Here is a 57,671-nt window from a genome sequence, read left to right on the forward strand (position 1 = left end):
AAATACCCCACCAAACACAACTTAAAAAATACAACGGGATCAATACTTTTTTGCCCACTTTCACCATAAAAAGGCTTGGTTAACTTATACAAGTAATTTAAGTCTAAAACCGACTTCAATTGTCTATAAAAGTTATGTTCAGGTACACGTTCACTCAGCAAAAACTGAGTAAATAACTTCTCTTGATATGTTTTTTTACCCTGCATACCTAAAAATACGAAATTCAGGCTTTTACTTAAAATCTAATTAATTATATTTATCAACAGATTAGTTGTGCAACAGGCACAAAATCTAAATTTCATTCCTGTTTCGTACCTTACAGCAACGCAAATTTGCACAACCGTTGTTCTTCATTTCAAAAAGCTCAACACTAGATATATTTTAACTTCAAGAAGTTTCGTTAGCATAAGGAAGCATGTATGTTATGGTAATATTCATTGAGTAATTCTATGCTTGAGAGAAGAATTCATTTCTATGTCCTAATCCCCATTCAAGGATTTTATCCAATACTCCATTTAAAGACATACCAGAGTCTGTTAATTGGTAGGTTATCGTAACTGGAGTAGTGTCATCCACAACTCTTTTGACAACTCCATTCAATTCAAGTTCCTTTAGCTCTTTTGATAACATTCTTGAAGTAATTTTCGGAATAGTCTTTTTCATTTCCGAGAATCTCATTGATTTAAATAAAAGAGCTCCAATAATGGGCAATTTCCATTTCCCCGTTAAGACATTTAAAGCATCATTTACAGCTAATACAAATTGAACAGGACAGGATTTTATATCCTTTAAATTAATTTGTTCATCCTTAATCGCTTGCTCTATTGATATATCTTTCATAAGCCTTTATTTTCTGCAAGTATACAAAAGTATACTGATATATTTTGTATACTTAGTATATTTATTCAACCTGATTTACGACCTTTGTGTTTCATACTCAATAAACCTACTTTAAAATACAATATGAAAACATTAATCATAGGAGCAACAGGAATGGTTGCACAAGAGACTATAATTGAGCTTGCCAATGCAGGTCACCAACTTCGACTTTTTTCTAGATCGATAGAAGCTAGTAATTATCCTAATCATGAAGTGCTTAAAGGAGATGTTATGAATGATAAGGAGTTGAGCGCAGCAGTTAAAGATTGTGAAGCTATTCACATAACCATTACTGGAGTGGATGAAGCTGTTGTAGTTAAAAGAGTTATCGAATTTGCAAAGACAAATAATGTAAAATTAATCAGCTTTGTAAGTGGAGCATCAGTTTGCGAAAAGAACAGCTGGTTTAGTCCCATAAAGGGTAAGTATGATGCAGAACAAATTTTAAAGAATAGCGGTATACCCTATATGATTTTTCGTCCAACCTGGTTTATGGAAACCTTGAGTATGTTTGTTAGAGATGGAAGAGCCGATATAATGGGTAAACAACCTAATAACCTTCATTGGATTTCATCAAAAGATTTTGGAAAAATGTTAGCGACAGCATATAACATACCGGAAGCTCTTAATCAAGAATTTTATGCTTACGGACCAGAGGCGTTCCAAATGAGGCAAGCCTTAGAAAAATACATCAAAGTAAAGCATCCAAAGATAAAAAAGGTAAGTGCCGCTCCATTTGGAATTTTAAATGTGATAGCTTTCCTTACAAGAAACAAGGAATTAAAAGAGGTCATTCCAATGTTTCAATATTTTGAAAAAGCAGGGGAAGAAGGTGATTCGAAGTTTACAGATAAGCTTTTAGGTAAGCCTACTACAAAACTTAGTAATTGGATTATAAGTTAATTTTTTGGATTTTTATTTTCTAATGAAAAACAATTCCAACTTAAAAATGATTACTTTGAAGAGCTAACGAAAACACAACAATGTTTATGATGCATAGCACCCTTCGGGATGCTACGACAACAAACAAGCGAAGTTGTGGTACATTAAAAGAAACATTGAAAAATTACGAAAACATACTGAATAATATTAAGCGCTACGTCCCGTTAAATGAGGAAGACGAACAACAATTTATTTCAATAGTAAGAACAACAAAAATCAAACGCAGACAATTTATTGTGCAACCGAATTTTACTTGTTCGCATCAAACTTATGTATTAAAAGGAGCTTTTAGGAGTTATTTTGTAAATGATGAAGGAATGGAATATACCATTCAGTTTGCCATAGAGGATTGGTTTATAAGCGATTTTAATAGTTATGTAAATCAAAGTCCTGCGTCTTTATTTGTTGAAGCATTGGAAGATTCAACTGTTCAGCAAATTGCTTACGAAGATGTTGAGAGTCTTTGTGATAAAAACCCAAAATTCGAACGTTTTTTTAGATTGGTTGCTCAAAAGTCATTTACCTTTTCTCAACGAAGAGTTCTATCTAATCTAGGTAAGTCAGCCGAAGAACGGTATTTGGAATTCTTTAATCTATATCCCTCAATCATACAAAGAGTACCTCAATATGCATTAGCTTCCTATCTTGGAATGTCACCAGAGTTTTTAAGTAAAGTAAGAAAACGTCTGACTACAAAATCTTGAACTAGTTCAAGATAATTTCCTAATCCAGTTCATTTTCATTTAAGAGCAACTGAAAGATCTTTGTAGAGTTAATTTAAAACTTTATAAAAATGAAAAAAGTCGTTTCGGTGCTCACAATTATTTGTGCACTATTTATCAATCAAAATGTAAAAGCACAAACTATGGAAAAAGATGTAACAATTATCGAACTAATACAAACAGAGGGGAAATTTGAGACCCAAGAACTTAACTTGACCGCTGGAAAGTATCAATTTCGAGTAGTAAACAAAAATGTAGACAAAGATTTAGGTTTTGCAATTCAAAAAGAAGAGGATAAAGATGTTGATGTAATGAAAACGGCAATACCAAATTCGTTCACAACTGCCTATGTAAAAAAGGGAGAAGTCCAATATACTGGAGTTGTTGAACTTGAAGATGGTGAATACGTTTATTCTTGCCCTTTGAATCCAACACCGCATTATAAATTATTTGTAAAGTAAGTATATGAAGAATTGGTTTATAACGGGAATTTCAAGCGGATTAGGCAAAGCACTTGCAGAGTCTGTGATTGAAAGTGGAGATTTTGTGATCGGAACATTTAGACATCAATCACAAGTAAATGAATTTAATACTAAATATACTGGTAAAGCACATTCTATACTTTTAGATATTACCAACGAACAAGACATCGAAAAAAGTGTTTCAAAAATCATTTCGGAATTCGGAAAAATTGATGTTTTAGTCAACAACGCAGGTATTGGTTTTGCAGGAGCAGTAGAGGAAACCTCTATGAAAGAAGTTAAAGACGTTTTTGAGGCTAATTTTTTTGGTACTTTAAAAATCACACAAACAGTTTTACCTTTTATGCGTAACACAAAAAGTGGAAATATTGTACAAATTTCATCACACGGAGGAATTAAAGCGTTTGCTGGATTTGGAATTTATAATGCGAGTAAGTTTGCCGTTGAGGGATTTAGTGAAGCATTGGCACAAGAAGTTGCACCACTCGGAATTATGGTTTCAATAGTTGAACCAGGACCATTCCGAACAAAATTCGCAGGAAATGGATTTGGACTTGCCAAAAACGAAATTGAAGACTATTCTGAAACCGCGGGAGCTTTTAGAACCAAATTAAAAAGCGTGGACGGAAAACAAGAAGGCGACCCAATAAAAGCATCTAAAGCTATTATTGATTTGGTTAATTCAGAAAATCCTACACTTCGTTTACCACTTGGAAAAGTTGCACTTATGACAATCGGAATGAAATTGGAAAGTGTAAAATCGGACTTGGAAACCAACAGAAAAGTGGCCGAAAATGCTGTGTACGAATAGAAAACGTGCCACTACAACATATATAAAAAAAATAGCGGTTCAGTTACAATCCTGAACCGCTTTTGCGTTTAATTAAGTATATTGCTTTCCGAAAGGTTAGTACTTATAAATCCGCTACGTTTCTTATACTAACGGTTGTAATGTATTAAAAAAATCACTTTCCCTTGAAGGGTAAGGATAGAAATATAACTGGAATTTTACCGACAATAGGAATTTTAATGTTTGTCGGACTTTATGTTTATTCTGCAAATTTATATCCCGGTGGATCGCAAGCGAATCCAAACTCAGTAGGATTTGACTGGATTAATAACTACTGGTGTAATTTAATGAACGAAAATGGAATGAACGGACAAATAAATCCTGCAAGAACTTATGCAATTACTGCAATGGTTATTCTGTGTACTAGTTTGGCATTGTTTTTTGTTCAATTCGCTCAAAAATTCGCAAAAAACCGATTTTGGAAACCTGCAATCAAAATATTCGGAATTTTGACTATGGCTTTTGCCATTTTAATCTTCACTAAATATCACGATTTAATGACAATAATTTCGAGCATATTTGGTGTTTTTGTGGGAATCGGAATCATCTGGGAAGTGTATACGAGCCACTTAAATGTCTTTAAAATTGGTGGAATAGTTTGCGTAATACTTTTAGGACTAAATAACTATATCTATTACAGTGGAAATGGAATTGATTATTTGCCATTTATTCAAAAAATTACGTTCACTACTGTTCTGATTTGGATAAGCGGACTAAATTACACACTGACCAAACAAGACGGGTTACAATAACTAAGGAGTATTCGGCGAACCGATCTGCAAGGCCGCTGAAGATATAGGAGAGACGCTAGGTCAGTACCTCGATAAACTTAGTGGTCCACTGAATATTGTGTTGGCGGATCCGTTTACTTCGACAAATGCTCAGCACAGGTGGGAGCCATTTTCAGTCACTATGGGTAAAACGATATGTTTGTTGTTGATTTGGGATTGATTGAGGCTTTACCATTAATAGCAAAACTTTCCTTAAGTGCTTAACTAACAATGTCAAATCCTTACTCATCACTTATGTCAACATCAAGAATGGTTTTAAACATAATCAAAATTTTTAGTTCTTTTAAAAGTAAGAATTGTATTATTTTAGCATCAAAAGCTTCCGACCGTAAGGGAGGATTCGTTCAAGATAAAATAAATATCACCTTGTCTCGACTTAGACTTCAGCCAAGTTTTCGGTTAACGAAAAAAAGACTAATTTTATTTTAACGGTAGTAGTAATCGGTTTCTAAATTAACAATGAGAAAATATACTTTAATTCTTATCTTAATCACGCTGTTCACAAGTGGATTAAGGGCAAATAAAATAGATACGCTTAGTATCAGAAAGCATTTAAATAATATAGTTAATACAGAAAAACCGCGAAATCATAGAAATATCGAATCACTCAATTATGTTGCGGACTACATATTTAAAGATTTTACAAAATATGCTGATAGCGTATATTACCAATCTTATATAATAAACAATATAGAATATAAAAATGTAGTGTGTGTATTTGGAATTCAGAATACTAAAACAATTGTGGTTGGTGCTCATTATGATGTTTGTGGTAATCAAGATGGAGCTGATGATAACGCTAGTGGAGTTGTTGGATTATTAGAATTAGCAAAACTTCTAAAAGACAAACCTCTAAAACATAGAATAGAAATGGTTGCATACACCTTAGAGGAGCCTCCTTATTTTAGAACAAAAAGTATGGGGAGTTATATTCACGCAAAATCACTATACGAAAATAAAACTGACGTTTACGGAATGTTCTGTTTAGAAATGATAGGCTATTTTGATGATACAAAAAAATCTCAAGATTACCCCATTGGTTTTCTATCGCTTATTTATGGTAATAAAGGCAACTACATTACCCTTGTTAATAAATTTTCAAAAGGGAAATTCTCAAGGAAATTCAGCAAAAAATTTAAAAGAAATAAGTTAATAAAGACCAAAAAGTTTGTTGCCCCTGCTAAACTTCCAGGTATTGATTTTTCTGACCATTTAAATTATTGGAAGTTTGGATTTAGTGGGCTAATGATTACTGATACCGCGTTTTACCGAAATAAAAACTATCACGAAGACACTGACACAATAGAGACATTAGACTTATTAAGAATGAGTAAAGTAATAGAATCAGTATATAACACATTAATTGTATTGAAATAAAACGGCCAACATCATTTATATTTTATAAGGCAGTTCGCATCAAACTGAAACAGAAAGGCATTTAATAAACTCCGCCAAAACTTTGTTTTGACGTTTATCAGCAGAAAAAGTTAAACCCCAAGCTTTGGCTAAATAGTTAAACGAAAATAAGTACTTTTAAATCGTCCTTAAAAACATACATAAAAGTTACTTGCAAGCACAACAAAACAAATATCGTGAAGAAGAAAGTAAAAAATATTATAAACGGAATTTTTCCAATATCTGAAAAATCATTTCAGGAAATAGAGACTTTGCTGGAATTTGAAACTTTCGAAAACGGAGAAATATTTATACAAAGAAACAAACGAAATGAAAAGGAATATTTTATCCTAAGTGGGGTTTGTAAAAGCTATTTAGTAAATCCAGATGGAGATGATATTACTATATCGTTATTCACGGAGAACAGTATCTTATCACCTCATCAAACAAGAACCCCTAACAATATTTCAAATCTATATTTCAAGGCATTGACTAATTTAGAATTAGCTTGGATGAATGCCAAAGAATTTGAAAATTTAATGATCGAGAATATCGAAATTAGAAATTTTGCAAATACTGTTCTACAAAATGAACTTATCTCAAAAGTTGATAAAGAAATAGGATTAGCATCTCTTACTGCCAAGGAAAGATTAATTGAATTTCGAAATAAATACCGCCTTTTAGAAAATCTTATTCCACACACCGATATTGCCTCATATTTAGGAATTACAAATATTTCATTAAGTAGATTACGAAAAGATTTGATGAGCTAATTGCTTTTTATCAAATGTTAATGGAGAACATTTTTAATCAATCTAATTTTGTTAAAAATTTAAACGATTAAAAATAAAAGAAATGAATTTATCTATTAAAAATTTGAAACCATTTTGGTTTTTACTCATTGGAATAGCAACTATTTCAATGACACATATGTCATTTGGTGTTGACTTTTTTGCGTGGTTTTCTGTGGTACCATTTATATTATATCTAAGTAATACAAAAGGTTGGAAATCAAGGTTACTTTTTGTTTTTGCTTTAATTATTGGGTGGTCAGTTGTGATTCTGAAAATTATTACCCCTCCAATACCCTATTTAATGGTTTTCCTTTTTTCTATTCCAATAAGTCTGTTCCATTTACCTGCTTATTTGATTTGGGATAAATTTAAAAATCATAAATGGTCAATACTGCTATTTCCAACAACTCTGATAATAATGGAATGGGTACAATATACCTTTACACCTTTTGCAAGTTGGGGTATTATGGCATATTCACAATCTAATAGTATAAATATTATGCAATTTGTTTCTGTGTTTGGAATGGCAGGATTAAGTTTCTTAATCTATTGGGTAAATGTTTCAATTGCTCAATTAATTTCAAGTAAAAAAGCAAATTTGTTATCATTATATATGCCACTGTCAATTCTAATTATTGTAATTATTTTTGGTGCACTTCGTATTAACATAGAAAAATCAAAAGGAGTTAAAACAATGACTGTTGCAACAGTAGGAACAAGTTCAACAGTTAGTGGTTTGCCTTTACCAACCAAAGACAGCAACGATAAAGTAATATCTGAGTTATTCAAAAAAACGGAAAAAGCAGGTGATTTTGGTGCTAAAATAGTGGTTTGGAATGAAGCTTCATTTTTCACAAATACAAGTAATGAAAAAGATATACAAAACTCAATAAAAGCAATTGCAAAAAACAAAAATATTTCAATAGTTGCATCTTATGTATTACCTATCTCTAAAAAGCCTTTTAAATATGAAAATAAGTTTGTATTAATTAACGAAAAAGGAGAAATTGTATATTCGTATCTAAAACATCAACCTGTTCCTGGAGAACCTGCCATTCAAGGAACAAAGCCTTTTCAGACAGTTCAGGTATCTGAAAGTAAAATTGGCGGAGCAATTTGCTACGATTATGATTTTCCATATATCGCTCAAGAATTTGGAAAATTAAAAGCTGATATTGTTGCAGTACCATCATCGGATTGGCGTGGAATAGACCCATACATACAAGAATGTCAGCTTTTAGAGCAATAGAGCAAGGGCACTCAATAATCCGCTCAACCAGATTTGGACTTTCTGCAATCATTTCACCATATGGAGAAATGATAAGTCAATCGAGCAGTTTTGACCACAACAATAAAGTAATGATAGCCAATATACAAGCAAAAGGAATTAACACGTTATATTCAATAATTGGAGATTTATTTATTTATCTATGTTTTAGTTTTTTGATACTATTTATAATAGTAATCTTAGTGTGCCAAGAATCAACTAAGGCAATAAAAGGTTGAATGCTGTAAATAAGATGATGGTAGGTACATCCATTTTGTCCAAAAAGAAAAAACAAAAGAGACAATTCAAGAAATTGAAATGTTTATGAAGAACAGTAATTAAAACGTTCTACTACAGTGTATAAAATAATAGCGGTTTAATGCAAAGTTCAAAGTTTTTATCTTTACGTAAAGTTTGGTGGAAAACTGAAATGTAAGAACTTTAGAATCCGCTATTATTTTTATACTAATCGTCGTATCTTAACAAACAACGTACCTTAGAAACAGGATAATTATGCGTTTGTTATAAAACGAATTGCAAATCATTAATATTGAGTGAACTCCCTTCGTTATTTACAAATGTCATTTTTACTGGCGCTCCGTTTTTATCAACTATTTTGAGAAATGGTTCTTTTTTATCTACCAAATTTGAGTTGCCCCAAGCTAAAACAGCGCCCATTACGTTCATTAAGTCTACTCCTTTGTCTGTCAGAAAATATTCATTTCGAGCCCGCTTATTGTCTTCCTGATATTCCTTTTTCTCGATCAAATTCGAATGCTCCATTATTTTTAATTTACTGGTCAAAACTGACTTAGAAATTTTTAGATTTTCCTGAAATTCACTGAATTTGGAATGGCCTAAAAAAAGCTCTCTAATAATTAATAACACCCATCTTTCACCTAATAAGTCAGCTGTTAATTGGATTGGACAATTGAATCTATTTGTTTCAGTTTTTGGAAATTTTTTCATTTTTTTTATCGTCTAGGTTCTGTTTTAGAACTTATATATGTACATTTGGGTTCTAATATAGAACTAAGGTATGAATTAATCATGAATTAGTTACAAAAAAAATAAAAATGAATACAAGTAATTCAATAAAAAGAGTAGCTATTATTGGATATAGTAGAACTCCGTTTAGTAAGGCGAACACCTATTTAAAAGGCCATTCGGCAGACGAACTCTTAACTACAACTCTTCAATCGTTAAGTAGTAAGTATAAGCTAAAAGATAAAATTTTAGGAGAAGTTGTAGGTGGAGCTGTTATCAAGCACAGTAATCAGGGAAATTTAGTAAGAGAATCTTTACTTAAAACGGACATCCATCCCTTAACTCCTGCATTTGATATTCAAAAAGCATGTGCTACTTCAGCAGAAGCAGCTATAATTATTGCAAATAAAATAGCATTAGGTCAAATAGAAAATGGTATAGCATGTGGAGTAGATAGTGCAAGTGACTCACCAATTGTATCAAATGAATTGTTTCGGAAAGCGTTTTTAAATCAACAGTTGAGCTTATCGGATTACACTAAAGAAAATGCAAATAATTGGAAATTGATGTTGCCTGAAATTCCTAATAATAATGAACCAGAAACGGGACTTTCAATGGGAGAACATGCAGAGATTATGGCTAAATACTATCATATAAATCGTGAAGAACAAGACAATTTTGCTTATGAAAGTCACAAAAAACTTGCAAGGGCATATCAAAGTGGATTTATAGCAGATATGATCATTCCTATGGAGCACATTCAGGAAGATTCAATATTAAGAAAGAATCCTTCTTTAGATAAAATGAAATCCTTAAATCCTGCTTTTGATCTGACTTCTGGCAGTTTAACTGCGGCCAATTCAACTCCTTTTTCAGACGGAGCTGCAGGTATCTTTCTGGCTTCAGAAGAATGGGCAAAAGAACACAATTATCCAATTTTAGCTTTCTTAAGTTTTGCTGCAACGGCTGGTATTGAGTATGTCAACAATAAACAAAACCTGCTTTTAGCCCCTGTTCTTGCGATTCAAAAAGTATTGAAACAGAGCAATAGAGATTTGGATTCGTTTTCCTTTATTGAAATTCACGAAGCATTTGCAGCTCAGGCTTTAACAACTGTAAAAATTTTAAACAACAAAGGAGCAGACGATTCTTTTTGGAGCAAGTACAATTTGGATTCCATCAAAGGGTCAGTAGATTCTTCAAAACTTAACGTAGTTGGCAGTAGTTTGGCTACAGGTCACCCATTTGCAGCAACAGGTGCAAGAATAATTGCAACTCTTGCAAAACTTTTGAGTCAAGAAGGCAAAGGTTCCGGATTAATTTCAATTTGCGCGGCAAGAGGAAATGGGGTTGCGCTAATATTAGATAAATAGTTAAATCAAAAAAAGAAATATGAACGAAGTAATAAATAGTGAAATAAAATTCGCCAACATTAAAAATGAGAATATAGCTCACCGAATTATTGGAGACGGAAAACCACTGGTTCTTTTTAATCGCTTTCGTGGAACAATAAATGATTGGGATCCTGCATTTATAGCAAGGCTTGCCAAAAAAAACAAAGTTATTGTGTTTGATAATTTAGGTGTCGGAAACTCTTCAGGTACAAGTCCAAATTCTATAGAAGGCATGGCTGAAATCGCTTCCGATTTAATTACTCATTTGGGATTTGACAAAGTAAATGTACTTGGTTGGAGTATGGGAGGATTGGTCGTCCAAGCTTTTGTTTTAAATTACCCAGAAATTGTAGAGAAAGCAGTTCTAGTGGGAACTGGTTTAGGTGCTAGTGAAAATACTGAATATCCAACTGAACGCTTTTTAGATGTTGCAACTAAAGTTTATGACATGAAACCTGAACATCATCAAACCGTCTTTTTTACAGATGATCAAAAAGGTTTAAATGCGGCTAATGAATCCCTTTCACGCATTAGTAAGTATGTTTCTAAGGTTATACCAACACAACCGGAAACATGGATAGCCCAAGGAACAGCTACTAAAAATTACTTTTTTAGTGAAAAAAATTATTACGAAAAAATAAAATCTATTGCTCATCCAGTACTAATTGCTGGGGCCAAAGAAGATATCGCTTTCTCTGGTAAAAATTCTTTTTTACTTTACCAACAAATACCGAATAGTCAATTGATTTTGTATTCAAATGCTGCCCATGGTTTTCATCATCAACTACCAGATGACTTTGGCGGATTGGTTGAAAGATTTTTAGCTAAGCTTTAAGATATTGATTCATTGGATTAAAAAGCGGCATACAACGCAGCGGTTTATCAATAGCGGTTTGAGTTCTAACTTGAACCGCTATTTAATCAAATAAAGTATCGTATAAATCGAAAAGCAGTTCAATAAGAACTCTGTTGAACATCCACAGAGTATTGTAGTTAATTTTGCTATAATAATTTGCGTAACCGAATGATTACATTTATATTTGTAACCGAATAGTTACACTTATTATGAGAAGAGATGTTTTTCAAGCAATTGCGGATCCGGTTAGGCGAGACATTATTGAATTGCTTGCTACTGAAACTTTAAGCGTAAATGAAGTTGCAGAAAAGTTTGAAATCAGTAGACCTGCAATTTCCAAACATTTAAAAATTTTACACGAATGCGGAATAATCGATTTTAACCAAATTGGCAGAGAGCGTTTATGTTTAATTCAACCACAGAATCTAATCCCTGCTTTTTTGTGGATAAAACAGTACAATAAATTATGGGAAGATAGAATTGACTCCTTTGAAAACTACATTAATCAAATACAAACAAAAAACGATAAAAAATGAGCGATTTAGCAAGCAGAACGTTAACAATAAAGAAAACACTTAATGCACCTGTACAATTAGTTTGGGATGCTTGGACACAAGCTGAACACATTCTAAAATGGTGGGCTCCAAGTGGAATGGAAATTAAAGTAATTCAGCACGATTTTAAAGTCGGAGGAAAATGGAAATATTCAATGCCAATGCCTGACGGAAACGAATTTATATCGGAAGGAACATATAAAGAAATTGAAGAATTTAAGAAAATAATTACTTCTGCGGACTTTAAACCTATGACCGAAAACGTAGAACTACAAACCTACTTTGAAGCAGATGGAGATTCAACCAAGTTTACTTTTAGTGTTGTTCACGCAACACCTGAATATTGCAAACAACAAGAAGAAATGGGATTCTATAACGGTTGGGGTTCAGCTTTAGAAAGATTAGTAAAGCTTTTAGAAACATTCAATTAACTTAAATGAAATCAAGGACAAAAAAAAACGTTTACTACGTTTCAACCAGTTTGCTTACATTAATGATGTTGGCAACAATTGGCAACAGTTTATTCAATACTGAATTTGCAAAAAGATTTTCAGAAATAGGATTTCCTGTTTATTTGATAATTCCATTAATGACGGCAAAAACTTTAGGGTTAATCGCCATATGGACAAATAAAACTGAAGTTTTGAAAGAATGGGCATATAGCGGTTTTTTCTTTCTTTTTTTATTGGCTTTTTTAGCAGAAATAAATGCTCCAGTTCCTGACTATATTTCTCCACTGTTGGCTTTGGTATTAATAACAACTTCTTACATTTTTTGGAAAAAGAAGTAAATAATTGTTGCTAATATTTAAGCACTAATGAATTGTGATAAGGCGGCATTTCTGTGGAAAGTGTGTTGTACTCTTCCTATTCGACATGCTATTACACATAAACTAGAACAGTATTTATAGATGAGAGTTTTAATAACTATATTTTTATTTCAGGTTGTAATTGTTTTTGGACAAACAGATGAAGGATTGGCAATTATTTCTCAGTCAAGGACAAATGTTTTGCTTTGGAATATTGAAAATCATGTAGAATTTCGAGGATCTCAAGATTTTGATTCGACGTGGTTGTATTCCGAGAATTGTGATTTTAAAGGAACGAATGTGTATTCAGGTTATTTAATTCCAAGAATATTAGATGGGCACTGTAGAGTCACTGTTATGGGACTAATCGGTACCGATACGATAATTGATGCCTCATTCATATTTCATATAATTAGATTACCCACTCCGGAAATCAGGTTGGGTTCAAATTTTAATTTATTGGAAGATTTAAATAATTTACAGGATAGTTCACTTTTCTTCTTTCGCTTTTTGAAAGTTACATATCCTCATTGGCTTCAAACTCTCCTTAATAACCATTGTCTCCGTCACATGAAAGTAATACATTGGGAAATTAAAGTAGGTAATGAATTATACATTGGAAAGAACGCAATATTAACGGAGGAGTTGATTTCGGAAATAATAAAATCGAAAATTGGTACGCCAATCCTGTTCGAAAAGTTTATTGTTTTAATGCCAGATGGTAGAGAAATAAAAATAGAAAGTAATTCTGAATACCTTAAAAAAACTTCTTCTGGCGTCAGCTTACCAAAGTATAAGCCAACTATTATAGAAAATTAAATCAAATGCTAATAACAAATAAAATTTGTCCAGCTTGGACCGGACTGATGCGGGATTAACCTTCAGTCAACCTCTCAATTAAAGAAGAAAGGAGTCAATTTATCTCTGCCTCTCCTGGAGAAAGATACTTGAATCTAATTGCTATAAAGTCTGATCTTTTTGATAGTATCCTCATCAACAAATTTCCAGTTATTTAGGTATGAAACCGTAATGTTTGAGTAGGATGCGTAAAAGGTGAGTTAACCAGAAAAAAATAATGCTTACATTAACTTTAGTGAATGATAAAAAATCTTGAAGTAATTACTTTTGTACATTTTAAAGCAAAATGCAACTCAAAAAAATATGCGAATTTTTATTTCATCACTCATCATTTTAACAATGGGTATAAGCTCATATTCTCAGATCAGATCACAACAAATCAGCGATTCTTCTCAAATCTACATTCATTCTAAAAAAGTAAGCCTCAAGTCTCAGTTTATTCAAAAAGCAGCAGCCATTTTTGGTGCTAAAAACCTTATCGAGAAAAAAATCAATAAAAATGAGGTAGATCAAAAGCCTGCTGAGCTACCTAAGTCCATAAAAACAAACTTTGATGTAATTGAGACTACAAAAAAAGGGAGAAAGATTTGGACCGTAAAGCCAAGAAATAAAGTATCTGAAAAGGTTATTCTTTATTTGCATGGCGGAGCATATTATTGGAATATTTCCAAATACAATTGGTCGTTTGCTGAAAGATTAATCCAGGAAACGAATGCAACTGTGGTAATGCCCGATTATCCCTTAGCGCCTGATGCTAATTGCGATCAGGTGTATGAATTCGTAGCTGAAATCTATGAAGAACTAATCACAAGACATCGTCCGGAAAATATAATTCTGATGGGAGAATCAGCAGGTGGAGGCTTGGCACTAGGGTTTTCAATGTTTCTGCGCAATGAGAACAAAAATCAACCTTCGCAATTAATATTACTCGCTCCATGGTTAGATGTATCCATGAACAATCCTGATATTTTAGCCGTTGATAAAAAGGATAAAATACTAGGAATAAAAGGGCTTCAAATGGCTGGCATAGGATATGCAGGTCAAACTAAACTAGATAATTATAAAGTAAGCCCCATCTATGGTGACCTAGCAGACTTACCACAAATTTCGATTTTTGTCGGAACGCATGACTTACTTTTAGCGGATGCTAGGAAATTAAAAGAGAATGCTGATAAATCTGGTGTTTCTATAAATTACTTTGAGTATCCTAAGATGTTTCATGTCTGGATTCTATTAAATAAATTAAAAGAAGCACAAGTCGCAACCTCACAAATCATATCACTCATTAACGATTGACAATAAAATAGATGCTAATAATTCAAAAGCAGCATTAAAACAACTGGTTAGACTAAATTAAAAATGATAGAAAGCATGAATAAATCGAAGAAGTTCTGGGATAATGCTTCAAAAAACTATGATAAAACCGAAGAGCGTTTTGAATATATTCATAGCAAGTCTAGAGAAAACACTAAAAAATTTCTCAAGAGCAGTAATATTGTTTTGGATTATGGATGTGGAACTGGTACAACATCCTGTGAAATTGCCAATCACGTGAAAGAAATTCATGCAATAGATATCTCATCCAAAATGATTGAAATTGCAAAAGAGAAAGCCATTTCTAATCAAGTGAAAAATATAAATTTCGAAGAAACAGATATTTTTGATAAACGATTCAGCAAGGAGTCTTTTGATACTGTTTTAGCATTCAATATGTTGCATACAGTTTCTTCCCCTCAGATTGTTATGCAAAGAATACATGAATTATTAAAACCTGAGGGCTTATTTATATCTATAACACCGTGCTTACGCGACAAAATGTCCTTTTTAATAAGAATTCAAATTCTGCTTGTTCAGGTATTGTGTAAAATTGGCATAATTCCTATTCCTATCAGAAGACTTAAAAAATCTGAATTAGAAAATTTAATGGCAAATGGAAACTTTCAGACCATTCATACAGAAAATATATTTAAAGGAGCTTCCAGCTATTATATGGTGGTCAAGAAGATGGTTGAGATATGAAAAACATGTCAAAACATCAGTCACCGAACAGGGACTAGGTTTACCAATCTAAATATGAAATGAAATAACTTTGGATACATCAAAGCGAAACACTTCCAACGAATAAAATTGATCTGCCTGGCCTGATCTGATACGGGATTCGTTATTAATTTTCTGCCAAGCTTTCTGTTAAGGAAGAAATGCCTAATTTTATTCAGCCGCTAGCAGAATTTAGTATGACCAAAAAAAGTATGATCATTCATTCAAAAAGTAGAAGGAGTTTTAAAATTACTTTTGTCTTGACTTTAGCAATCATTTTCTCTATTATATGGCTGTTAAATAACAATTCAACTTACATGATTCTTGCTGGTGCTTGCTGTTTTTTAGCACTGCTAGAATACGTTGTTTACGGACAAACTATACTTGAATTAACTACAACCCAATTAAAGGTTCAGCGGAAAGCGTTATTGAATACAGTTAATAACGAATATGTAATTGAATTAAAAAATATTCAATCATCTTTTTATGACAAGAAGATATATGATTCATGGGAACTCAGCCAGAGACTATTTTGGGAGTTGCTTTTTCCATCTGAACAAAGTTATTTAATCATCAATATACTAGATGGGAAAAAACAAGAGATTCCTTTTAACGGAAATGAAAGTGAATTATTGAAATTACAACAAAAATTGCCCGATAGAGTACCTAATTCAAAATGAATAAATACCAGAAATAAGCGAAACACATGGTTAGCCAAATTTACCGCTAACTTGCAATCGGGCTTTGGGTTAACAAATAACGAATATGTTTTTAGAAAAAAAAGAGCTAAAAAGAATTATTTCAGAAGAAAGAGGGGGAGGGAAAGATGACCAAGAAATTTATAATATACTTATTAAAAAACATATAGATAAGGACGAAATAGCCCTTTTGTTATCAGAGCGTTTAAAAAAAGTAGCCCGAAATAAAATTCGTATTTGGAATACAATACTCTTAATATTAATTGGGTTAACGATTGTATTAAAAGTAATAGCTACAATTAACTTGTCAATTAATAGCGGGAATTTATGGCCGTTTTTATTCGTTTTGATAACCCCCATCTTAAATATTGTATTCTTTTTAATCGTTTTGAAGTTTCGGATTCAGTTGTATAAGTTTATTGCGGTATTTACCATGTTAAGTTTTGTAAATTCAATTGGAAAAATGGACGAAGGTCCTGATCTATTCTTAACCATCTTTTTTTCAGTATCAATTATGGTCCTTTCTTTTGCTTTATATTTTAATAATAAGCCTGATGAATTAAATAAAGATGAAAATGGAAATCACATTTTCGTTTAAATCTTATCGTGCGAACAATTTCCCTTTTTGGTTTAAGAAGATAAGCGTCAATCGGGCTTTAGGTTAACAAATAAAATCGTTATTTTTAGGAGCAAAAAAGTTAACCTAAGCAATGAATGAAGATCAAGAAAGACCTCTAACTGTTCCAAAAGAAGCCATTTGGAATGCATCACAGAATGAATGGGAACTTGGCAAAAAAAATGATCAAGGCAAGTATATTGGAGAATGGAAGTGGTGGTTAGCGCCAAAGGGCCATTTATGTTGTCATACTATTTTTGATGATAACGGGAGGATGTTGAGCTTCAAAAGATTTCATCCAAATGGTGAGGTTTCTCGATACGGAACTTTTGAAAATGGTGTACAAATAGAAGATGTTTATTTAAAATCATCAGCACCTACCTCTGAGGTATTCGCTTTTGGCAGTTCGGATGATAAAGTATATAAGGCTGTTAAAAAAACGGGTTCACCTGTCAGTTTTGACTATTACGATAAAGATGATAATCATTTAAATCCTCCTATCATACAAAAAGAATTGATTTCAAAAGAAGATATGGCCATTACTGAATCGGAAATTGCTGCCATCAAAGCAAACATTCTTGAAAACGGAAAAAGTTATTTGCTCGAGCAATTTGATAAGGTATTCATCAATGAAACCATTATACCAATATTGGCAAAAAAGACGGAGGAAAAAGCAATAAAGATTACAGATGTCGGCGGTATATTTATGCATTTAGTTAAAAAGGCCATAGATAACGAAATGGATATTATTTATCATGATGGCGATCTTCATTTAAGTAATTTACATTGCCTGGCAGAATTGGAGATTGGTGTACTTATAGTACACGGAAATTTAACCGTTGATGGCAGCATTTCTATATCGGATGATTTAATGCAATTACTCTTTGTTACGGACAGTGTAACAGCAAACAATGTTATTACTAGTGGTATGCTTTTCGTTTTTGAAAACTTAAATGTGACAAATTGTCTTCTTGGTGATTATAATGATGGGTCAGCTTTTATTGGGAATAATTTAAAGGCCAATTTTTTCTTTCCTGAAGAATACTTTTTTGAAGTTTTAGGCGATGCTAAATTCACGTACGCATTTGGTAATTCATGGCGATTAAACCAAGACGAATCTCCTGAAGTATTCAACTATAATGAGAAAAAAATGTCTGACTTTATTCCTTTATTACATGAGAATATACATGCTGCAGCTACATTCAAAGAAAACAAACATTTATTAGATGATAATTGTTCAGAATGCGGCTTGTTTGAATTCATAGACTATCATGAATTTAAAAGTTACGTAATAGCAAATAAACCTGTCTTTAAGGATTAATACGAATGAAATTTCTTTTCTTCTTATTGGCTTATTGTTTTGGGCTAAGTATACTTGGACAAGTCCAACCTGTTGTTAAGAAAATTTCAGTAGAATTTACTTCTAAGAAGCCAAAGAAGAATAAATACAATTTTGATTGGAGCAAAGAATTTGATGAAATTGGAATTCTTATCAACTATTCTGCTAATAATTCTGGGAACATAATAAAGAATGTAGATTATAAGTATGACTCAATTGATCGGATAATATATTATAAGTCATACCAAGAAAAGAAGACTGGGGATAAAATAGTAAGAACTTTTAACTTCTATTATCCGCAGGATTCAATAATAAAATTTGAGCAATCCATCACAAACGATACGATCAATGATTTTGAGAAAACCATTTTTAAATATGATAATTACGGTAATCTTGTTCTAAGGAGACAGATTAACCACACTAATTCTAGTTCATCATACGAAAAGCACAATTATACTTATGATTCCTTGGGACGGATTAAAATAGATTCAAATTGTTCTTTTTATCCTAATTGTCAAATATCATGGCATTACTGGAAAGACAATAAATTGACGGTTAAAATGGCTCATACTATTTCAAGATACACCCGTCTCAACATGTCGATTGACACGTTGTTTTACATAAAAGATTATACTTTTCACTCCAATGACTCGATTTCGTCCTTAGAAACTCATTGGTATTCAAGTTTGAATGGTGCGCTGGACAATGATCAACAATTTTTTAGATATGATTCATTAGGAAACATTCTTGAGTTTTATCTTTTAATTCGGGAAAATCCGGGCGTAAAACATAACCATCAAATTTACACTTATACATACGATAATCAGAATAAATTAACGTGGATAAAAATGCAATATTTTTCTCCTAAAATGAAGAGAAAAATTTACCACTATAGATACACTTATGAATATTGGTAGAAAAATAATTGCTGATTTTCAGTTAACGTGAAAATGGCTACTTTTAAGCTAGCGTTGCAACCGATTAAAGAGGATGATAAACAGATATTTAAGCTATTATCAAATAATTGGAATCATTGGTTCAATGATAGCTATTTCGGTTTGGGCTATTAATGAAGGAGGTATGATGCTGTACTACATTCTGTTTGCAGGTCTTCTTTTCGCTCCATTCGCCATTGTTTCAATTTTCTCTTTATTAGATTTAAAAAAGCACAGGAAAACTATTCAAGGTGGAATTTGGTTAGGAACATTTCTTCTACTTGCTCCATCCTATGCATTACCATTTTTCTATGATCTTGTAACAGGTAAAGTTGTCAAATTTTCTATAGTACCTAAATTTCAAAAAGTTGCTATTGAGAAGATACTAGCTTTAGAATTTATTGTAATTGGTGATAACAAAAGAGCCCACGAAGAAGGTATTCTAAATTCTATTATACGACCATTATACAGATAGTCAGTTAGATTGTATTAAGTCACATGTTTACCGTCTTTCTATATACGCTTTTTTTAGCAAAAAAGTAATGACGGTCTTATCTTAAGAAACTTTTTACCAATGCGACCTATCAGAGGAAAATCACAACTTATTTAAGTTATAGACCAATTAAAGTGAATTAACTTATCTAACTAATGGCTTATACAAGAGGGGACAGGTATGTGAAAAAAGAATACTGTTAAGATAAATGAGAGGTTATTTACAATCACGGTTATTCAGGTAATAATGTATAATGTTTTAATAGTAATAGGCAGAATATTATTACTATTAATTCAAAATATAGGAATAATTACATTAAAGATATAAATCAGAGCTACTTACCTTCTGAATTAATTTTTAGGATAATTTTAATCGCTTGGACTTAAAAGAGAAAGATTATATTTGGTTCAGACTTAATTATACTCAAAAAATAATTGGATTATCTCACATAAGTTTGATAATCGGTATCCTGTTAGTGAGATTGGAGTATCAACAACATAGACAGGCATAGAGCTCAAGCAAAAAGCTCTTAAATATATAAGATAGTGAATTCATAAATAGAAATATTGAATTATCCTAAGATTCAATGAATTCGATTATCAGGAATTAGCCGCAATTTAGATACTATAAAATTGTTGAAATTGAATACGATTATAATATTATTGAGGACTTAGTCAAGATTGGAAGAAACTGTAAAATAGATAATAACACATTTTACCAAACCTTTAGAGCAAATTAAAATGAAGAAAGTGATAATAGCATTTAAATACTCTTTCCCCATTCTACTTATGGTGGCCTGTAATCGAAAACAAAAAGTAGATTATGTCCCTGCTTCTATTTATCCACAAGTTAAAAGTATAAAATCTAACATTGAAGGGGGGTATGGTGTGAATGTAACTACAGGTGATCTCATAACGCCAATAATCAATTCACTTGGAGACACTCTTAAAACTGGTGTTTCCATTCCCGTAAAAGCCAAAGTCATTCATCATGATAGCGTTTTACAACCTAAATCTTTTCCTGTTCCTCCGGAGGATCAACTTACTCGGATCAATAACTATCCTAAAATATTTAAGGCTCCCGACGGCCATACCGTGACTATTGTTATTGATGATTCCTTGACAATAGTACCAATAATCCCTATAGAAAAGGGTGATAAAAGTCACTTCATTTTAAACTCAGAAAGAGATAAAGTGCCAACAGGTATACCTATTCAAGTTAATGAAAAAAAAGCAAAAACCAATTATCCTCGATCCTCCCTGGCTTTGCCCTTGAGGATTAAAGAAGTTGCTACTAGTAATGTGCAATATTTAGATGTAGACCAGGGTATGAATTCTTCGTATGTTTTATCTATGCTAGAAGATAGAAGCGGAAATATTTGGTTCGGAACCCATGGTGGCGGAGTTAGCAGATTCAATGGAGAGTCCTTTAGCCATTTTACGAAAAAAGAGGGCTTATCCAGCAATACAGTCTTATCTATCCTAGAAGATATGAGCGGGAACTTATGGTTCGGAACTCATGGCGGCGGAGTAAGTAAATATGATGGCGAATCCTTTACTCAATTTACAGAAAAAGAAGGATTAACTAATAATACTGTAATGACTATTTTTGAAGATAAAAGCGGAAACCTATGGTTCGGAACAGAAAGCGGAGGGGTAATTAGGTACGATGGCGAATTTTTTACACATTTTACAGAAAAAGAAGGCTTATCAAACAATTCAGTCGAGTCAATCATCGAAGATAAAAACGGAAGCCTTTGGTTCGGTACGAATGGAGGAGGGGTGAGTAAGTATGATGGCGAATTCTTTACACATTTTACAGAAAAAGCAGGCTTATCAAATAATACAGTTTTATCTATTCTAGAAGATAAAAGCGGAAGCCTTTGGTTCGGCACGAATGGTGGAGGGGTGAGTAAGTATGATGGAGAAACCTTCAGCCATTTTACAGTGAAAGAGGGCTTGTCAAACAATATAGTGGCTGCGATACTTGAAGATAAAAGCGGAAATATTTGGTTTGGTACTCATGGTGGAGGAGTGAATAAATACGACGGTGAATATTTTTGTCATTTTACCGAAAAAGAGGGTTTGTCCAATAATACAGTCTTGTCTATACTAGAAGATAGTGACGGAAATATTTGGTTCAGTACGTTTGGGCGAGGAGTAAGCAAGTATAATGGCGAATCCTTTAGCCATTATACTGTAAAAGATGGCTTGTCCAACAATACTGTTGTGTCAATTTTAGAAGGAGAAAGTGGAAATTTGTGGTTCGGAACTTATGGTGGTGGGGTGAATAGGTATGATGGTGAATACTTCACACATTTTGATGAAAAAGAGGGCCTATCAAATAATAGTGTTGTATCTATTTTAAAGGATAAAAGTGGAAGTCTTTGGTTTGGTACGAATGGTGGAGGGGTGAGTAAGTACGACGGCGAATTCTTTACACATTTTACAGAAAAGGAGGGCTTGTCAAATAATTTCGTTAAATCCATGCTTGAAGATGAGAATGGAAATATTTGGTTCGGAACAAGTGGTGGCGGGGTAAGTATGTACGATGGTAAATCGTTTAGCCATTTTACAGAGAAAGAGGGCTTGTCTAATAACAGAGTCAATTCCATAATAGAGGATAAAAATGGAAATATTTGGTTTGGTACTTTTGGTGGAGGTGTGAGTAAATATGATGGTAAAACTTTTAGTCATTATACAGAAAAAGAGGGTTTATCCAATAACATAGTCTTGTCCATATTAGAAGATAAAAGAGGAAACCTATGGTTCGGAACAATTGGTGGTGGGGTGACAAAATACGATGGAGAATCCTTTAAGCATTTTACGGAACAAGGGGGATTATCAAATAATAATATTAGGTCCATTCTAGAAGATAAAAGTGGAAATATTTGGTTAAGTACTGATAATGGTCTTATCCAATTTGCGTATGAATCATTTAATGTTGGAGAAACACAAAGCATGGAAAATCCTCTTAAAATTCACCATTTTGAAAAGAATGACGGTTTAATGGGGTTGGATTTTTATACGAATAGTGCGGTTTTAGATAGTGAAAATAGAATGTGGTGGGGGAGTGGTCAAGCTTTGACAATGTTGGATATGAATAATTTCAACAAAGCTGAAAATCCTCCTGAATTGTATTTAAAAGGATTAGATATCAATGAAGAATTCATTGATTATAGAAATGTATCGGAAAACTTAATGGAAAGCATAAAGTTTGAAACCGTTAAGAAATTTGAGAATTACCCCTTAAATTTGGAACTTGATTATGACCAGAACCACCTCACTTTTCGTTTTTATTCAATTGATTGGTCAGCTCCGCACAAAATACAATACAGTTTTCGCTTATTGGGTCAAAATGATATTTGGTCTAATCCTAGCCCTGAGCCAAAAGCAGATTTTCGAAACTTAGGTTTTGGAGACTATAATTTTCAGATAAGAACCATTGGTGAAAGTGGAGAATGGAGTGAAGCTTTTGAATATGAATTCTTAATTTATCCGCCATGGTGGCATACTTGGTGGGCTCGTTTTTTATATGTAATATTAAGTCTTGTCCTCATTGGTATGATTATTCACTTTCGCACGGCTCAACTAAAAGCACTTCAGAAAGAATTAGAAGAAGAAGTTGAAATTGCTACTGAAGAAATCAGAACACAAAAGGAAGAAATTCAACAATCCCATAAAGAGATTACTGATAGTATAACATGTGCCAAACGTATTCAAAACGCCATACTTCCGCCCTATACGCTGGTGAAAGAATACCTGAACGATAGCTTCATTTTATATAAACCAAAAGATGTGGTCGCAGGCGATTTTTATTGGATGGAAATCAGAGAAGATTTGGTTTATTTTGCGGCTGCGGATTGCACAGGGCATGGTGTTCCAGGTGCCATGATGTCTGTCATTTGTGTGAATAGCCTAAACAGATCAGTAAGGGAATTTGGGTTGACAGCCCCTGCTAAAATATTGGACAACACACGGGAATTGGTCATTAAAGAGTTTGAAAAGAGTGAGGAAGATGTGTTTGATGGCATGGACATATCTTTGTGCTCGTTGAACACCAAAACAAACACCTTAAACTGGGCAGGAGCCAATAATCCATTATGGATAGTAAGAAAAGGTGCAGTAGAAATTGAGGAAATTAAAGCTGACAAGCAACCTATTGGAAAATTTCCTCAGGAGAAACCTTTTACAAACCATAGTATTCAGCTCGATGCAGGCGACACAATCTACCTATTTAGCGATGGGTATCAGGATCAGTTTGGAGGAGAAAGAGGTAAAAAATATAAAAGTGCTAATTTTAAGAAAATCTTGTTTGAGCTGGCTCAAAAACCAATTGAAGATCAAAAAGCTTCACTGGATGACGAGTTCGAATCATGGCGAGGGCAATTAGATCAAATTGATGATGTTTGCGTCATCGGCGTTAGGATATAAAAACTTAATTAACAAACTACAATTATAACCTTTTTGATTTAGTGAATAGTAAGACATCTTAACTCAAAAAATATGAAAAAGTATTATTTATTAATGATCAAGAAATGCGTTATGGATCTGGGGCAATAAAGGTATTGGTAAATCCTCATAAATTGGACACAATTTTATATAAGGGATACAATAGAAATGATTTTGATACCATTATTTGTAATATTTCGCAAGCTAAAAGATACAAATTCTATTATAATGATTGTTTCGGAGCATTCAATATTCATGATGAAACTACAGGCAAATTTATTCAAGGAAAAATAATGTATCAATTAAAAAATGCAGCGAATAAAACTTATTTAGGCACACTTGGAGAATCAGGGGTATTAATAGATAAAAACTTAAGCGATACACTACATCCACATTGTATTAGTGCCATGAGTCCTATTGTATATCAAATAACATTTAGTGAAATTGAATGTTGTGAAGTTAGTATGAATTATACGGAGGTAATTTGCTTAGTAGATAACGAAAACGTTGATTGGGAATTTAAGTTTAATATAGTTTCTAATAAATTAGACTTGTTATTCATGCCGTTAAGTGCAGAACCAGTTCTGATTAGTTACGACGGACATACAGGGTTAATTGAAATGAAATAAGTGATTAGAACCAACAGTTAAAATTCATCACTTAATGATTTATTAATAAGTTGCGAAAAAAATAATGAAAAGAATTCTAACCTTATTGATATTACTCACTATTTGCTTAAATGTCAAAGCACAGACTAAAAACTGCGCCGTGGTACTCAATCACTTTTTATTGGTTGTAGATTCAAATACCTATCAAGCCATCCTAGGTTCTGAAATAGTAAATTCTGATTTTGCCTATGCGTATGAAAGGACTAAAAATTGGGAAGGTATATACATAATTGGTCAAGATAATTACATTGAAATATTTCATCCCAATAGCCTTTCGGATGAATACATTCCAGCTGGTTTTACTTGGGTATGTCAGGCATCGTTAGTGGCCAACTGTACGGATAAATATGATTTACCAGATAATGATTTGATAGATTATTCTTCAGATGATTATTTTGACGAATTAACAGTTTATACACAAGACGCGGTAAATGCGCCTGGTTCATCTGGTCTAATGACAACCAGGGAGATGAATAAGAAACAATATGAGAGTTGGACGAAAAAGAAATTTAATGATACGGTTATTTTTCAAACAACTGACTATAATAGTCTTGCCGAATCAGATTCTGCTAAAAATTATTTATTTAATAATGTAACAGGAATCGAAATCAACGTAAATATCAGAGATTCTTTAAGCATAACGCAGTATTTAAATCTTATAGGATATACTGTTGAGTCTAAAGTTCAAAATAAATTGAAATTCTCGAATACGATTGATTTTATAGAACTGAATTTTTCTAAGAATGTTGAATTTTCGTCAATTGCTGTGATTTATTTTAAGTTGAATCAACCAACAGCTTTGAAAAATTTAAAACTTGGGAATTCTACAATTGTATTGTCGGGAAATAATGGGAAATGGGATTTCAATAAAAATTAGTCGAATTCCTCAATTAATCGCCCCCTTTGTTTAGATTTAACGTATTGGTCCAATTTTAAGGATACTAATCAACATGCTAAAAAGAACTTTTCTAATATTTTTAATTGCCTTATCGCAAATTTTAAATGCTCAAATACACGTGGACAAATTTGATCTCACAATTGAATCGGAACTAGCAGATACTCTTCAAAATATTTATGCAAATTTTTTAAATAATGACGTGGATAAAGTATCTATAGTTGAACTAAAGAAAAAGTATAATCGAGTTGAATATGCTCAATTTTTAAAGGGTAAAAAACTTTACCAAAGTCGAAAGAAATGGATTGAAAAGAATGCATACGCTGAATCAATAATCATAGAAGACGAAACCTACGAAATGCTTCATTTTGATTCCATTGTTTTTGATTTTAAGTATAAAGGAATAGATAAAGAGTTTATTCAGTCAGAAATATTTTTGGATAGTACTGCGACAAGAATGGCATTGACAGAAATGTTCACCTGTTCACAAAATGAAATTATTGATTTATGTTATAATCCAGAGTATGCAGTGATTTTCTATAATTCAAAAGGAGAAGTTTCGGGGATTTATGAAATCTGCTTCGAATGTTCAAATGTCAAAATTGGAATAATAGGTACCGCCATGTTTGCCGTTAATTTGCCATACTTAAACAGTTTATTCGAAACCTATATGCGGAATTAAAATTCGTTTAGGATAAATCGATAAGAGATTCTTCGTTATCTTTAAGTCATTCTGGCAAAGCAATGGTATTTAATAAGATTTATTCAACCAAAACCGTCAGCTAAAAAACGCAATAATGAGAAAATTAATTTACCTATTCATAGTTTTTGGAATAACAAGTTGTGGGGGATCGACAGCTGAACAGGCCATGTCGGAATTATCAACTGCGAGTGAAACGAAAAATATTGAGCAGACAGAAATAGGGCAAGTAGATACTATAATAACAGACGTGGAGAAAGATTCAGCAGATATAGAAAGCAAAATAGACCTTAAAAATTATTGGCAAGAATCTTTAAATATGAGTTTTAAAATGGCAACTTTATATGATATTAAGGATACAATACACGCCGATTTTAACGGTGATGGAATAATCGATGAAGCTGTTTATTTGGATGACAGTGAAACATCCGGAATAATTATCATGCATGGTAATTCACATGAAGTAATTAGAATTGGTTTTGGGGTGCAATTCGCACATATGACAGAATTTGATTGGGTTGACTATTGGGGACTTGTAAAAGACAAGGAAACGAGTGAGACAACCTTCGAAAAAGGAGGAGATGTCTCCGGAAGCCATGATGTTACGCTTCAGAATCTATCTATAGCTTTAATTGCAGATGAAGTTGGCGGAGGATTAATAGCATACTTAAATGGAAAATATGTGTGGATACATCAGACTTGTTAAAAATAAAATTCGTTAAGAATTAAAGGAAATGAAGCTAAGTTTAATTGCCATATTATTGAGTTTAATTTGCCTTGCAATTGTAATTAAAATTAACTATGACATGTCTCTTGAATATTATACCGTTCATGGAAAGAGTAGGGCCTTTTTCGGACTGAGACATCTAAGCAGGTTATACTATGCTGTAATAGGAGTACTAGGACTGATCATTGGTTTATTTGCCATTAAAAAGAAGGAGAAAACGGGGATGATTGCAGTAGCCATTTCTTTATCTATTATTGCAATTGTATGCACAATTATGGATTTATGGATGTGGATGATTTAAAACCAAATATACATTGAGAACAAAGAAAATTAGAGGACATAGAAGAAGGTGGGAAGCGATTAAATATTGGGTTGAATCTCAAAAGAATTTAGATTTGGAATATGTAAAAAAATACCGAAGGGATTATTCCAAAATTCGCATTCATCCGTGGAGTGGTATTTCTTTTAGCAATAGCCAAATACCTGAGCCTGCAGGTCAAACAAAAGTTAAAATTCTTAGTGGACTCATCGATATTTATGATTCATGGAAAAAGGAACTAGACAAACTGGGCGAAACTTATTATTTAAAAATTTGGTTGTTCGAACCAAGGTTTTCAAATTCACAAGTCGTTTGTGCAATTGGAGATTCAATTACTTTTTATGAAGATACTTTTTCTATATCTGACGATGCCAAAGCACTAATTCTAAAGAATTATGGACAATTAGCAGATGACGTCGCTAAATTCAATTGGGAACATCGGCTTGACGAAGATCATATAGACAATAGTGAGCCGGGTGAGCCTGAATTATATGCAACTATAGCCGATTATGAGGAAGCTAAAAAGTGCGTTGAAAAAATGCTAAAGAAGCCACATAAAACAATAAAATTTAAAGAACCGATTGGAGAGACAACAGAATCATATGCTTTTTTAAAAGGAAATATTTGGCTTGGAGGAAAATAAAACCAACCCTATAATACTTAACCGTTGTATTAAACAAATCGCTTAATAATTTTTTAGACTACATTTAAGGCAACACAATAATCATTTAAGCCCCATTACTTTGCTTAATGTGTCTTTAGCTATGAAAGAAATAATGAAAAACATCCTCATATATGTCCTGCTTTTATCGACATCGCTTCATGCACAGGTTGATACCAGTCTTGTAGCAATTAAAAATTACACGATTGATTCAAAAAATCTTGACACTAAACGGAATTATTGGGTCAGTTTACCTGTAGATTATGACACTACGCATACATATCCTGTATTATATATCTTAGATGCCGAATCGAGGTTTAGTTTGACCAATACTTTAGAAAAAGAGCTGTCCAGTAATGGTAAAATTCCCCAACATATCGTCGTTGGCATCACCCATCCAAATAGAAGAGCGGATATGCCATTTAGCACTTCTAAAGTGAACTATTCGGGTGAGATAGATACGACTTCTTTTAATGCTAAAGACGGAACCAATGGTGCTAAATTCCTCGCTTTTATAGAAGAAGAACTAATCGAAGAAATTAATCGGGAATATTCGACCAGTGGTTTTAAGGTATTGATTGGGCATTCATTAGGCGGATATTTCTGCGCATATATTTTGCCTCGTCAAAAATCATTTCAATCCTTACAAATCTACGATCCGAGTATATGGTATAGCGCAGGTGAAGCGATTCATGAAATTGACAGCAAACTATCGCAAAATACACAATGCGCTATCTTCCTTGCATCAAGCGGGAATTTTGAAAATCAATTTGCCTATCATCACAAGAAAATTGAAGAATTATATCAAACATTAAATCAGTTCTCAAACATTCGAATCGAATATAAAAGTTATGAGAACGAACATCATAATGCAATGTATTTATTCAGTTTTTTAGACGGGATGGCTATGCTCTATGATGGTTATGAGCTGAAAAAGGGAGGATGGAAAACAAAGATAGATGTATCAACACTTGAGGAACATTATGAACAGTTTTCAGAAAAGATCCAATTTGAATTTGTACCTCCAACCGCATTGTATCGCGAAATAGGTGAAATAAATTTTCATCAAAAAAACTATGAGAATTGTATTGAAGCGCTGGAAATTTATGTCAATAAGCATGCTGACGATCCCTATGCGTTAGAATTGATCGGTGATGCTTATGCGATAATTGGCAATAGAAAACAAAGTCTCAAATCTTATACTAAAGCATATGTACTTTCCCCTGATAATAATCGTTTAAAGGGAAAAATAAAGAAGGCTTCTTGATCTAAATCGAATTAATAAAACGAACATGAATATTGAATATAATATAGATCCAAAATTTAAGAAATTAGAAATTATCAAAATAATATTATTCTTCCCAATCTTCGGACTTATAATATACTATCTGTCAGCAAAAGGTTTTGTTAATGCGACATTTACCTTGTTACTGTTAATTCTTGTCGGTGGTTTTGGTATTTGGCAGGTGCTAAAAAGCAGTCAAAAGGGCCCAAGTCTTCTAATTAACGATGATGGTATTACCATTTATAAACCTTTAGCGTTAGGGGTAGTTGAATGGGCCGAAATAGCAGGCGTTCGAGTTGAAAAAATATTAAATAAACAAATTTTATGTATTGATTTAAAAGTCCCGACTGAACATAAAAATCGATTGAATAAATTGGTCAGAAAACAAACCGAAACGAGTGAGGCAAAATTTAAAACCCATGTCATAATAATGGAAAAGTATGTTTCGCAAATGACTGATGAAATAAAAACTAAAATAGAAAATAAGTTAAACGCATAATATTACAATCATCGAAAATAAATTAAGCATAAAGGATGTTTTAGTGAAAGCATTATTTGTAATTATGGGCTTATTATATGCTTATAGTTTTATGCTACCTGCCGTTCAGTTTTATGGAGGACCAATTTACGGTTATGAATTATTTATTTCACCATTGATTCCATTTGCAATTATTCCTAACCTCATTACAATACTAACTTTATTCCGGTATAAAAAGTTTAGTTTGAGAAAAAAGACAGGCCATTTGGTTGCTGTTATTATTACTACATGTTGTTATTTACCTTTATACGAAGGTCTTTTAATCGGTTATTGGTGGTGGTTATTGGCTTGTTTTTTTATTGTGTTTATCTCTTTGAAGGAGTCCATAATAAGAGAATATACATAGATTAAAAAAGAGTCTCAGACGGAATCAATATGACAAAAAAATGACAAGATTACTTATATTAATAATTATCCTGAGTGTAGGATTGGGGTGCGCGTCAATCAAGGGGCCATATACTTATGAAATTTGCGTTCCACATGAAGCAGCAATAAGTAGATTCTTAAGCAATAATATGATTGGAATTGCAGATACTACAGTCGCTTTTTTATCTGGTCAAACAATTGACCTAAAATCTAATCAAGCCATTCGCAACGTCATTATTAGTTTAGATGAAACAACAACAAGGGAGGTTTATCATCAATCAACCGACTCATTGGGTAAATTTTCAATGATTGTTCCCGCTGGTGAGTACATTTTCGATATAAACCACATTGGTTATTCCTCAATAAAGACAGTTATAAAAATTGGAACAGGAGAAATGAGAGATATTATTGTAGAACTTGCTGACGGTCCTGCTTTTGTGACTTATGAAATAAAAAGTGATAAAAAATTAAGTCAGAAACAGTTGAATAATAAAGCGGAAGAGTTGAAAATAAGAGATTAAAAACATGCAACATTATATGATTACAATATTGGCCTTTATCATTTTATCATGTACTACAACACCTGAAAATGGAGCAAGTCAGCCAATAAGTTCTGCTGATTCATTCATTGATTCAGACGCATTATTGAAAGATAAGATTGTTTCATTCCACACAAATTTTAAAACTGAATTCATAAGTATTGATTATGATAGCCTAAGTCAATGTCAGGACTGGTGGGAGCGTGCAAACTACCGCGGACTGAGAAATCTGATTTATGATGGTGAAGCAATTCGTTATGATGAATTTTCATTATATGAGCATACTGAATGTTTCGTCAGTGGTGTTTTGACACAAGCGGGTGAAGAATTTAAATTTGAAATCAATAGTGGAAATTGGTTTAAGCTCGTTCATGAGGACACAATCATGTATTTTCATACCGAAAACAGTAACCTTAATGCGCTAGAACTAGATCCAATTATTGATGAAAGTAAAATTCAGCTCACCGCCATTACGAAATCCAAATTCAATGCATTAAAAAGTGGTGTAAATCGTAAAGATCATATCAGCAGTAATTATTTCGAAGATATTCCTGAAAAAAATGTAGTTGCAGCCGATGGCGAAAATTTGATACCAGGTCATTTGAAGGTATACTGCAGTGACGATACATTGATTTTTAAGGATTATATAGATATGAATGATGATTGGGGCAATTATACCTTTTCGTTTACGTCGAAAATTGATATTCTTAACCTATTCGTCATTCATTATAACGGATATGAATGGAGCCACTATTTACTATTTGATAATGAAACATGTGATTCTGCTAAAATTATTCGAGATATTGAAACGGGGGAATTATCCAACAAACTTGATGGCTTGCCCTATTTTTCAAATAACCTGAATAAAATGCTGTCAGTTTGCGAAAATTTTGAATACTCAGAAGAGCACGGATACCATACCCGTTTAGATCTTTATGAGCAAGAAGGTGGCAAATACAATCTTAAGATGCAAACTTCAATAGTAGGCAATTTGGGGAATATTTCTGACGTAATCTGGTTGAATGAAAAGGAGCTTTTATTTTTTACAGAAAAGAGTTGGAATGATGGCGATGGAAGAGGGATGCAAGAAGAACTGAAGTATTTTATTTTGACGATTACAGCATAAAATAGAGCTGAGGAAAGAATGGCGAATCAGTCATGTAAAAAAGGTGCTAAATCAATTTAAATAATTAGTAAACTTGACCTAAATATCAGAAATCTTGGTATATTTGATCTAAATTAGTGGAAATGAAAAAGGTGAAGGAAGAGCGTACGCAAATGACTGATAAGATGAATCAATTACTAAAGAAGATTGATTTTAACGACACTTTTTCAACAATCAATCATCAAAATTCGATAGAGGAGATCACAAATTTTATTTTTAATACAACACCGGTTTGGATTGAATCATTGTTTCAATTAAGAAATAAAATGGCTGGATTAATTGGTCTAAAAACAGAAAAACCAGCCGACTATAATGAGGATTTTAAAGTAGGCGGCTACGTGAAATTCTTTAAGATTTATTCGATTGCGAAAAATGAGGTTGTTTTAGGAGCCGACGATAAGCATTTAAATTTTAGAGTTATCCTGACCAATGAAGATAAGGAGCTTTATAATTGTAAGGTGATAACACTTGTCAAATACAATAATAGGAAAGGGAAAATTTATATGGGAATAATAAAACCATTCCATCGAATTATTGTAAAAAGAATGGTGAGGAACGCTTATCGGGAAGAGAAAAGTTAAGCGAATAGCAGCACCTTTCTACTGAATTTTAAATTAGATAAGAACGAATATTAGCGTAACCTTCTAAGTTTTTTATTCGAATTTGCGCGTACAATTATTAGAATTCCAACATTCAGAGAATAAAAGCATGTCAATAAATATAGTGAAGAGAATTTTCTACCTGAAATGTTTAACTTTAAACGTGCACTTGAAAATGGACTGATTGGATATTTTTTCACAGCCATTCCAAGTGGAAACCATAGCGGTTAATTAATTAAATGGACATCATTTCACATACACTAACAGGCATAGCAGTTGGAACTGTCTGTGCAACTATTTCTAATGGTTCGTGGAAAAGAAAATCGTTAATTATTCTTGTCGGAGGATTGGGAGGAGCTTTACCCGATTTTGATGCAATTTCATTGTGGTCTAAATTTGATACTACTATTGGCGCATTCTTAGGATTAGAACATACAGGAAAGGAAATTTATTTTGGTAAATTTTGGTATTCTCATCATGCAGCACTGCATTCTATATTTGCACCAATACTTTTAATGCTTATAGCAATCCTAATGCATGGTATTAAAAAGAAAAGTTTCAATCGGGACAAGGTTCTGGGATTTGTGAAAAGTAAAAAATTCTCATTTTTGGCCTTCTTTTTCGGTTTCTTATGCCATTTATTAGAAGATATGCCAACACCCGCAAGTGTTTGGGGAGGTGTTAATCTATTTTATCCCAGTTCGACTTATATTGGTGGTTTTGGTAATATTTGGTGGTGGAATAATTACGATTTAGTTTTAATTATTTTCAGTGTAATCGTTTTAAACCTGCTCATAAATGGTATTCCAAAGCAGTATTATCACCTGAAAATGAAGACTAGTATCGGTATTTTTTTAATTGGATTATCATTGTTTTTATATCAAGTAAATACACGACCAATTGATTTTGCTTATACTGGTCATACGGTTGATTATGATAAGTTAGAAGAACAATCAAAACAGCTTCAAAAAGAAATACTAGGTCCCCAATTATTTAATGTGATGACCGCGATAGACAATAAGATACCATTGAATTTTTAATCAAACTACGAATGAAAAAAATATTGATAATTACTTTATTAACGATCTCAATAATTGCATGTAAGCATTCGAATGATGAGACTATCGCACAAGAATTCTTCTTGCCGCCAAGTACTACCTATAATTATGCGACGATTGATGGCGTAAAAATATTTTATAGAGAATCAGGAAGTCGAGAGCATCCAACACTTGTTTTATTGCACGGTTATCCTTCTTCTTCCCATTCGTACCGTAATTTAATACCGATGTTATCGACTCATTATCATGTGATAGCGCCAGATAATTTAGGTTCGGGCTACAGTGATCACCTCGATCCTGATTCGACCGATTATACATTTGATTTATTAGCCGATTACACTTCTCAGCTTTTAGATAAGTTGGACATTTCAAACTTTATAATGTATATGCAAGATTTTGGAGCTCCTGTAGGATATAGAATGATGATGAACGACCCCAAACGAATTGATGCATTGATCGTGCAAAATGCCAATGCTTATCTTGATGGTTTAACGCCCAATAGGCAAGATTTTTTCAGAACAGCACAATCAGATAATTCAAAAGAAAAGTATGATTTTTTATACAGTATTACAGGCGCGGATGCCGTCATCAATAAACAGTATCTATTCGATATTGATTCTGCAAATACAAACATTCAAAGTCCTGATGCTTGGACCCACGATTTGGCTTTTTTAAATTCAGAAAAAGATAGAAAAATTCAGGTTGAACTTTTTCAAGATTATAATAACAATTTAATTCAATACCCTGAATGGCAAAAAATGCTAAAGGATAATCAGCCTAAAACATTGATTGTTTGGGGTGAAAAAGATATGAAATTTAATGCTGACGGTGCCAAGGCATATTTGCGTGATTTGCCGAATGCCGAATTACACCTGCTGGATGCAGGTCATTTTGCAGCAGAAGAAAAAACAAGGGAAATTGCTGAATTGATTTTAACCTTTCTAGATAAAAACGGATTAAAATAAAAGGGAATCATGAAATCTCTCCTAATATCATTCCTTATACTATTCAATTATGGTTCAACTTTTGGCCAGGTTGATACTATTTATACTGATATACATGGAACATTCAAGTTTTATAAAAACTCAATTATTTTTGATAATAATGCGGATACCTACAGAAAATTTGAAGGAATTGCTGAGGTGGGCAAATATTATGGTCATGTCATTCCGTTCCAAGATACTTTGGGCAATATTAAAATGCTTTCAACAATTAACTTGCGCATCTTAAATTCGAATGATTTACAAGACGAAAACGATTATACATTAATGCGTCTTGATTGGGACATGCGGAACGGCGTAAAATATTTGCCAGGTATAAATAACTGTAATGAGAATATTTATGTTGATACGCTCGGTATGATTAATGGCTTTCAATCCAATTCAGACGATTGCCATGATCATTATAATTCGTATAAAAATTCGTGTTGTCATCTTTTAGATTCCGCTAAAGGACTGTTCTACAATTGCCAATACCAAGAAGCGAATTTACTTTTCTCAAAAATTAAACGCTGTAATTCTTCCAATTTCGATTTTGTAGACCTTTTTCTATCCTTCAATGATGCTATAACAACAGTGAAAGTGCTGAAGGTTAAAAAGCGCGGTCGATATAAGATAAAAGCAATCATTTCAGCACCGACTTATAATCACGGCCTTTGGCTGATAGATGAGCATCTAATTTTAGATAGGGTTTTAGGAGATGCCTATAACGATCCAAATTATAAGCAAGATGAAAATATGGCATATTGGGGAAGAACATTATTGTATCAACAGCTTAAGAATGGTGATTATAAAGTTGTACTGAATCATCGGCCAAAACGAGGAAAAAGAAGAATGATTGGAGAGGATGGTAAAAAGACGAAAGTCAGCTCCTTTTCTTTGAATCAGTATGCTAAAAAAGAAGGTCAAAATATAAGAGAAGCAAACTATCTTTATTTGTTAGCGCAACCTTGAAGCAGGAACTAAAAAATATCGCAACCGTTTTCTCCATTTTTCACGATGGTGGGATTGTGTCTTGCAAACTAGATAATAATTTATTGTCAATCACCGTATCTTGCAAATATCTGGCTGAATTGATCTCTCCTCAATTCGAAAACTTTTATTTAGAATTGAACGGAACAAATCTATTCGAATATATACCTTGGACAAATCAGGAGGAAGAAAGTCTTATAGTAAAAGCTTTACCCGTAATATCTAAATGTGAATTTGAATTAATTAGAGCCAAAGTTGTTGATAATCATGTTGAGGTGAACTGTCACGAGCACAACAGCATATTTTTAACACCCGGTGGACATTTTTGCATAAAAGCAGCAGGTATAAAAATCAAGGACGAAAATGGCAAAACAATTACCATTGACCAATTAAAGTCGATCAATAAAGCTTATTGGAGCAATTTTTAAAGAATAACTTCTTTTAATTTCTAGAATAGAAGTCCAACCCCCGCAAATTATTTCAATACAGCACGATTCCCTTTAATGTTCAATTAATTACCAAAGTCAAATAGGAAAACTTATATTTGAGTCATACAATTTGTTAACCTAATTTGAATTCTTTTTAGCTATTTACAAATACTTATTCGTGATAACGCACTGATATTTTGATGTGAATTGATTTAAAAGGAGAAAGTAATATAAAAATCAGTCAAGAAATATGTCAGATAAAAAAGCAATAGAACGTCTAGAGAATGCAAATTTCAAAGAGAACTCACCTTACAATAATAGTTTTCGCCTCAATGATAAAGGACAGATTGTCTATCTGAATATTTCAGGCGAAGACCTTTCAGAATTTGATTTCATCAACGAATTATCAAATTTGCAGACTTTAAGTTTAAATCGCATAAAAACAAGTGATTTAAAAACTTTAGCAAATTTACCGAATTTAACAAGCATTGATTTTTCGTATTGTAAGATTCAAGATTTTAAGGTTTTGGCAAGTCTACCAAATCTTTCCGTTTTGAAGTTCAAAGAAAATAAAATCACAAGTTTCACATTTTTGGAGCAACTCTCCAAATTGAAATCGCTGTCCATTCGTTATGAAGATAGGCTGAAGGATTTTGACTTTTTAGAAAAACTTAACCTTGAATCGTTAACACTTGAAGGAGCATATAATAATGATTTTGGTTTTTTAGCACATCTAAAGGAGTTACAGCACCTCGAATTGCCGATGAACAAAATAACGGAGGTAAATTTTTTAGATGGCTTAACCCAGCTAAGGCACTTAGATTTATCGAGGAACTACATCACTGAGGTGAAGATTTCGGAAAGCTTACCCCATCTAAAAGCGCTTAATTTGTCGATGAATAGTTTCGAGAATTTGAGCTTTTTAGATCATTTGCCGCAGCTAACGACACTTGATCTATCTTACACTGCAATCAATGATTCAAAGCCTTTCGAAGCTTTAACAAAATTGACAACTTTAAACTTGGGCATAACTAAAATTTCTGATTTTAATTTTTTAGGAAAAATGCAACTTGAATCCTTAAGCCTTAGCGATGCTAATATTGTGACTTTTGAAATTTTTGAAAGTTTGAAGGAGCTTAAACACCTCAATTTGTCTAGGAATCAAATAGAGGATGTGGCGTTTTTAGAATCTTTACCCGAGCTAACAACACTTGATCTATCTCGAACTAAAATCACTGATTCATCACCTTTAGCAGCCTTAACAAAGCTCACCTCTTTGAATTTAGAAAGAACACGAATTTCCGACTTTAGTTTTTTGAGCCAACTTCAACTTGAATCCTTAATACTAAAAAATACAAAAATTAAGACCTTTGAATTCTTTGATCCTCTAAAAGGACTAAAACACTTAGACTTATCGAATAATAAAATCACAGATATCGCTTTTTTAGAGGGCTTTTCTGAACTGACTACACTCGATCTTTCTTCGAATTCATTGGACGATTCAGCACCATTATCAGGTTTAACAAGTCTTACTTCTTTGATTTTAGAATCAACAGATATAGAAGATTTTAGTTTTATCAAGAACTTATCAAGTCTCAGAAAATTAGATCTATCTGACAATGAATTGGAGGATATCAGCTTTTTAGAGCCTTTACACGATTTGCAGTTCTTAAATTTAAGCGAGAATGAAATTTCCGACTTGGAACCATTGGCGAAGCTCACTTTATTGAACAATCTAAATCTTGAAACCAATGAAATAACAAGCGTAAAAGCCTTAAAAGATCTAAGTCGACTGACTGAATTGGATTTATCATCGAATGAGATCTCGGATGGTACAGGATTAGAAGATAAAACGCATTTAATTGATTTAAATTTGAGTGATAATGAGATTGAGGATATTTCCTTTCTTCAACATTCTATAGATCTAACTTATCTAAAATTAAATGAAAATAGAATCTCAAATTTAAAGCCGATCGAAAATATGGCTGGGCTCTATTCACTTCGTCTAAATGACAATGAAATTAAAACGATTGATGCTTTAAAGAATTTGGAGGGACTAGAAATTCTTATGCTTGATAATAATCAAATCGTAGACATTAAGCCACTTGAAAACCTTCCGAAATTGCGTGATTTAAAGCACGAAGGGAATAATATTCCAATTGAAGAAGAAGTAATATCCGATGCAGATCTTGCTAGATACAAGGAATGTTATCTGAAATTTCAAGCATTAGAAGAAAAACCACAAGGGATGACTTGTGAAATTGGAGATCCTTTAGAATTTGGCGACATGACTTTTCGTTTAGATGAATTTGATTCCTTTTACGATATGTTAGAGATGCTCGAAATGAAGAGTTTTGATGAAGAATTATTGGTGAGATTCCCCCAATATGTTGCTTTAGCTGCGGTTGATTTAGAAAGGGTTCAATTATTTGATTCTTTCTGTGAATATGTATTGTTTGTAGATACAAGTTCCCCTAAATATCCTGTTGTAATTTTTGATTATACCACCCAATTTGATGTTGTTTATGAAACCTTTGAAGCGTTTTATAATGAGTTAAGCGTTTACGAAGGGAATTGATTTATTCTCGTTGCATCGGCTGAGGTTGAAAAAGCTCCAAAGCTAAAATAGAGAAAACTCTACCAATGTCAAGTGTTTTTAAACCTGTTGACATAGGGTTGTCATATGTCACGCATAATTTTGTCTCAATTAATAATTAAAAAAGTAAAAATGACAAAAGAATTGAATGTGATGTATAATCCAAATGATTTTCCTAAGCCCAGTTTAATCTCTGTAAATGGCATAACATTAGAAGTTTTTGAAGCAGGGCAAGAAAATGAAGGTAATCCTATTGTACTATGCCACGGTTGGCCAGAGCATGCCTTTTCATGGCGGCATCAAATACCTGCACTTGTTGCCGCAGGTTATCATGTCATCATCCCAAATCAAAGAGGGTATGGAAATTCATCTCGCCCAACAGAAGTTACGGCCTATGATATTGAACATTTAACAGGTGATCTTGTTGGACTACTCGATCATTTTGGATATGATTCGGCTACTTTTATTGGACATGATTGGGGGGCAATGGTCGTTTGGTGGTTGACAATATTACATCCAAAACGGGTGAATAAATTGATAAACTTAAGCGTTCCTTACCAAGAGCGTTGGGATAAACCTTGGATTGAATTAATGGAAGCAATGCTCGGCGGGGATTTCTATTTCGTTCATTTCAATAGACAACCAGGTTTAGCAGACGCTATATTTGAAGAGAATACTCACCAATTTCTACGCAATATGTACAGAAAGAACCTGCCTCTTGTAGCACCAGAACCTGGCATGATGATGATCAATATTGCACAAGCTGAGCAACCAATTGGCGAACCAATAATGAGTGAAATCGAATTGGAAGTTTTTGTTTCCGCCTTTAAAGCATCAGGATTCACCGGTGGTGTAAATTGGTATAGAAACCTCGATAGAAATTGGCATTTATTAGCTAACGTAGATCCAATTATTCAACAACCGGCACTCATGATATACGGAGAGAAGGATTCAATAGTAAAAGCTGAAAATTTAGCAGATTTTGTGCCAAATGTAGAAGTGGTCAATTTGGATTGTGGTCATTGGATTCAGCAAGAAAAACCTGAAGAAACAAACCAGATTATTCTAAAATGGTTGGAGAAGCAAGCAGTCAAATAATTGTAAAATGTTTCGAGGATAAAGAAATCAACTGATTTGCCCCTTGAATATTATTTACAATAACATATACTTACGCATTCAGAATCGCATACCAATTTTTACTTCGGTAAAAGGTCTGCGATTTTTTGTTTAAAACCAAGAATACAATCTTAAAATCTTCGTATTTTGTCTAATGTAGAATACTTCAAATTTCATATGTTGATATAAACGGTGTTATATGGGGGTAAAAGCTAATCAATAATTGAATGGCAAACTTTCTTTTCACAAAAAAAAATCGATAATCTACGAAATAGACTGTTTCAATTTACCGTTATTTGTAATTGATGTCAAAACTTATAAATTTTCTATTAATACTTGTTGTATTTAATTCCTGTAATAATCCTGCAGATAAACTTCAAGGTATATGGATCGCGTCCTATGGATTTCAAGATGAATCGGATATTATACGCACTGTTCAAAGCGTCCGACTAAAAGTAATTGAATTTGAAAATAATAAAATCCATATTAAAACATTCCACGAATTTAATGGTGAATCTAGGGACACTGCAGTTACTTATGAGTTTAGTTTTTCGAATAATACGGTTCATTATGGAGAAGAGTCCTGGAGAATAGAATCAATCGAAAAAGATAGTTTTGTTGTGTTTAGACCCAATAATACTTTTATCGTTTATAAAAAAGTAGAAATTCGCGAATCACCTATGCCAGAATTCGATAAAGACCTTTATGAATTTACTTTTAATGAATGGAAAGACACTATACAGTTTGTTGATGGTGGATTATTAATGAGAATTAATGAGTATCATACCGGAAATGGATGGATGCATCGTTGGTATATTAGTAATTATAAAAAGTTGAAATTTCTTGTGATTATAGGTCAATTTGAAATACCTTATCTAATTACAAAAGTGGACTCCTTTAAAACAGAGATTCAGTTATATAAAGAGTCAACCTTTAAAGGATCGATTAAAAAGGTTGATTTAAGTCAATTTAAACATGTTTTAGAAGGCAAATGGCAAATGTCAAATGGGGGCGATGTTTTAGCGTTACTTCCTTGTTTCGACCGAAGCGGCACTTTAGTAATTCAAGATTCCATCGGTAGTGTAACGTTTAAGAAAGATGAACTGATAATAAACCAGTTTGGGAGAACGGAGAATATTAAATATTGGAAAGACATGATGAATCGATTTTTAGTAATTGAAGTACCAAATGACTCCAGTGAGTGCAGCTGTATTGACCTTTCGTGGTTAAATGATTCGACAATCTCCATGGAAATTCCAATGAATTACAGGAAAATAATATTGACCAAGCAATCAAAATGACAAAAAAAGAATTAGAAACATATTGTCCTAAAAGCCCTGAGGAATGGCGGGAATGGTTAGAAAAACATCATGAAATAAAACAGTCTATCTGGCTTATTTATTATCGGTCGTCAACGAATATGGATACACTGACTTGGAGTGAAGCAGTGGATGAAGCCCTTTGTTTTGGATGGATTGATAGCACCAAAAAGACGATTGACGATGAAAAGTATATGCAATATTTCAGTAAACGAAAAAAGCAGAGCAATTGGTCGAGAATTAATAAAGAAAAAATTGAGCAATTAACCGAAAAAGGATTGATGTTCGAGGCAGGTGAGGAAAGTGTTAAAATTGCCAAAGAAAACGGTTCGTGGAATATTTTGGATGATATTGAAAATTTGGTCATGCCTGAGGATCTCAAAATTGCACTGAATGTAAATCCCGCAGCGATGGAATTTTATGAAAACCATTCGAATTCAATTAAAAAAGGCATGTTGTATTGGGTGAAAAGTGCCAAAAGAACAGAAACGAGAGAGAAAAGAATCTCGGAGATCGTAAGCGCAGCGCTCATGGGCAAAAAACCAAAACACTTTGGGTAAAAACCATTTTTTAAAAACTTCCTGCGTCAATCAATTCCTTTATTTTTGTAAGAATCAAATTTGTATTAAATTAATAGACCAACCTTTTTATATGAAGTATTTACTCTTTATAATCATGTTCCTTAATCTAAATGCATTTGCGCAAGATGAACGGATGTCGATGAGTGCGCATATTGGATATTGTATGAGTAATACGCTTTTTTCAGAGACTGCTCAATCGAATTTTTGTTATAATGCAGGCATAGAATTAAGACATCGATTAGGTGTTTCCAATTTTTTCCTACAATCAGGCATTCGGTGGAATGAATATGGGTTTCAAGATATGCGGAATGAATATATCGTTGACGGTTCCAATACTATTGTGAACAGTTATATGCACGAATCGACTATATTTTTACTTTCAATTCCTATTATCACTACATATAAATTAAAATCATTTATTCCTGGACTAACAATTAGTGCAGGACCTCAATTATCCTTCTACATGTTTAGTAAATCGGAGGGCTTTGACGATGTTATTTTCAGTTCAGGGAATTATGCACCTACAAGTCTTAGTTTTCATACTGCCGTAGGTTACGAGTATGCGATAAGTGAAAAATGGATCCTTGGCGCTGAGGTCAATTCAAATTTTAATTTTCCAATTGGCTGGTTTTTTGGCTCAGAAGGGGAGTATAATTGCGGACTCGCTTTAACAGGGAGGTATATTTTAAAATAAAAACAGCTTTACTCAAGAAATAAGAACATAACCTTTTAAAATAGGTATTCAATTATAAAAGTCCTTTACAATAACGAAGATTGATTAGCTTCTTCACGATCAAATTTATGCCAAGCAAAACAGTATTAACTATCGGAATTCTTGCACATGTCGATGCGGGTAAGACATCAATTACAGAATCACTGCTTCATCATTCAGGTGCAACGTCATCATTGGGTAGTGTAGATAAAGGTTCTGCTATTACGGATGATTTATCGATGGAAAAAAGTCGAGGCATTTCTATCAAAGCATCAGCCGTTAGTTTTGTTTGGGAGGATATTGAATTCCAGCTGGTCGACACTCCTGGACATATTGATTTTTCGGCAGAAGTTGATCGTTCGCTTTCAATATTAGATGGCGTGATTCTGGTCGTTTCAGCGAAAGAGGGTGTTCAGGCACATACCCTTAATTTATGGGAGAGTTTGGTCGAACGAGGCTTGCCAGTGATTATTTTCTTTAATAAAATCGATCGAGCAGGGGTTGATGTTGAACGCGTTTTTATGGAGTTTCAGAAAGATTTAGGCGCAAAACTTTTTGCTTTGAATTATCCTGATTTAAGTCTTCCAGGTCAGCCTAAATTAATCGATTTTGTGGATTGCGCTCAATATAAAGAAACAACCATTCTAGATACTTCAATGGAGAATTTGGCAGAATGTGACGAAGCTTTTCTTGCACAATATCTCGAAGGAGAAACAGCTGATTTAGGTCAGGTTTTAAAGCGAGGAAAGGATAAAATAAAATCCGGAGCGCTTTATGGAGCCTTATTCGGAAGTGCAAAATTAGGGTTAGGTATAAACGAATTATTAAATAGTATATCGAACTTAATTCCTCGACCAAAAAATTACCATACAACGCAGGCGTCGAAAGTTTTCAAGGTGACTTTCGATGAGAAAAAAGGGAAGTTGGCTTATATAAAGTCGTATGGAGAACAACTAAAAAGCAAGGACGTCATTCGTTCGCAATCGCTAGACAAAGACATTAAAATTAACCAGATTTATAAACCGCATCTTGGCGATTTAATTCAAATATCAACATTAGAGCAAGGTGAGATAGGGGTGATTACCACTTCAGATATTATCTATTCTGGCGATGTTTTAGGGATAGAAAATCTCGATGATGAATTTTCAAAAATCAGTAAAGCCGTACTTGGTGTACAAGTCATTGCTGTAGATGAAAAAGATTATCAAAAACTAGGAGAAGCTTTAGATATCTTGAATATTGAAGACCCGATTTTGGACTTTAAGTGGTTTAAAGAAGATAAAGAATTCCACATAAAAATATTAGGCCCCATTCAAACAGAGGTATTAAAAGAGAACCTCATTCAAAGATGGGGAATTGAGGCCGAATTCCACCAACCAAAAGTCATTTACAAAGAAACACCGGCAACTTCAGCAGAAGGTTATGTTCGGTATTGGATGCCAAAACCATGTTGGGCCATTATGACCTTTTTAATAGAGCCGGCACCCTTAGGAAGTGGTGTTTCATTTGATTCGAAAGTTAGAACGAGTGACATCAGCAATAAGTATTTAAACGAAGTCAAGCGCGCCATTCCTTGGTCGTTAAAACAAGGCATTCATGGTTATGAGGTAACAGATTTGTCCATAACGTTGATTGAAGGGAGTGAGCACAATGTGCATTCCAATCCTGGTGATTTTTTATTGGCTACACCAATGGGCGTACTCAGAGGATTAGAAAATGCGGGCTCAGATTTAATAGAGCCGATGTATGCTTTTGAAATCAAGGCCAATCAAGATTTATTAGGACCAATTGCAAGTGACTTAAACCAAATGAAGGCGATGATTGATGCGCCAGTTTTCGAACATGACTTTTTTACCTTATCAGGACGTGTTTCAGTTGCAGAAGCCATGAATTATTCGATAAAATTTAATGCGACCACTTCAGGTAAAGGTCGATTAAAATTGATTTTGGATGGTTATGAAAAAACAACCACAACACCAGATAAAATTCGAGGTTATAAAGGCGTTTCACCGCTAGATGAATCGCGATGGATTCTGCATATGCGCGGCGCTTTTAAAGCAGACGAACGGTAATTTTGAGGGATTGAATGTTGAATTTATGTACCGAATAGCAGTTTTATCCCGCTACCATGAATCTCGATTCTAATCCGGAGCATTTCTTAGTTTGACAATTTAACCTCAAATATTAACCATTTCCTCGCCCTTCTAATATATTTTTATTATTAATGCTCAGCGACTTACCGATATTGAATTGAAAAACTTATATTTGATAAAACAACCTGACTTGATTTTTTTTTATCGTTTTACAAATATTTACAAGCGTTTACAAATGAATACTGAAGGGAGTTCATATAAAAGGAATATCACACATAATTTTGATATTGGTACGTTGTACTTCATTATAACCAACCACTAACTAATGATAAAATTCTTTAGAAAAATTAGACAAAAACTACTCGCTGAAAATAAATTCAGCAAGTATCTGATTTATGCAATCGGAGAAATTTTTCTTGTGGTAATTGGAATTTTGATTGCATTGCAGATTAATAATTGGAATGAAGTTCAAAAGGGCAAAATGAAAGCAACCACTATTTTGAAAGAAATTCGTTCAGATATGTTTAAAGATTTAGAGTTAATCGAAGAATTAAAACCTTATTGGGGAAGAGAGATTATGTATTTTAAAAAGGTTTTACCTTCATTTAATCCTCGAAAAGAAATAACTTCCTTTGTAGGCTTTGATACTATTAGCAAAATATCTTATTCGGAGTTATTTGGATATGATATGCCCTTTCGGTCAAGTACAAGTGCCTACGATGCAATGATTGCTGATGGCAATTCTGACCTTATAATAAATGACACCTTATATTCAAATATTCAAAGGTTTTATACTTTTAATGCACCTACCAATGAAAATCTATTTGAAATCTTGAGACAGGAATCATCTGATTTAAATTATAAATATGCTCATATAATAGCTTATAAACCATATAAAAACATTAGAGATTTAACGGATGAGTATTTAATTGCTGATCTTAATATTTATTTTCAATCAAAGAATTTTTATTATTGGAGAACATTTGTAATAAACCAGGAAAGCCTTAAGGGGATTATTTCTCAAATTGACAAAGAATTAGAACAATAGCTAAAAATAACGAAAGCACAATAACGTGTATAAAATATAGCTAGTAAGTGCTAAATCGATAGGTTTGTGTTTATTTGCAAAGACCGCCAAATTTTTAAATTTGGCTTTTAAAAATGATAAGTTAAAAACAAAATCTAAAAATTCGGCTCTGTGTTTATCCGAAAAATTAGCGTTTTTTTTATACGCTACGTTCCGTACACAAGACCGTTATCAATAATAAAAATGAAATTTTTAAACTCATTCATATTAATACTTTTAACGTGCTTGACCTCTTGTAAAAGTGAGGTCCAAGAAAAAGAACCTACCCAAAGCTCTGAAGCAATAAAAATTGCGATAGATCAAAACAATACTGAAACGAAAATCCATGCGGATAGTCTAGTGAAAATTAAAACAATTAATCAATTACGAAGTGAGTTAAAGTTTAAAAGGGATTATTCATGCAGTAGAATTCTTGCATCTCCCTACGAAAAACGAAATTTGGAAAAGAAAACCACCTATGACTTTTATCCCTTTTCAATTAATTCAATAATTGACATAAATGTAGAAGGCTTCAATCAACTTTTGTCAAAAGGAGAAAAAACTGGATATTGTTGCTGCCCTGAAAGAAATATCCTACTCCATTTCCTTGACAAAACTTATAATTACAAAACCTATTATGTAGATACTATCTCTAACAAGGATAATGTGAGAATATATCAAAGTAGTTACCAATACTCATACATCATAGATAAGTCGGAATGGAACAAATTTTTGAACGAGCAAAACGAGTTATCATTTATTAAATATTTTGTCACTGATCATAAAAAGGCCAAAGAGATTCATTCATACACAATAGAAAACAACATTCCTATTATTACAAGCAATAGCACCTCTAACATGTGGATGAACTACGAGGGGGATTTTGAGTTTACAGTTTCAGCAGTTGGTGAAAAAATTACTGAGCAAGAAATTTATAAAAACATCTATATGCAATACCCAACTGATGACTACAAAGTCGAAACTATTGGCAGATATCAAATGTGCGGTTCTTATGATGGAAATGATTGTTATGAAGAGTATGTCATAAGGATATTCTCGAATAAAGATTTTCATAACAAGTTTAAAACCTACCTCCCTAGATCCTATTTTGATAAAGCAATTGGAACATTCATAGCCGTAGGAAATGTAGAAGAATTGAACAAAATGGAAAACATTTACCCAAACGATGATTAAAAATATTGCTAACACTATATAAGAAAACATAGCTAGATTGCGGGTTAAGAAAGTTTCGAGTTCCATTAAGAGTACGCCAATTCTGCGAATTGAATCGAGGCGGAAAATATACGAGCCAATTCACAGAATTGGCTTGGTGGAAGCTTGAAACTTCACTACTTTAAATCCGCTAATATTCTTATACTAACCGCTAACTGCACCACAAGTACTTATAACAGTTTAAAATGCAAAATAATAGCGGTATGAACTCGGTTGATTTCACCTAAAATTCGCGAAGTGAAAAGCGGGGTTTAGTAAAAAAATGACAAACAAAATGAGCAAATATTCTAGTACGTTTATCACAATATTGATAAATATTTTAGCATTAACTGTTATTTACTTTATTCATAATGATTATCTTATACTTGGGTATTTTTTCTTAATGTTAATTTTAGGAATAGTTTTAATTTTCAATCGAAAGTACAACAAGATTGGAATTGGGTTTCTATTGACGACAGGATTAATGCTAGCATTAGCTATTATTGTGTTTAAATACTTAAGTCATATGCATTGATTCGACAATTAGACTTTCGGTTGTTCTCCGCTCCGCAATAGCCGCTGCTTCACCCAAATACCTTAAGGTTACCTAAATTATCTCGTATTTAACTTTGCTGTTTCCTAAAATAGAAACATTATATTTGGTTAAAACCTAACGATCTAAGATTTTTTAAAGAAATGGAGTATCCGATAGTTGTGAGTTATGTACAATATGCGTAGTTATCCAAAAGTAACAAACTGTGAAACTATCTCAAATGAGAATGTTTGTTTCAAATATTAAATTGATAAGATTGCGATTGAAAAAAGTGTTCGATAAAATGGAAAGAATGAATGCAAATAATATATTAAAAATTGCTTTGACATTACTTGTATTCGGCTATTGTTTTGCAATTTATTGGTACGAAGGAAATGATGATTATATTGCTCTACCGTTCCAAATTGCTCTTATTATACTATTTGTTATAGTAAATAAAATTCACTGGAAGGTATCTAATAGATTTCCCACAATCAATATGAATTACCCTCAAATCTATTTATTTGGAATCCTTTCAACTATATATCTGATTATGGGATTAGTAGATTTATATCAAGGAGACTATATTTTTACCGCTTACAATTCTAACATCGGGTTTTCTTTATTATGGCTCTTTTTTGCATATGTGGCAAGGAAAAAAGTATTGATAATTACAAAAAAGGGTGAATTGCGTTATGGGAATAAAAATATAATAATTGAAAATGATGATTTTTTTCAGATTTTTCCTGAAAAACTGCTTATTTCGACTCGAAATGAAACTCTAGAGATAGAAATCAATCATTTGAGTGACTTACAAAAACGATCACTAGAAAACCAACTAAAACAGGGTAAAAAAGTACATAACACAAAATAAATATCAGCCCGCCAAAGGCTGGCCGACAGCATAAATGCTTATATTTATTCAAACGGTATTAGGTTGTTAGGCACAAGCTGAACACTTTCAATTCAAAATATGAATCCAAAGCAAAAATTAGAATCTATTTTAAATAACGAATACAAATCCGGAGATGGAGATTCATATAAAGTAGAATTGTTGGATGGAATGACCAGCTTAGAAATTACTGAATATAAAAAACAGTTACCAAACAATTTTCTTCCTACTGAAATAGAAGAACTTTTAAAGTTCAGTAAAGGTTTTGAATTTTTCGGATTAGAAGAAGTTAGATTTGACTCATTTGGACATTTTGGTTTTGAAGAAATGTTTCCTAATTCAATCCAACTTGCTGGAGATGGATTTGGAAATTTTTGGATTCTTGACATTGACGCAAACGGAAATTGGAATTCAGTTTATTATGTTTGTCACGACCCAGCAGTTATTGTAAAACATTCCGAAAATTTAAGTCAATTTATTGAACAGATTGACGAATATGGAAAAAAAGGAAATGAATCTATTCTTGACGTAATTCACGAACAAACCGTGATGGAAATTTGGACTGATAAAGTCGGAATTATGGAAAAGAACCAAAAAAAATATGATTTTGAAAATGGGCAAATTCAACTTCCTGAAATTTTCCTAGTTGCTGACTTGACAAACGAACCAATAAAAGCTGGGTTTCCTTGGGGAAAATCTGGTGCTAATACTAAAATATTAAGACCGACAGATAAACCGATTTGGATTGTAGAGAAAAAAGTAAAACAAGGATTTCTATCAAGATTATTCGGAAGAAAAAAATAAAACCAGAGACCTAACTTCTCCGCTCCGCAATAGCCGCTGCTTCACCCAAATACCTTAAGGTTACCTAAATTATCTCGTATTTAACTTTGCTGTTTCCTAAAATAGAAACATTATATTTGGTTAAAAACTAACGATCTAAGTCCTAAATAAGATCCATTTATAAAAAAGGAATAACATACATATATTTGATCTTAGGTTTTTAACAGTAATAACATGAAATTATTTGGAACTATAGCGATACTAGCAATTTTCTTATCTCCACATGAGAGAGAATGCACAATTACCAATAAAGGATTAAATAATATTATCGTTGATTCATCTTTGCTTAAAGATGTAAAGGACGATTTCGGGGCAATGAGTTCAGCTAAGGAATGGCAAAACTCTGTGGAGCTGGAAATATTTGGAAATTATCGGTTTAGTAAAACTTCTGAAAATCAAGGGATAATATTTTATGCAGAAAGGAAAAAGGGAAAGAAAATAATTAATGATATTGTACTAACCGAAGGATGTCCATGTAAAACTAAAGATGGGATAAGAATAGGTAGCACATATGGCGACCTTAGCAAAGTGTTAGGTCAACCATACTTCAATAATGACAAAAGAAAACCGTCAAGATCATATGAACCAAATATGTATTTTAAACAAGAAAAAGGAGGCCTTAGTCTTCAAATAACATACAACAACTTTTATTTTACCATGAGTAGTACTGATACAACTGAAGCTAAAATTAATAGAATTAGAATATTCTAACAACTGCAATCAAAACCTAAACCTTAATACCACTTCGTACCTTACAGCGCGGAAATTTAGCCAAGCCGCAAATCTTAAAAAAATAAAATTTGAAATTTAGAATAACAATAGTTTTCGTTTTGAGTGTCTTTGCATTATTTGCACAAAAAGAACACAATCTGAGTCAATTCTATGGTGTAGAATTAGGTTTCAAAAAAGGTTCATATGGTAGTGATACAATACAAATTACTCCGCTTGAAGAAATAGATACGATTGGAATGAGATATTCCATAGAAAAAATAGAGAAGTATTCTGAATACCGTGAGACAGAACGTTTCGTACTTGATAGTACAGGAGCTGTTACGAATTATATTTTTTTTATAAACTGCCCTGTAGGTGAATGGTTACCAACCTTACTTGAATTCGAAATAAGAGAAGATAAACTCTTTATGTTAGTGGAATATAATTATTTTCATGGAGGGGAAGAACCGATACTCAAGGAATATTTTTGGAATATAGATTTTTTTTCGGACCACGAAATTCGACTTAGTAGAAATAAAAAATGAAACAGATACTAATAATTTTCATCGTATTTATTTGGGGTAAAATTGGATTTGGACAAGAGAATGATGATACTTGGAAATATCTAGACTCAGTTTTAACTGAAACAAAATTGGTTCAAGAAATAAATAATGACAGTATTACTGCTCTAATGATTTTCTATAATGTTTATGAAACTGGAGGTGGAGAAGCAAAAGGGTTTCTAGTTGATAATAATATTCCGGGTGGAAAAATCGATAACGACCTTTCAATTCCTAATTGTACTGACAGTTGTGATATTAGAATGGAAACATATGCATATTCGGATAGTTTATTCATAATCAAATACAAATGGAAAGGATCAGAAAACTTCATCACCGATACTTGCTACCTTTTTCATTACAATGGAAGTTATATGGCATATTCTAAAGGAATCTATAATAATAAAACCTTAAAGTTGACTCAATATCAATGGTATCTTGGCCCAGCTTCTACTGACCAAAGAGAAGTAATTCTAATTTGCTCGCGTGAAAGGAAGAAAACCATCTTTTATTTAAATTAAAAAACACAATCTTTTGAAAAAAGAGAAAATGGATAATAATGAGATCTTAGACGAGGAATTAACAGGAAATATTGACGAGAAACTTAAAACGGACGCAAAAAGATATCTCGTAAGGATTTTGGTGTTAATCGTTATTAATACCATACTTTTTGGACTTCTAATAAAAGGCCCAAGAAGTACTGCTGATAATTTTCTAGCAGCTTTAAATGCGAACTTATTAGGCTTTAATATTTTAGGATTTTTACTGGGAGCTTTAGTGGCTTTATTCCCATTTAAAAATCTTCCCTATAAAAAGAAGTATTTAAGAGCTTCTCTTTTGACAATTCTAACTATTCAAATAATTTTCGCTGTTGTATTTATCCCAATTGGTTTAATGACATTAATGGGCTGGTACTAAAAAAGAAATTCTAGGTTTAAGTAGATGTTCACCATCAACTTTCAGTCAACCTCTCGGATAACGAAGAAAAATGTATAATTTTATTCGACCGTATAGCCAATTAGAAAATTAAAGAAATCAATAACTTGCAAGTAGAAATAAAAAAAACAAAAATTCAATGTTACAAATGCATGAGGCCTTCAAGTACATGTATTTGCCAATTCATCAGTCCTGCCCAGACCAAGACGCGTTTTATTATTTTGATGCACCCAATGGAGTACAAAAAAGAAAAAAACGGAACCGGGCATATGACGAGGCTTCAACTTGAAAACTCGGAAATTATAGTGGGTGTCGATTTCACGGATAATGATCGTGTTAATGAAATATTGAATCAAGAAAATGCGGCTTCATTTTTACTCTATCCAGGAAAATGTAGTTTCAACTTATCAGTTAGAAAAGGTGCAGAAATTAATTCGTTTATGGGTGAAAACCCACACATTTTCATTCTTGATGGAACGTGGCCCTGTGCCCGAAAAATGTTGAAGCTAAGTACGAATTTACAGGATCTAAAACGAGTGAGTTTTGACAATGAAATCAAATCGAAATTCATTATCAAGCAGCAGCCAGAACCGCTCTGTTTGAGTACAATTGAATCCGTTTATACTGTCTTGAATTTATTGAACGAAGGTGGCGTTGAAAACTGTGAAACGAAAGATTTCCTGATGCCTTTTGAAAAAATGATTGCATATCAACTCGCATATATGCTAAATGCCAATAATTCAAACGATCCTACAATAGTGAACAAAGAGATACTGCCTAAGACGTCTTATAGGAAAAGGCAGGAAAGAAATATTATTTTAGAATAGGAGGGGTGGATGATTTTTTTGATGTTGATTAGATCATAAATTGAAGTAACGAACTTCTAATTACCAACTTTTGCGAACTTATGTAATCACTGATAAGTATTATAGCTTATTGTCGGAAAACGAAACCATTTCCCCATCAAAATTCAAATTTCTTTTTTCAGTATTAATAATCAGTTACTTAATAGTATTTAATTAGAAAACTTATATTTGATAAAACAACTTAATTGCATTTTCTTAACTGAGGAAAAGGTTTATATCGCCGAAAAACAATACTTCAAAGCGGGAACATGCACTAGGGAAAGGAATTGATATGAATAAAGAAATAATCGAAAGGTTTAAAGCATATTTCATCGAATTGGATTTAGGTGATGTTTCAATGCTGAATGAGTTTTACGCAGATGAGATCATTTTTAAAGATCCTATTCACGCTATAAATGGAATTGATAATCTCCGTGAATATTTTAAAAAATTGAATGATAATTTAAATGCAGGCTCATTTCAATTTATGGATGAATCTGTCGTAGATAATAAGGTTTATTTAAGTTGGGAGTTAAATCTTCAATTAAAGCGCCCTAAAAATAATGTTAAAGCTTCCGGAATATCGGTATTGGTAATTGATGACAAGATAATTAGTCATAGAGATTATTTTGATGCGGGAGAGTTATTCTATGAAAACATTCCTGTTTTGGGAAGTATAATTCGTTCCCTGAAAAAGAAAATCGCGAAATAGATCGAATGATGTAATCTATAATAGGAAAGTGTTATGGAGAATCAAAATGAGATAGTAAGTACGCTTGATGTGTCATAGAGCAACTCAAAAAAAATAACGAAACAGAATCCTTAGATATGAATAATAGACTTACCAAACTCAAGAAGAAACAGCAGTTCGTAAAAATCTACATCTCAGATGCTGATGATGTTGCCATTACACACTTTAGTGGAATTGTGCTAGATCATAATAAAGATTTTGTAATGATGCTTGATTTTCATGACTTCCGAAGTGATGGTTATGTAGTTATTCGTAAAAAAGATATCTATGAAATTAAACGAACTAAAAATGAAAAATTTTTGCAAGAAATAATGGAAAAAGAAGGCATTCTCAAAGAATCATTTAAACATCTAAAAACGATAAGTCTAAGTACAATGGAGAGAATGTTTAAACAACTTAAAGAAAAAGGGTTACCAATAATTATTGAACGGAGGTATAAAGATGAGGACATATTTCAAATAGGACCGATTGACTCTATAGAAAAAAAAGTAGTACGCATTCGTTATTTTAATGCGCGTGGGGAGTATGATCATAAACCAGTTCGGTCCAATTTTAAAACCATAACATTTTTCCGAGTTGGGGATTTATATTCAGAATTATCCCACAAGTACGCTAGAATAGTTAAGTAACGTTATCTTCTACAATTCACTGAAGGAATATGGGGCTGTGTTCAATAAGAATTTAGTGTCTTATAATCCACTAATTGACAAGTAAAAAAAACTATAAACATAATAAATGAAACTGATCTACCTTTGTTTAATCTTTGCATTTTATGCTTGTAATCAATCAGACACTTCAAAAATAAATGAATTAGAAAATTTGGATAGTTTGATAACGAATACTGATACTCTGAATAAAGCTGTCATAGTCGAAGATTCAATCATTATCAACAATTATTGGTCTGAGCAAAATATAGCATCTGCTACTTTATATTGTTATTATCCTGAAGCAGATCGTAGAGTTAAAAATTTAATTTTAGATAAAGATTTTAAATTGAACGCAACAGTTATCGATTCGTTAACCTATGAGTTGCCCCAATCAACTTTTGATGATTTCAAAAAGAATTTATTAAATCAAACTAACTTTATGGAAGAATTGGTTTCTGGATGTTTTGATCCGCATCATGGTTTAGTATTAAAAAATGATGAAGAAGAAATAGTTGGACATTTCTCAATTTGTTTTGATTGTAACCATTACCGATTAATACCAGAGCATGTTAGCTATATTCCTATGGATGTTTTTAGAAAACTATGTCACCAAGCCGATATTCCAATCGCACAGCACGTAATTGGGAAACGCTATCAAGAATCAATAAAGAAATAATTACTAAATGGTGTTAAATCAGTGAACAACTCAAAAATAAAGAGCCGATTGAATAATTTTACACGCACAATATTGATAATATTTTTTTCATTTGCAATCTATGCGCAAGATGTGGATGAAGATTTTCTAAATGAAATAATTTCAATAGAAAAAGTCCAAAATTATGACTCAATTCTTCTGCTGGTAGAGAAGAGTGATCTATTATTAAGAGCTGAGATCGTAAAAGAATTGAAGTCTATAATGCCAAACAAGATCGTTGATGAGTTATCAATTAAAAACAAAGCTGTTCGAATAAAAAAGAAGCTTTGGGATGTTTCAAAAGTCGACCGAGCGAAACGTGTAATATCAAAAGATTCTCTAGGAATTCTAATCTACAAAGACTACCATACTTCGGATAGTTTATTCAAAATAACCTACCATTTAGATTCGATTAGTGATTTGGAAATACTTGATAAAAAAATTGACAGTCTAGATAAAATAGGAATTAATGCAATTGGGTTTAGAAGTTTATCAAGTTGTCATAAGTATACTTCAATTTATAGCTATCCTTTATTTTCTAAAAATGGAAAATGGGCAATAATTGAACAGGTGAGATATATTGGCGCTTTGAATGCAAGTGGTGCAATTTATATTTACAAAAAAAAACGTAAGAAATGGAAACTTATCGATACTGCTGGTGGTTGGATCAGCTAAGTTTTGAATGGATTCGTTATTTTAGAGCAATGATATAGCGCGGGAATATGTTTAACGGAATAAATTTATTGGTCGCTTATCATTTTGAAAACCATTCATGAATATAAATTCAGTAGTAAATATAATCAGTGATCAGTATTCATTTTTGAGTGATGAATGCAAATTGGAGTTATCAAATAATGCTAAAATTCTGGAGTTAGAAAAGAATTCAACCTTGGTGAGGGAAGGGCAGTTTTCAGATAAAACATATTTTATAATTCAGGGTTGTGCAAGAGCGTATTATTTAAAAGATGGAAAGGATGTTTCGGATTGGTTTGCGTTTGAAAATGACTTTATAAGTTCGATAAATAGTTTTTTTTTAAATGTTCCTAGTCCACATTTTATTGAACTTCTTGAAGATTCCGTATTATTAGAAATTTCAAGATCGAATATTGAGAAATTAGAGCATTTGCATCCTGATTTTGAGCGATTAACTAAAGTTGTTGTTGTGAAAACAATGCTCAGTCAACAAGAAAGGATTGTTTCAATGCAATTCCATTCTGCAGAACAGAAATATGAAAATATTTTAGCCAGTCATCCCAATATCAATAAGAGAGTTCCATTGACACATATCGCTTCATTTATTGGGATTACACTTGAAACATTAAGTAGGATAAGAAAAAAGCTAAACTACATTTGATTAATATCAAATGGCAATTCATTTTTTAATATCAAATTTGTAAAAAAAGATGAAACGCATCCATTATATCTCAGGAATAACGATCACGACATTTGTCGTAATGCACTTGTTCAATCATTTGTTCAGCCTATTTGGTGCGAATGCACATATTGAGTTGATGCACGATTTAAGAATTATTTATAGGAATGTAATAGCTGAAACCATATTACTTTTTGCCATTGCAATACAAATTATTTCAGGGATTAAATTGTTTTTAAAGAAACGGAAGACAAAAACTGTTTTTTTTGATAAAATCCAAATGTGGTCAGGTCTTTATCTAGCCATTTTCCTTTTATTTCATTTAAGTGCCGTTTTCATTGGTCGATTGATTTTGAACTTAGATACCAACTATTATTTTGGTGTTGCTGGACTAAATACTTTCCCTTTGAATTTATTTTTTATTCCTTATTACGGACTTGCAATTATTTCTTTTTATGGACATATCGCAGCGGTACATTCTAAAAAAATGAAAAGTAAAATTTTTGGAATAAGTCCAGTCAATCAGTCGTATGGAATTTTGATTTCAGGTATCGTTTTAACCTTGGTTATATTTTACGGACTAACCAATGGTTTTAATGGAGTAGATATTCCCATAGAATACAATATAATGATTGGAGAATAAATGAGGACTTTAACGATTTAAAACATCCTGAGAAAGTTGAATTATTGCTACACGAAGACTGTGAAACGTTGAGTTTTTAATTCATGAAGAATACATCGGTGTGAATCAAATGATTTGTTCCGATTTTTTAAGTGTTTTGTGAGGTCTACTAAATCAATATAAAATGGACATAAAAGAAAATTGGCAACTGATTAAAAATCATTTTAATTTAAGTTTTAAATCAAGTTTGGGCGTTTCAATTGCCTCGGTCGACATAGACAATAATCCAACTGTAACGCCAATAGGAACACTATTTTTAAATAAAGATCAAACAGGATTTTATTTCGAGAAATTCCCCAAAAAAATCCCGAAAAACGCAAAAATAAATAAAAACATCTGCGTTTTAGGCGTCAATAGCAATAAATGGTTCTGGATTAAAGCGCTTTATAAACTTAAATTTAGTGCTTATCCGGCAATTAGACTTTATGGTGAATTAGGGGCGAAAAGGAAAGCGACAGAAATAGAAATTTCAAGACTGAATAGACGAATGCGAACAACGAAAGGTTTAAAAGGCAACACATACCTTTGGGGAGATATGGACTTCGTTCGTGAGGTTGTTTTCACAAAAGCAGAAGGCGTAAAAATTGGAAAAATGACAGATTTTTAACGAGTAAATAAAAAATATTTACTTTAGCGCTAAGTCTTTAACCTTGTGAGAGCTCAACTTTATTCAATCTAAATTAAAACCTAATCTATGAAATATACCTTAATAATTGTTTGTCTGATTTTTGCCGTAAACTTGAATGCACAAAAACTCAAAAATATATCTCAAAAGGTTGATGATGGTTATACTGAAAAATACACCGTTTTAAAATCTGATAAGTCTGTCAGGCACGGAGAATTTGCGTTATATGATTCCAATAAAAATCTTTTTATGAAAGGTTATTATCAGCAGAATGAGAAGGACAGTGTTTGGACTTCTTATACATGGAATGGAGAGGTCATTCAAAAATATAACTATACGACAAATAAGTTAGAATATTTTAATTCGGGAGATGAAGCAGATAGTCAATATGTGCATATTGATAGTGTTAGAATAAATGCCAAAGTTGATTCTCCACCGGCATTTATTAGTGGTGAAAGAGCAATGGCATTGGTCATACAGCGAAACGTAGTATACCCGCCTTCAGCGGTTGAAAATGGCGAGGTGGGAATGGTTTATGTATATTTTGAAATAACAGTTGACGGCAAAGCAGTGAATCATAAAGTAGTGAAAGGCGCATCAGAAGTTTTAGATAAAGAAGCAATTCGGGTGATTAAAAAAATACCTGACGAATGGGTACCAAGTTATATCGATGGCAAGCCAGTGCATACAGAATTTGTGATGCCCGTTAATTTTAGATTAGGGTAGGCAATTTAACGGTCCCTCATTTCAAAAAGCCCATACATATTTTGAATGAATTCGGGTTTGTTGGACTTGAATTTATTTACAAATAGTTTGGCTC

The 57,671-nt window shown here is 32.7% G+C and carries 64 protein-coding genes and 1 pseudogene (1 of these 65 running past the window's edge); 61 read left to right on the forward strand and 4 right to left on the reverse strand.

Going from position 1 to position 57,671, the window contains the following annotated elements; translation table 11 throughout:
• Nucleotides 1-206, reverse strand: a pseudogene (locus T367_RS25180) (IS1182 family transposase); the annotation flags it as partial.
• A 241-nt stretch (nucleotides 207-447) separates the two neighbouring features.
• A complete protein-coding gene (locus T367_RS0114570; protein ID WP_051568575.1) occupies nucleotides 448-840 on the reverse strand; it encodes a winged helix-turn-helix transcriptional regulator in 393 nt (130 codons plus the stop codon).
• Between the two features lie 123 nt (nucleotides 841-963).
• Here T367_RS0114570 and T367_RS0114575 point away from each other — a divergent pair, with 123 nt between their 5' ends.
• From T367_RS0114575 to T367_RS22560, 8 genes are all read left to right on the forward strand, one after another.
• Nucleotides 964-1,782: an SDR family oxidoreductase gene (locus tag T367_RS0114575; protein ID WP_027420509.1), complete on the forward strand. Its 819-nt coding sequence runs from the start codon at nucleotides 964-966 to the stop codon at nucleotides 1,780-1,782.
• An 86-nt stretch (nucleotides 1,783-1,868) separates the two neighbouring features.
• Nucleotides 1,869-2,525, forward strand: coding sequence for a Crp/Fnr family transcriptional regulator (locus T367_RS0114580; RefSeq protein ID WP_245593060.1), 657 nt, complete (start codon nucleotides 1,869-1,871; stop codon nucleotides 2,523-2,525).
• A gap of 89 nt (nucleotides 2,526-2,614) precedes the next feature.
• Nucleotides 2,615-3,004, forward strand: a complete 390-nt coding sequence (locus T367_RS0114585) for a hypothetical protein (protein WP_027420511.1) — start codon at nucleotides 2,615-2,617, stop codon at nucleotides 3,002-3,004.
• A 4-nt stretch (nucleotides 3,005-3,008) separates the two neighbouring features.
• Nucleotides 3,009-3,836, forward strand: a complete 828-nt coding sequence (locus T367_RS0114590; protein ID WP_027420512.1) for an oxidoreductase — start codon at nucleotides 3,009-3,011, stop codon at nucleotides 3,834-3,836.
• Between the two features lie 164 nt (nucleotides 3,837-4,000).
• Complete coding sequence (locus tag T367_RS0114595) at nucleotides 4,001-4,627, forward strand: hypothetical protein (protein ID WP_027420513.1); 627 nt, start codon at nucleotides 4,001-4,003, stop codon at nucleotides 4,625-4,627.
• Between the two features lie 498 nt (nucleotides 4,628-5,125).
• A complete protein-coding gene (locus T367_RS0114600) occupies nucleotides 5,126-6,043 on the forward strand; it encodes a M28 family peptidase (protein ID WP_027420514.1) in 918 nt (305 codons plus the stop codon).
• Nucleotides 6,044-6,258: 215 nt separating this feature from the next.
• On the forward strand, nucleotides 6,259-6,834 hold the full coding sequence (locus T367_RS0114605; RefSeq protein WP_027420515.1) for a Crp/Fnr family transcriptional regulator: 576 nt from the start codon (nucleotides 6,259-6,261) through the stop codon (nucleotides 6,832-6,834).
• Between the two features lie 82 nt (nucleotides 6,835-6,916).
• Complete coding sequence (locus T367_RS22560) at nucleotides 6,917-8,104, forward strand: nitrilase-related carbon-nitrogen hydrolase (RefSeq protein ID WP_211252715.1); 1,188 nt, start codon at nucleotides 6,917-6,919, stop codon at nucleotides 8,102-8,104.
• A 540-nt stretch (nucleotides 8,105-8,644) separates the two neighbouring features.
• On the opposite strand, the gene T367_RS22565 is transcribed toward T367_RS22560, so the two are convergent.
• Nucleotides 8,645-9,091 (reverse strand): winged helix-turn-helix transcriptional regulator, encoded by a 447-nt coding sequence (locus T367_RS22565; protein WP_051568578.1) that lies wholly within the window; start codon nucleotides 9,089-9,091, stop codon nucleotides 8,645-8,647.
• Nucleotides 9,092-9,198: 107 nt separating this feature from the next.
• Here T367_RS22565 and T367_RS0114620 point away from each other — a divergent pair, with 107 nt between their 5' ends.
• The 53 genes from T367_RS0114620 to T367_RS24120 all read left to right on the forward strand — a co-directional run bounded on the left by T367_RS0114620 (nucleotide 9,199) and on the right by T367_RS24120 (nucleotide 57,577).
• Nucleotides 9,199-10,482, forward strand: coding sequence for an acetyl-CoA C-acyltransferase (locus tag T367_RS0114620; RefSeq protein ID WP_027420516.1), 1,284 nt, complete (start codon nucleotides 9,199-9,201; stop codon nucleotides 10,480-10,482).
• A 19-nt stretch (nucleotides 10,483-10,501) separates the two neighbouring features.
• On the forward strand, nucleotides 10,502-11,338 hold the full coding sequence (locus T367_RS0114625; protein WP_027420517.1) for an alpha/beta fold hydrolase: 837 nt from the start codon (nucleotides 10,502-10,504) through the stop codon (nucleotides 11,336-11,338).
• Between the two features lie 230 nt (nucleotides 11,339-11,568).
• Nucleotides 11,569-11,895 carry an ArsR/SmtB family transcription factor gene (locus T367_RS0114630; RefSeq protein WP_027420518.1) on the forward strand — a complete coding sequence of 109 codons (327 nt, stop codon included), beginning with the start codon at nucleotides 11,569-11,571 and terminating at the stop codon, nucleotides 11,893-11,895.
• Entirely contained in the window at nucleotides 11,892-12,344 is a 453-nt protein-coding gene (locus T367_RS0114635; protein WP_027420519.1) for an SRPBCC domain-containing protein, read from the forward strand. Before T367_RS0114630 ends, T367_RS0114635 begins: the two co-directional genes overlap by 4 nt.
• A gap of 5 nt (nucleotides 12,345-12,349) precedes the next feature.
• Entirely contained in the window at nucleotides 12,350-12,703 is a 354-nt protein-coding gene (locus tag T367_RS0114640) for a DoxX family protein (RefSeq protein ID WP_027420520.1), read from the forward strand.
• Nucleotides 12,704-12,823: 120 nt separating this feature from the next.
• Complete coding sequence (locus T367_RS0114645) at nucleotides 12,824-13,540, forward strand: hypothetical protein (protein WP_027420521.1); 717 nt, start codon at nucleotides 12,824-12,826, stop codon at nucleotides 13,538-13,540.
• Nucleotides 13,541-13,882: 342 nt separating this feature from the next.
• Complete coding sequence (locus T367_RS0114650) at nucleotides 13,883-14,875, forward strand: alpha/beta hydrolase (protein ID WP_084274443.1); 993 nt, start codon at nucleotides 13,883-13,885, stop codon at nucleotides 14,873-14,875.
• 75 nt (nucleotides 14,876-14,950) lie between these two features.
• Complete coding sequence (locus T367_RS0114655; protein WP_027420523.1) at nucleotides 14,951-15,598, forward strand: class I SAM-dependent methyltransferase; 648 nt, start codon at nucleotides 14,951-14,953, stop codon at nucleotides 15,596-15,598.
• Nucleotides 15,599-15,813: 215 nt separating this feature from the next.
• Nucleotides 15,814-16,296: a hypothetical protein gene (locus T367_RS0114660; protein WP_157454248.1), complete on the forward strand. Its 483-nt coding sequence runs from the start codon at nucleotides 15,814-15,816 to the stop codon at nucleotides 16,294-16,296.
• An 85-nt stretch (nucleotides 16,297-16,381) separates the two neighbouring features.
• Entirely contained in the window at nucleotides 16,382-16,912 is a 531-nt protein-coding gene (locus tag T367_RS0114665; RefSeq protein WP_027420525.1) for a hypothetical protein, read from the forward strand.
• A gap of 112 nt (nucleotides 16,913-17,024) precedes the next feature.
• Entirely contained in the window at nucleotides 17,025-18,251 is a 1,227-nt protein-coding gene (locus T367_RS0114670; RefSeq protein WP_027420526.1) for a hypothetical protein, read from the forward strand.
• Between the two features lie 5 nt (nucleotides 18,252-18,256).
• On the forward strand, nucleotides 18,257-19,186 hold the full coding sequence (locus T367_RS0114675) for a hypothetical protein (protein WP_027420527.1): 930 nt from the start codon (nucleotides 18,257-18,259) through the stop codon (nucleotides 19,184-19,186).
• 73 nt (nucleotides 19,187-19,259) lie between these two features.
• A complete protein-coding gene (locus T367_RS0114680; RefSeq protein WP_157454249.1) occupies nucleotides 19,260-19,679 on the forward strand; it encodes a hypothetical protein in 420 nt (139 codons plus the stop codon).
• Between the two features lie 758 nt (nucleotides 19,680-20,437).
• Nucleotides 20,438-24,130 carry a two-component regulator propeller domain-containing protein gene (locus T367_RS0114685; protein ID WP_084274444.1) on the forward strand — a complete coding sequence of 1,231 codons (3,693 nt, stop codon included), beginning with the start codon at nucleotides 20,438-20,440 and terminating at the stop codon, nucleotides 24,128-24,130.
• 104 nt (nucleotides 24,131-24,234) lie between these two features.
• Nucleotides 24,235-24,777 carry a hypothetical protein gene (locus T367_RS0114690; RefSeq protein ID WP_027420530.1) on the forward strand — a complete coding sequence of 181 codons (543 nt, stop codon included), beginning with the start codon at nucleotides 24,235-24,237 and terminating at the stop codon, nucleotides 24,775-24,777.
• Between the two features lie 64 nt (nucleotides 24,778-24,841).
• A complete protein-coding gene (locus T367_RS0114695; RefSeq protein WP_157454250.1) occupies nucleotides 24,842-25,693 on the forward strand; it encodes a DUF5829 family protein in 852 nt (283 codons plus the stop codon).
• 139 nt (nucleotides 25,694-25,832) lie between these two features.
• Entirely contained in the window at nucleotides 25,833-26,393 is a 561-nt protein-coding gene (locus tag T367_RS0114700; protein WP_157454251.1) for a hypothetical protein, read from the forward strand.
• 115 nt (nucleotides 26,394-26,508) lie between these two features.
• Entirely contained in the window at nucleotides 26,509-27,117 is a 609-nt protein-coding gene (locus T367_RS0114705) for a hypothetical protein (RefSeq protein WP_027420533.1), read from the forward strand.
• 28 nt (nucleotides 27,118-27,145) lie between these two features.
• Nucleotides 27,146-27,439, forward strand: a complete 294-nt coding sequence (locus T367_RS0114710) for a hypothetical protein (RefSeq protein ID WP_157454252.1) — start codon at nucleotides 27,146-27,148, stop codon at nucleotides 27,437-27,439.
• 13 nt (nucleotides 27,440-27,452) lie between these two features.
• Nucleotides 27,453-28,100, forward strand: coding sequence for a hypothetical protein (locus T367_RS24095; protein WP_051568579.1), 648 nt, complete (start codon nucleotides 27,453-27,455; stop codon nucleotides 28,098-28,100).
• Between the two features lie 121 nt (nucleotides 28,101-28,221).
• Nucleotides 28,222-29,385, forward strand: a complete 1,164-nt coding sequence (locus T367_RS24100; protein WP_027420535.1) for an alpha/beta hydrolase-fold protein — start codon at nucleotides 28,222-28,224, stop codon at nucleotides 29,383-29,385.
• Between the two features lie 25 nt (nucleotides 29,386-29,410).
• Nucleotides 29,411-29,902 carry an STM3941 family protein gene (locus T367_RS0114725; protein ID WP_027420536.1) on the forward strand — a complete coding sequence of 164 codons (492 nt, stop codon included), beginning with the start codon at nucleotides 29,411-29,413 and terminating at the stop codon, nucleotides 29,900-29,902.
• 43 nt (nucleotides 29,903-29,945) lie between these two features.
• Nucleotides 29,946-30,287, forward strand: coding sequence for a hypothetical protein (locus T367_RS0114730; RefSeq protein ID WP_157454253.1), 342 nt, complete (start codon nucleotides 29,946-29,948; stop codon nucleotides 30,285-30,287).
• Between the two features lie 40 nt (nucleotides 30,288-30,327).
• Nucleotides 30,328-30,828, forward strand: coding sequence for a carboxypeptidase-like regulatory domain-containing protein (locus tag T367_RS0114735; protein ID WP_157454254.1), 501 nt, complete (start codon nucleotides 30,328-30,330; stop codon nucleotides 30,826-30,828).
• Nucleotides 30,829-30,844: 16 nt separating this feature from the next.
• Nucleotides 30,845-31,972 (forward strand): hypothetical protein, encoded by a 1,128-nt coding sequence (locus tag T367_RS0114740; protein ID WP_027420539.1) that lies wholly within the window; start codon nucleotides 30,845-30,847, stop codon nucleotides 31,970-31,972.
• Between the two features lie 122 nt (nucleotides 31,973-32,094).
• A complete protein-coding gene (locus T367_RS24105; protein WP_027420540.1) occupies nucleotides 32,095-32,592 on the forward strand; it encodes a DUF2867 domain-containing protein in 498 nt (165 codons plus the stop codon).
• A 257-nt stretch (nucleotides 32,593-32,849) separates the two neighbouring features.
• The gene (locus tag T367_RS0114750) at nucleotides 32,850-33,650 is read left to right on the forward strand and encodes a metal-dependent hydrolase (protein ID WP_027420541.1); all 801 of its coding nucleotides are present in this window, start codon (nucleotides 32,850-32,852) and stop codon (nucleotides 33,648-33,650) included.
• Between the two features lie 11 nt (nucleotides 33,651-33,661).
• The gene (locus T367_RS0114755) at nucleotides 33,662-34,633 is read left to right on the forward strand and encodes an alpha/beta fold hydrolase (RefSeq protein WP_027420542.1); all 972 of its coding nucleotides are present in this window, start codon (nucleotides 33,662-33,664) and stop codon (nucleotides 34,631-34,633) included.
• A gap of 9 nt (nucleotides 34,634-34,642) precedes the next feature.
• Entirely contained in the window at nucleotides 34,643-35,620 is a 978-nt protein-coding gene (locus T367_RS0114760) for a hypothetical protein (protein WP_027420543.1), read from the forward strand.
• Complete coding sequence (locus T367_RS0114765) at nucleotides 35,617-36,066, forward strand: hypothetical protein (RefSeq protein ID WP_027420544.1); 450 nt, start codon at nucleotides 35,617-35,619, stop codon at nucleotides 36,064-36,066. Before T367_RS0114760 ends, T367_RS0114765 begins: the two co-directional genes overlap by 4 nt.
• 250 nt (nucleotides 36,067-36,316) lie before the next feature.
• The gene (locus T367_RS24110) at nucleotides 36,317-38,644 is read left to right on the forward strand and encodes a leucine-rich repeat domain-containing protein (RefSeq protein WP_051568580.1); all 2,328 of its coding nucleotides are present in this window, start codon (nucleotides 36,317-36,319) and stop codon (nucleotides 38,642-38,644) included.
• A 150-nt stretch (nucleotides 38,645-38,794) separates the two neighbouring features.
• A complete protein-coding gene (locus tag T367_RS0114775) occupies nucleotides 38,795-39,760 on the forward strand; it encodes an alpha/beta fold hydrolase (RefSeq protein ID WP_027420545.1) in 966 nt (321 codons plus the stop codon).
• A 323-nt stretch (nucleotides 39,761-40,083) separates the two neighbouring features.
• Nucleotides 40,084-41,079 carry a hypothetical protein gene (locus T367_RS0114780; RefSeq protein WP_027420546.1) on the forward strand — a complete coding sequence of 332 codons (996 nt, stop codon included), beginning with the start codon at nucleotides 40,084-40,086 and terminating at the stop codon, nucleotides 41,077-41,079.
• A complete protein-coding gene (locus T367_RS0114785) occupies nucleotides 41,076-41,657 on the forward strand; it encodes a YdeI/OmpD-associated family protein (RefSeq protein WP_027420547.1) in 582 nt (193 codons plus the stop codon). Before T367_RS0114780 ends, T367_RS0114785 begins: the two co-directional genes overlap by 4 nt.
• A gap of 91 nt (nucleotides 41,658-41,748) precedes the next feature.
• Nucleotides 41,749-42,372, forward strand: a complete 624-nt coding sequence (locus T367_RS0114790; RefSeq protein ID WP_157454255.1) for a porin family protein — start codon at nucleotides 41,749-41,751, stop codon at nucleotides 42,370-42,372.
• Nucleotides 42,373-42,479: 107 nt separating this feature from the next.
• Nucleotides 42,480-44,462 (forward strand): elongation factor G, encoded by a 1,983-nt coding sequence (locus tag T367_RS0114795; RefSeq protein WP_027420549.1) that lies wholly within the window; start codon nucleotides 42,480-42,482, stop codon nucleotides 44,460-44,462.
• A 346-nt stretch (nucleotides 44,463-44,808) separates the two neighbouring features.
• Nucleotides 44,809-45,531, forward strand: coding sequence for a DUF6090 family protein (locus T367_RS24115; RefSeq protein ID WP_051568581.1), 723 nt, complete (start codon nucleotides 44,809-44,811; stop codon nucleotides 45,529-45,531).
• A 222-nt stretch (nucleotides 45,532-45,753) separates the two neighbouring features.
• A complete protein-coding gene (locus T367_RS0114805; protein WP_157454256.1) occupies nucleotides 45,754-46,743 on the forward strand; it encodes a hypothetical protein in 990 nt (329 codons plus the stop codon).
• Between the two features lie 863 nt (nucleotides 46,744-47,606).
• Nucleotides 47,607-48,167: a hypothetical protein gene (locus T367_RS0114815; RefSeq protein WP_157454257.1), complete on the forward strand. Its 561-nt coding sequence runs from the start codon at nucleotides 47,607-47,609 to the stop codon at nucleotides 48,165-48,167.
• A gap of 99 nt (nucleotides 48,168-48,266) precedes the next feature.
• A complete protein-coding gene (locus tag T367_RS0114820) occupies nucleotides 48,267-48,989 on the forward strand; it encodes an SMI1/KNR4 family protein (RefSeq protein ID WP_027420553.1) in 723 nt (240 codons plus the stop codon).
• A gap of 213 nt (nucleotides 48,990-49,202) precedes the next feature.
• Nucleotides 49,203-49,739, forward strand: a complete 537-nt coding sequence (locus T367_RS0114825) for a hypothetical protein (protein WP_027420554.1) — start codon at nucleotides 49,203-49,205, stop codon at nucleotides 49,737-49,739.
• Nucleotides 49,740-49,828: 89 nt separating this feature from the next.
• Entirely contained in the window at nucleotides 49,829-50,284 is a 456-nt protein-coding gene (locus T367_RS0114830; protein WP_157454258.1) for a hypothetical protein, read from the forward strand.
• Complete coding sequence (locus T367_RS0114835; RefSeq protein WP_027420556.1) at nucleotides 50,281-50,820, forward strand: hypothetical protein; 540 nt, start codon at nucleotides 50,281-50,283, stop codon at nucleotides 50,818-50,820. Before T367_RS0114830 ends, T367_RS0114835 begins: the two co-directional genes overlap by 4 nt.
• 13 nt (nucleotides 50,821-50,833) lie before the next feature.
• Nucleotides 50,834-51,217 carry a hypothetical protein gene (locus T367_RS0114840; RefSeq protein WP_157454259.1) on the forward strand — a complete coding sequence of 128 codons (384 nt, stop codon included), beginning with the start codon at nucleotides 50,834-50,836 and terminating at the stop codon, nucleotides 51,215-51,217.
• Between the two features lie 125 nt (nucleotides 51,218-51,342).
• Nucleotides 51,343-52,062 carry a tRNA-uridine aminocarboxypropyltransferase gene (locus T367_RS22595; RefSeq protein WP_262485461.1) on the forward strand — a complete coding sequence of 240 codons (720 nt, stop codon included), beginning with the start codon at nucleotides 51,343-51,345 and terminating at the stop codon, nucleotides 52,060-52,062.
• Between the two features lie 310 nt (nucleotides 52,063-52,372).
• Entirely contained in the window at nucleotides 52,373-52,792 is a 420-nt protein-coding gene (locus T367_RS0114850; protein ID WP_027420558.1) for a nuclear transport factor 2 family protein, read from the forward strand.
• 116 nt (nucleotides 52,793-52,908) lie between these two features.
• Nucleotides 52,909-53,460, forward strand: a complete 552-nt coding sequence (locus T367_RS0114855; protein ID WP_027420559.1) for a hypothetical protein — start codon at nucleotides 52,909-52,911, stop codon at nucleotides 53,458-53,460.
• A gap of 106 nt (nucleotides 53,461-53,566) precedes the next feature.
• Nucleotides 53,567-54,154, forward strand: coding sequence for a hypothetical protein (locus T367_RS0114860; protein WP_027420560.1), 588 nt, complete (start codon nucleotides 53,567-53,569; stop codon nucleotides 54,152-54,154).
• Nucleotides 54,155-54,226: 72 nt separating this feature from the next.
• Nucleotides 54,227-54,847 carry a hypothetical protein gene (locus T367_RS0114865; RefSeq protein WP_027420561.1) on the forward strand — a complete coding sequence of 207 codons (621 nt, stop codon included), beginning with the start codon at nucleotides 54,227-54,229 and terminating at the stop codon, nucleotides 54,845-54,847.
• Between the two features lie 97 nt (nucleotides 54,848-54,944).
• Complete coding sequence (locus T367_RS0114870; protein ID WP_027420562.1) at nucleotides 54,945-55,526, forward strand: Crp/Fnr family transcriptional regulator; 582 nt, start codon at nucleotides 54,945-54,947, stop codon at nucleotides 55,524-55,526.
• A 49-nt stretch (nucleotides 55,527-55,575) separates the two neighbouring features.
• Nucleotides 55,576-56,187, forward strand: coding sequence for a hypothetical protein (locus T367_RS0114875; RefSeq protein ID WP_027420563.1), 612 nt, complete (start codon nucleotides 55,576-55,578; stop codon nucleotides 56,185-56,187).
• A 163-nt stretch (nucleotides 56,188-56,350) separates the two neighbouring features.
• The gene (locus tag T367_RS22600) at nucleotides 56,351-56,833 is read left to right on the forward strand and encodes a hypothetical protein (RefSeq protein WP_051568582.1); all 483 of its coding nucleotides are present in this window, start codon (nucleotides 56,351-56,353) and stop codon (nucleotides 56,831-56,833) included.
• Nucleotides 56,834-56,920: 87 nt separating this feature from the next.
• On the forward strand, nucleotides 56,921-57,577 hold the full coding sequence (locus tag T367_RS24120; protein WP_051568583.1) for an energy transducer TonB: 657 nt from the start codon (nucleotides 56,921-56,923) through the stop codon (nucleotides 57,575-57,577).
• A gap of 5 nt (nucleotides 57,578-57,582) precedes the next feature.
• On the opposite strand, the gene T367_RS0114890 is transcribed toward T367_RS24120, so the two are convergent.
• Nucleotides 57,583-57,671: the 3' portion of a winged helix-turn-helix transcriptional regulator gene (locus T367_RS0114890; protein WP_027420564.1), read on the reverse strand. It continues 331 nt past the right edge of the window; 89 of the gene's 420 nt are visible here — the last part of the coding sequence; its start codon lies off the right edge, out of view — the gene reads right to left on this strand; it ends in the stop codon at nucleotides 57,583-57,585.

The organism is Crocinitomix catalasitica ATCC 23190, from assembly GCF_000621625.1.
Lineage (GTDB): Bacteria > Bacteroidota > Bacteroidia > Flavobacteriales_D > Crocinitomicaceae > Crocinitomix > Crocinitomix catalasitica.

Coding starts and splice junctions, on each gene's coding strand:
- T367_RS0114835 (WP_027420556.1), top strand. CDS start 50,281: ATGAAACAGATACTAATAATTTTCATCGTATTTATTTGGGGTAAAATT.
- T367_RS0114760 (WP_027420543.1), top strand. CDS start 34,643: ATGAAATCTCTCCTAATATCATTCCTTATACTATTCAATTATGGTTCA.
- T367_RS0114805 (WP_157454256.1), top strand. CDS start 45,754: ATGAAATTTTTAAACTCATTCATATTAATACTTTTAACGTGCTTGACC.
- T367_RS0114705 (WP_027420533.1), top strand. CDS start 26,509: ATGAGAAAATTAATTTACCTATTCATAGTTTTTGGAATAACAAGTTGT.
- T367_RS0114660 (WP_157454248.1), top strand. CDS start 15,814: ATGACCAAAAAAAGTATGATCATTCATTCAAAAAGTAGAAGGAGTTTT.
- T367_RS0114600 (WP_027420514.1), top strand. CDS start 5,126: ATGAGAAAATATACTTTAATTCTTATCTTAATCACGCTGTTCACAAGT.
- T367_RS0114820 (WP_027420553.1), top strand. CDS start 48,267: ATGAATCCAAAGCAAAAATTAGAATCTATTTTAAATAACGAATACAAA.
- T367_RS0114875 (WP_027420563.1), top strand. CDS start 55,576: ATGAAACGCATCCATTATATCTCAGGAATAACGATCACGACATTTGTC.
- T367_RS0114710 (WP_157454252.1), top strand. CDS start 27,146: ATGAAGCTAAGTTTAATTGCCATATTATTGAGTTTAATTTGCCTTGCA.
- T367_RS0114860 (WP_027420560.1), top strand. CDS start 53,567: ATGAAACTGATCTACCTTTGTTTAATCTTTGCATTTTATGCTTGTAAT.
- T367_RS0114655 (WP_027420523.1), top strand. CDS start 14,951: ATGAATAAATCGAAGAAGTTCTGGGATAATGCTTCAAAAAACTATGAT.
- T367_RS0114685 (WP_084274444.1), top strand. CDS start 20,438: ATGAAGAAAGTGATAATAGCATTTAAATACTCTTTCCCCATTCTACTT.
- T367_RS0114775 (WP_027420545.1), top strand. CDS start 38,795: ATGACAAAAGAATTGAATGTGATGTATAATCCAAATGATTTTCCTAAG.
- T367_RS0114650 (WP_084274443.1), top strand. CDS start 13,883: ATGCGAATTTTTATTTCATCACTCATCATTTTAACAATGGGTATAAGC.
- T367_RS0114675 (WP_027420527.1), top strand. CDS start 18,257: ATGAAATTTCTTTTCTTCTTATTGGCTTATTGTTTTGGGCTAAGTATA.
- T367_RS0114585 (WP_027420511.1), top strand. CDS start 2,615: ATGAAAAAAGTCGTTTCGGTGCTCACAATTATTTGTGCACTATTTATC.
- T367_RS0114795 (WP_027420549.1), top strand. CDS start 42,480: ATGCCAAGCAAAACAGTATTAACTATCGGAATTCTTGCACATGTCGAT.
- T367_RS0114780 (WP_027420546.1), top strand. CDS start 40,084: ATGTCAAAACTTATAAATTTTCTATTAATACTTGTTGTATTTAATTCC.
- T367_RS0114670 (WP_027420526.1), top strand. CDS start 17,025: ATGAATGAAGATCAAGAAAGACCTCTAACTGTTCCAAAAGAAGCCATT.
- T367_RS0114785 (WP_027420547.1), top strand. CDS start 41,076: ATGACAAAAAAAGAATTAGAAACATATTGTCCTAAAAGCCCTGAGGAA.
- T367_RS0114850 (WP_027420558.1), top strand. CDS start 52,373: ATGAATAAAGAAATAATCGAAAGGTTTAAAGCATATTTCATCGAATTG.
- T367_RS0114755 (WP_027420542.1), top strand. CDS start 33,662: ATGAAAAAAATATTGATAATTACTTTATTAACGATCTCAATAATTGCA.
- T367_RS0114740 (WP_027420539.1), top strand. CDS start 30,845: ATGATTACAATATTGGCCTTTATCATTTTATCATGTACTACAACACCT.
- T367_RS0114580 (WP_245593060.1), top strand. CDS start 1,869: ATGATGCATAGCACCCTTCGGGATGCTACGACAACAAACAAGCGAAGT.
- T367_RS24120 (WP_051568583.1), top strand. CDS start 56,921: ATGAAATATACCTTAATAATTGTTTGTCTGATTTTTGCCGTAAACTTG.
- T367_RS24115 (WP_051568581.1), top strand. CDS start 44,809: ATGATAAAATTCTTTAGAAAAATTAGACAAAAACTACTCGCTGAAAAT.
- T367_RS0114665 (WP_027420525.1), top strand. CDS start 16,382: ATGTTTTTAGAAAAAAAAGAGCTAAAAAGAATTATTTCAGAAGAAAGA.
- T367_RS0114855 (WP_027420559.1), top strand. CDS start 52,909: ATGAATAATAGACTTACCAAACTCAAGAAGAAACAGCAGTTCGTAAAA.
- T367_RS24105 (WP_027420540.1), top strand. CDS start 32,095: ATGAAAAAGGTGAAGGAAGAGCGTACGCAAATGACTGATAAGATGAAT.
- T367_RS0114680 (WP_157454249.1), top strand. CDS start 19,260: ATGATAAACAGATATTTAAGCTATTATCAAATAATTGGAATCATTGGT.
- T367_RS22560 (WP_211252715.1), top strand. CDS start 6,917: ATGAATTTATCTATTAAAAATTTGAAACCATTTTGGTTTTTACTCATT.
- T367_RS0114575 (WP_027420509.1), top strand. CDS start 964: ATGAAAACATTAATCATAGGAGCAACAGGAATGGTTGCACAAGAGACT.
- T367_RS0114870 (WP_027420562.1), top strand. CDS start 54,945: ATGAATATAAATTCAGTAGTAAATATAATCAGTGATCAGTATTCATTT.
- T367_RS0114625 (WP_027420517.1), top strand. CDS start 10,502: ATGAACGAAGTAATAAATAGTGAAATAAAATTCGCCAACATTAAAAAT.
- T367_RS0114735 (WP_157454254.1), top strand. CDS start 30,328: ATGACAAGATTACTTATATTAATAATTATCCTGAGTGTAGGATTGGGG.
- T367_RS0114635 (WP_027420519.1), top strand. CDS start 11,892: ATGAGCGATTTAGCAAGCAGAACGTTAACAATAAAGAAAACACTTAAT.
- T367_RS22565 (WP_051568578.1), bottom strand. CDS start 9,091: ATGAAAAAATTTCCAAAAACTGAAACAAATAGATTCAATTGTCCAATC.
- T367_RS0114825 (WP_027420554.1), top strand. CDS start 49,203: ATGAAATTATTTGGAACTATAGCGATACTAGCAATTTTCTTATCTCCA.
- T367_RS0114620 (WP_027420516.1), top strand. CDS start 9,199: ATGAATACAAGTAATTCAATAAAAAGAGTAGCTATTATTGGATATAGT.
- T367_RS0114815 (WP_157454257.1), top strand. CDS start 47,607: ATGAATGCAAATAATATATTAAAAATTGCTTTGACATTACTTGTATTC.
- T367_RS22600 (WP_051568582.1), top strand. CDS start 56,351: ATGGACATAAAAGAAAATTGGCAACTGATTAAAAATCATTTTAATTTA.
- T367_RS24110 (WP_051568580.1), top strand. CDS start 36,317: ATGTCAGATAAAAAAGCAATAGAACGTCTAGAGAATGCAAATTTCAAA.
- T367_RS0114570 (WP_051568575.1), bottom strand. CDS start 840: ATGAAAGATATATCAATAGAGCAAGCGATTAAGGATGAACAAATTAAT.
- T367_RS24100 (WP_027420535.1), top strand. CDS start 28,222: ATGAAAGAAATAATGAAAAACATCCTCATATATGTCCTGCTTTTATCG.
- T367_RS0114645 (WP_027420521.1), top strand. CDS start 12,824: ATGAGAGTTTTAATAACTATATTTTTATTTCAGGTTGTAATTGTTTTT.
- T367_RS0114750 (WP_027420541.1), top strand. CDS start 32,850: ATGGACATCATTTCACATACACTAACAGGCATAGCAGTTGGAACTGTC.
- T367_RS0114590 (WP_027420512.1), top strand. CDS start 3,009: ATGAAGAATTGGTTTATAACGGGAATTTCAAGCGGATTAGGCAAAGCA.
- T367_RS0114640 (WP_027420520.1), top strand. CDS start 12,350: ATGAAATCAAGGACAAAAAAAAACGTTTACTACGTTTCAACCAGTTTG.
- T367_RS0114790 (WP_157454255.1), top strand. CDS start 41,749: ATGAAGTATTTACTCTTTATAATCATGTTCCTTAATCTAAATGCATTT.
- T367_RS0114630 (WP_027420518.1), top strand. CDS start 11,569: ATGAGAAGAGATGTTTTTCAAGCAATTGCGGATCCGGTTAGGCGAGAC.
- T367_RS0114725 (WP_027420536.1), top strand. CDS start 29,411: ATGAATATTGAATATAATATAGATCCAAAATTTAAGAAATTAGAAATT.
- T367_RS0114690 (WP_027420530.1), top strand. CDS start 24,235: ATGCGTTATGGATCTGGGGCAATAAAGGTATTGGTAAATCCTCATAAA.
- T367_RS0114695 (WP_157454250.1), top strand. CDS start 24,842: ATGAAAAGAATTCTAACCTTATTGATATTACTCACTATTTGCTTAAAT.